Raw genomic sequence first — 40,839 nt, forward strand, 5'->3', positions numbered from 1 at the left:
GAAGCCGCCCCACAGCCAGGTGGTGATGGACTCGCCGATGATCGGCAGCGCGCCGAACAGGGTGGTGATCACCCCCGCGCCGTGGAAGCTCATCTGGCCCCAGGGTAGCACGTAGCCCATGAAGGCCGTGGCCATCATCAGCAGGTAGATCACGCAGCCGAGGATCCACAGGATCTCGCGCGGAGCCTTGTACGAGCCGTAGTAGAGCCCGCGGAACATGTGGATGTAGACCGCGATGAAGAACATCGAGGCCCCGTTGGCGTGCATGTAGCGGACCAGCCAACCGAAGTTGACGTCGCGCATGATCCGCTCGACGGAATTGAAGGCGTAGTCGACGTGCGGCACGTAGTGCATCGCCAGCACGATGCCGGTGACGATCTGAATGCCCAGGCACATCGCCAGGATGCCGCCGAATGTCCACCAGTAGTTGAGGTTCTTCGGCGTCGGGAAATCCAGCAGGTCGGCGCCGAAGCGCACGATCGGCAGGCGCGTGTCGAGCCAGCGCTCGATGCCGGTCTTCGGCTCGTAGGAGGAATGTCCGCTCATCAGTGTCAGCCGATCTTGACCTTGGTGTCCGACAGGAAGGCGTATTCGGGCACCGCGAGGTTCTTCGGAGCCGGTCCTTTGCGGATGCGGCCGGAGGTGTCGTAGTGCGAGCCGTGGCATGGGCAGAACCAGCCGCCGTAGTCGCCACCGCCAAACGTGGGAACGCAACCGAGGTGCGTGCAGGTGCCGACCAGGATCAGCCACTCAGCCTTGCCGGGCTTGTGACGGTCCTCGTCACGGGCCGGGTCGCGCATCGAGGCGGTGTCGTCCTTCACCGCCTTGGCGATCTCCGCGCCCGTGCGGCTGCGCACGAACAGCGGCTTGCCGCGCCACTTCAGCACCACCTGCTGGCCTTGCTCGACCTTGGTCAGGTCGAATTCCACCGAGGCGAGGGCGAGCGTGTCGCCGGCCGGGTTCATCTGATCGATGAACGGCCAGGCGAGGCCTGCGACGGCGCCGATCGCCGCCGTCGTGGCGGCGATGTGAATGAAGTCGCGCCGGCTGGGGTCGTCGCCCGCGGCGTGAGGATCGGGACTTGCGCCCGCGACGGTGTCGGCCACCTTAAAGCTACCCTTCGTGTGTTGAGCCGCCTGCGGTCTCCCGCCACGGCCCGTCCGACGCCCTTGCACCAAGGACGTCCCGCCTTCGAAGCCCCCGTCCAGCACGCGGCCGGAAGCACCTTGAACAGGCGCGCAGCGAGCAGACGATCCGTGCGGAGAAGTCCTGCGAACGTGTCGCAGTCCGTCCCCCGACGATTCGCCTCGCGCCCAGGCCTATCCCGTGGCTGGATCGCTTAGAATGCGTTTGGCCCTTTTTCAACCGGACATTCCGCAAAACCTCGGCGCGGCTCTTCGCCTCGGGGCCTGCTTGGGCGTCGCCGTGGACGTCATTGAGCCCTGCGGCTTCCCTCTGTCGGACCGTGCGGTGCGCCGCGCGGCGATGGATTACGGTGCTCAGGCGGTGGTCGATCGTCACGCCGGCTGGACCGATTTCCTCAGACTCACGCGCGCAAGCAACAGGCGCCTGGTGCTGTTCACGACGCAGGGCGCGCAGCCGTTCGGCGACTTCGCCTTCGCCGCTGGTGACGTCCTGCTGTTCGGCCGGGAGAGCGCCGGGGCGCCACCGGAAGTGCACGCGGCGGCCGACGCGCGGGTGTTCATACCGCTGGCCGCCGGCGCACGATCGCTGAATCTGGTTTCCGCCGCCTCGATCGCGCTTGGCGAGGCGTTGCGCCAGACCGGCGGATTCCCTACTGCGGTCGCCCCATGACCAACGCCGAGCCTTCCGAGGACCGCAGCGCGCGCTCACGCGCCTGGTTCGACACCCTGCGTGACCGCCTCGTCGCCGAGTTCGAAAGGCTCGAGGATGAGGCCCCCGCCGACCTCTATCCGGGTGAGGCTGGGCGCTTCGAACTGAAGCCCTGGGTGCGCGAGGCGGGCGGCGGCGGCGTCATGGGCTTCCTCCGCGGGCGCTTTTTCGAGAAGTGCGGCCTGCACATCAGCCTGGTGCATGGCGAATTCACGCCAGAGATGGCCGCCTCGATGCCAGGCGCCGAAGAGGATCCGCGCTTCGTCGCCACCGGCGTCAGCCTGATCGCCCACATGCGCAATCCGCGCGTGCCCGCGGTGCACATGAACACCCGCTTCCTGGCCACCACCCGCGGCTGGTTCGGCGGCGGCGCGGACCTCACGCCAACGGTCGACACCCAGCGCAGCCAGGAGGCTGACGACGCGAAGGCCTTCCACGCCGCATTGAAGGCCGCCTGCGACCGGCACGATCCGGAATGGTACCCGCGCTACAAGGCGCGCTGCGACGAGTACTTCTATCTGCCGCACCGCAAGGAGCCGCGCGGGATCGGCGGCATCTTCTACGACCACCACGACAGCGGCGACTGGGAGCGTGACTTCGCCTTCACCCGCGACGTCGGCGAGGCGCTGCTGGACGTGTTCCCGCGCATCGCCCGCCACCGCATGCACGAGCCTTGGACCGAAGCCGACCGCCAGGAGCAACTGGTGCGCCGCGGCCGCTATGTGGAGTTCAACCTGCTCTACGACCGCGGCACGATGTTCGGCCTGAAGACCGGCGGCAACATCGAGTCGATCCTCTCCTCTATGCCGCCGCTGACGGCGTGGCCGTAGGTTGGAAAGCGCCGGTCAGCCTGCGGACTTAGCCAGGAAAGCATGCATCCAGCCGGCGATCCGCGTGCGGTCGTCGGGTTGGGCGTAGCTGGCGAGCGCCCGCTGGGCTTCGTCCTCGGTGTAGGTGGTCCCGCGCCCGATTTCGATGAGCGCCTCACCGAAGGCCTGATCGAACTCGGGGTGAAGCTGCAGCGACACCGATCGACCGTCGGCGTAGGCCAGCATGCCGAAGGGGGTGAAGTCACTGCCGGCCAATACGCGGGCGCCGGCTGGCGCGCGCACCACCTGGTCCTGGTGCGAGGCGGTGGCCGCCAGGGCAGCACCCTCGTCCATCCACGCCAAGCGGTCGCGCACCGCGTAGTGGTGCAGGCCTATGCCCCAGCCCTTGGGCGACTTCTCGACCCGGCCGCCGAACGTCTCGGCCATGATCTGATGGCCAAAGCAGATCCCGACCAGCCCCGCGCGCCCGCTGGCCGCGCGCAGAAAATCCGCAAGCTCGGCGATCCAGGGTTGGTGGTCGTAGGCCGCCGCCGGCGAACCGGTGATCAGATAGGCGTCGCACGCCTCAACGCTGGCCGGCATCCCGTCGCGCACGTCGAAGGTCGAATAATCGTAGGCGCCCTCGCCCAGCAACCGGCGGAACATGCCCGGATAGTCGCCGAACTCGGCGCGCAGGGCGCGCGGCGGTGCGCCCGTCTGCAGGATGCCGAGCTTCACGGGACCATCCCCTGCACCACCGCCTTAAGCCGTTCGGCGGCGGCGGCGCGGTCGTCCGGGAAATCCTGGTCGATCCACCAGGCTTCGACCTCGCGCAGCACCGCGCCGACCAGCGGGCCCTTGGGCGTCCCGGCCGCGACCGCGTCAACCCCGCTCACAGGCAGGGTCGGAGGCGTCCAGGTCTCGCCCAGCGCCAGCAGGGCGCGCCATTGCGGCGCCTGGGCGGAGTTGGGCGCGGCGGCCCAGGTGAGCTTCACCCGGTCGGCGAACGCCGCCTGACCGATCTGATAGACGGCGCGGCGGGCTTCGCGCGGGCTCATCCAACTCGTCAGCGCGAGCGAGGGATCGAGCGCCGCCGCCAGCCGGTCGCGCAAGGCGTTCGGCAGGCGCAGCCGCTGGGCGAAGGCTGCCGAGGCTGGCGGATCATCGTCCAGCAAGGCCGCCAGCCTCAGGCCCGCATCCGGCTCGGCCATCAACTGGGCTTCGACCTCGACCAGGCCGGAAAGCCGCCCAAGGTTCTCCAGGCCGGGCGTGGCGATCGCCAGCACGCCTGTCTCCGCCATCGCCGCAAGCGCCGCACGCGGGTCCTGGGCGGCCAGGAGCTTCATTAGCTCCTTGGAGACCCGTTCGGCCGCCAAGGCCGCCACGGGGCCCTTCAGGGCGGCGCAGGCGGCCAGCGCGGCGCGATCCGGCTCCCCCGCGCCGTACCAGGCATGGAAGCGGAAGAAGCGCATCACCCGCAGATAGTCCTCGCGGATACGGGTCTGCGGATCGCCGACGAAGGCCACGCGGCCGGCCAGGGCGTCGGCGACCCCGACTCCGGTGGGGTCCAGCACCGCGCCGGCGCGATCGGCGTAGAGCGCGTTCATGGTGAAATCGCGCCGGCCCGCGTCCAGCGCCCAGTCGTCGGTGAAGGCGACCACGGCATGGCGACCGTCAGTGGAAACATCGCGGCGCAGGGTGGTGATCTCGAACGGCCGTCCTCCGCTGATCGCGGTGACGGTGCCATGGTCAATGCCGGTGGGCACGGCGCGCAGGCTGGCTGCGGCCAAAGCCGCGCTCACCGCCTGCGGCGTCAGCGTCGTGGCGATATCGATGTCGTCGACCACAGCCCCCAACAGGGCGTTGCGCACCGCTCCGCCGACGAAGCGCGCGCAGCCGGCGCCGCCCGCGGCCTCCAGCGCATCCATCACCGCGACCGTGCGCGGGTCGGCGATCCAGGCGGCGGCCAGATTGATCATCGTTGCGGCCGCGTCTTCTCGAAGTGGCCAGGCGTCACCTGCCCGCTCGCGGTCGTTTCGGCCGGGACATAGACGTCGCTCTTGCCAGCGTGCGGGGCCAGCGCGGTGGCCATCAGCGACAGGCCGACGAGGATCGCGCCGATCGCCACCAGCCAGGTCCACGGGGTCGCGCCCATCGGCCGTCCTGTGCGGATGGCCACATCGCGCCAGATGAACCAGACCACGAACGGCGCGGCCATCAACAGGGCGCGCAAGGCGAGTTCCCTAAGCAAGCGCGGCCCCGTAGAGCCGGCTGTAGAGCGCCCGCAGCATGCCCGCTGTGGCGCCCCAGATGTAGCGGTCCTCATGGCGCGCCGCGTAAAACGACCGCTTCTGGCCGTCGGGCGCCTCGCGGACCTCCTGCTCGTAGTTGGCGGGGTCCATCAGGAAGCCGAACGGGGTCTCGAAGATGTCAGCCACCTCGTCTGGGTTTGGCGTCAGGGTGAAGCCCTCGCGCACGAAGCCGACCACCGGGGTGATCAGGTACCCGCTCCCGGTCTCATACGGCGTCGACAGACCGGCGAGCTCCACATAGTCCGGCTCCAGGCCGATCTCCTCGTGCGCCTCGCGCAGCGCGGTCTGCCAGGCGCTTTCGCCCGGATCGCGGCGGCCGCCCGGCAAGGCGACCTGTCCGGTGTGGCTGCGCAGCGCGTCTGAGCGCCTCGTCAGGATCACCGTGTAGCCGTCGGCCCGCTCGACCAGCGGCACCAACACCGAGGCCGCCCGCAACTCGCGTTGCGCCGGGCGCATGGTGGGATTGAGGTCGAAGTCGGAGTCCGCGCCGCTGATCGGGCTGTCGTCGCCGATCGGGTCGAGGTGACGCGCGACCCAGGCGCGCAGGTCGCCGAGCGACTCGACGAACCTCACAGCGCCTGCACCTCGTACGGGCCGATCGGGAACCAGGCGCCGTTCGAGGCGACCTCGAGCATCGACCCGTCGCGCTCTTCAGCCATATCCGCCAGTTCGTAGAACACCGGTCGCGCGATCAGCGCCTCCAGGCCATTTCTCACATGAACATAGGGCCTGGGCTCTCCGGTCTGCGGATCGGTCTCTACGCGGATCGGGTTGTCCGGGCCGGCGTCGACCTCGTCCCCGACATTGGTCAGGAAGCGCAGCGCATCCCCGACACGATCGACGCGCACGGCGATGAACGGCGCGTCCTCGACGACGATCTTCAGCTTCTCCACAGGTGTGACCAGGTAGTAGCCGTCGGGATCCTTGCGCAGCACCGTGGAGAACAGCCGCACCAGCGCCTCGCGGCTGATCCGCGCGCCCTCGTGCAGCCAGCTTCCGTCCTTGCGGATGACGATGTCGATCTCGCCGGAGACCGCCGGATTCCACAGATGGACCGGCGGCAGGCCACGGCCTGGAGCCTGGGCCCTGGCCGCGGCGATCACCCCGTCCAGTCCCGGCCGGCTGTCGGATTCGCTCATGACGCGGAATCTAGGCCTGAGCGGGGCCAGCCTCAAGCTTGCGGGCGAGCGGATGGGCGCGAACAGGCCCGGCAAGCTCGGCGGCGGCGCCCGAGCGAAGGGCGCGAACCAGGATGCGGCGCGGATCGACGGGTCCCGGCAGGGTCACGCGGCCATGCGGGACGACGGCGAAGTTCAGCCGCCGGAAGTAGGGCTCGTCACCGACCAGCAGCACCGTATCGAAACCGGCGTCGGCCGCGGCCTGCGCCGCGCGCTCGACCAGCGCCCCGCCGGCGCCATGAAGCCGCGCCGCCTCGTCCACCGCCAGCGGCCCCAGAAAAATTACCGGACGCCCCCCCACATCGACCAGCCACTGGCGCACGACGCCGACCAGCTTGCCGTCCTCCCAGGCGCAAAACGACAGATCGTGCCGGGGCGCGGCGAATTCGCGGACCCGCTCGGAGACCTTGGTGAAGCGTCCTGGGCCGAACGCGCGGTCGACCAGCGCGTCGACGGCGGCGGCGTCCTGCGGCCGCTCAGGATTGATGAGCAGCTCAGGCTGCCGGAGGGACGTGGCGGTCATCATTGTCAGGGAACTGCATGGCGAAGGGTGCGACAACGCGCGACCGCGCACTTGGCGCCGCCGCAAGCGGACAGTTTCAGGCGAGAACGCCTTGCGGGCGTCCGTATCGTCGTTGGCGTCGCATCGCTTGAAGCGCCTCGCAGGCAAAACGCAGCAGGGATGCGGCGCATAAGGCCCAGCGTCCCCCAGGTCAACGTCGCGATTGCACCGGCCTCCGGCTCGCCCCAAGCTGGGTCGCCCATGTCCCCCAACCCCGAAAACACGCCGACCGTAGCGGAGCTGCTGCGCCAACGCGGCTTCATGCTGTTGTGGGGTTCGCGCGTAACGTCGACGATCGGGGTGCAGATCCAGAGCGTGGCGCTAGGCTGGCAGGTCTACGAGACCGCTCGCCTGACAATGTCGGTTTCGGAATCGGCGTTCTGGGTCGGCATGATGGGGTTGGCGGCGTTCGTGCCGGTGTTCCTGCTGGCCCTGCCGGCCGGCGAGACGGCGGATCGGCACGACCGCAAGCTGGTGCTGCTGATCTGTTACGCGGGCGAGATCGCCACCGCCGGACTGCTGGTGGCGGCGAGCTTCTACGGTTTCGTCAGCCTGCCGCTGCTCATCGGCGTCGCGGCGCTGTTCGGGGTGGCCCGGGCCTACACCGGACCCGCTGGCGCGTCCCTGGCGCCGATGCTGGTGCCGCGGCCCCTGTTGCCGCGCGCCATCGCCTGGAATTCGCTGGCCTACACCAGCGGCGCGGTGGCCGGCCCGGCGATCGGCGGCCTGCTGCTCGGCCTGTCGCCGACGGTCGCCTACAGCGCCACCTGCGTGCTCTACCTCGTCGCCGCCCTGACGCTGTCGCTGATCCGGCAGAACACCAAGCCTGAGGTGCAGCCAGGGTCACGCTGGGCGCTGATCAAGGAAGGCCTCGCCTACGTCTGGGGCAACAAGATCGTGTTCGGGGCGATCTCGCTGGATTTGTTCGCCGTGCTGTTGGGCGGGGCGACGGCGTTGCTGCCGGTGTTCGCCCGCGACATCCTGCACGTTGGCGCGCAAGGCTTCGGGCTGCTGAGGAGCGCGCCGGCGATGGGCGCTGCCTTGGTCGCGGTGGTGCTGGCCACCCGTCCCATCCGCCGCCACGCCGGGTTGTTCCTGCTTGGCGGCGTCGCGCTGTTCGGCGCCGCTACCCTGGTGTTTGGCCTCTCGCGCTCGATGCCTCTGTCGGTTCTGGCGCTGGCGGTGCTGGGGGGCGCGGACATGCTGTCGGTGTTCGTGCGCCAGACGCTGGTCCAGTTGGTGACGCCCGACCACATGCGCGGGCGTGTCTCGGCGGTCTCGTCGCTGTTCATCGGCGCGTCGAACGAACTCGGGGACTTCGAGAGCGGGATCGTCGCGCGCTTCGTGGGCCCGGTGGGCGCGGCGCTGTTCGGCGGCGCGGGCTCGATCGCCATCACCGTGATCTGGGCCAAGCTGTTCCCCGGCCTGCGCAAGTTCGACACGCTCGGTTAGACCCGAGCTAGACGGGAAATCCCCGCGCGCCCAGGCGCTCGCGGCTGGCGTCGCGGATCGCCGCCCAATCCTCCGCTAACAGGCCCAGGCCGACCACGTCGACGAGGGCGCCGCCCTTCAGCGCATGGCGTCGGAACAGCGCCTCGCGCACGAAGCCGAACTTCTCGTGCATTTTCCAGACCGGCTCGTTGTCGACGAGCACCTCGCACCATAGCTTGGCCAGGCCCAAGCCGGTGAAAACCTGCTCGATCATCCAGTACTCGACGAAGGCCCCAATCCCGCGCCCGCGCACCCGCTCCTCGGCCAGGTAGTAGGCCCAGGTGGCGCGTCGGGTTGTGGCGTCGATGTCGGCGAGGTTGGCCAGACCCACCGGCGCACCGTCGAGCTCCACCACCCAATAACGACGGGACGGGTCCGCCAGCGCTTTCGCATACCAGGCGTCATGCTCGGCCTGAGAGATTTCATGGTCGGTGTACATCCAGCGGCGGATCTGCGGCAGGTTTCGCCAGGCCAGCAGCCGCGCGCTGTCGTCCAGCGACGCGGGCCGCATGACGACATCGATCGCCGCGCTTTGCTTCACGCCGTCGCGCCGCCGATGACCACGCCTGGCGGCGGCGGAATGTCGTCGGGCACGAAGAAATCGGGCATCAGCGGCTGTGTGTCGTCCACCCGGTAGCTTTCGAAATCTCGCACGCCTTCAGCGTACAGGAACGTGTCGTCGATCAGGAAATTGCCGGTGAAGCTCCGCGCGTCCTTGATGAACACCGCATGCGCCGCATCGGCCATGATCTGCGGCGCACGGCAGTGGGCGAGCCCCTCTTCGCCGGCCGCCAGCGCGAACCGCACGGCGGCGGTGGCGATGATGGTCCGCGGCCACAAGGCGTTGAACGCGATGCCGTCGGCGCGGAACTCCTCCGCCATGCCCAGCATCGCCAGGCTCATCCCGTACTTCGCCATGCTGTAGGCGACGTGGCCGCCGAACCACTTGGGGCTCATGTCCAGAGGCGGCGACAGCGTCAGGACATGCGGATTGGCCGCCCGCTTCAGATGCGGGATGCAGGCGCGCGAGACCAGGTAGGTGCCGCGCGAATTGATCTGATGCATCAGATCGTAGCGCTTCATGTCGGTGGCCAGCGTGCCGGTCAGCGAGATGGCCGAGGCGTTGTTGACGCAGATGTCGATGCCGCCGAAGCGCGCCACCGCCTGGGCCACCGCCGCATCCACGCTGGCCTCGTCGCGCACGTCGACGATCAGCGGCAGGGCCTGGCCGCCGTCGGCCTCGATCTCCTCGGCGGCGGTGTAGATGGTGCCAGGCAGCTTGGGGTGCGGCTCGGCGGTCTTGGCGGCGATGACCACATTGGCGCCGTCCTGGGCGGCGCGGAGCGCGATAGCCAGGCCGATCCCCCGGCTCGCGCCGGTGATGAACAGGGTCTTGCCGGCGAGGGTCTGCATGGCGCGTCCCCTCTTTATGCGACGCGGCTGAAGTCAGGCGCCCGGCGCTCGGCGAAGGCGGCGAACGCCTCCTTGGCTTCCGCGGAGGCGAGCTGCTGGGCGAAATAAACCGCCTCCTCGTTCATCTGCGCGGCGATCGCGGCCTGATCGATCATCAGCGCCTTGGTGGCGCCGACCGCGGCGCGGGGACGCTGGGCGATCTGCTCGGCGGCGGCGGTGGCGCGCGCCAGCAAGTCCTTGACCGGCACGGCGGCGTTGGCGAGGCCCCAGGCGGCGGCGGTGCGTCCATCCACCGGCTCGCCCAGCACCAGCATGGAGAACGCCCGGACATGGCCGATGCGCTGCGGCAGCAGCATGCTGGAGGCTGCCTCCGGCACCAGGGCCAGGTTGACGAACGGGGTGGTCAGCAGCGCGTCCTCGGCGATGAACACCAGGTCGCAGTGCAGCAGCATGGTGACGCCGACGCCCACGGCGCGGCCCTGCACCGCGGCGACCAGCGGGATCCTGGCGCGGCTGAGCGCGCCGAGCATCGGGTTCTCGTCGGCGCGGGCCGCCGCCTCACCCTCGCCCGCATTGACCTTGGCGAAGTCCCCCAGATCGTTGCCGGCGCAGAAGATGTCGCCCGCCCCAAGTAGCAGCACGCAGCGCACTTGCGGATCATTCGCCGCGCGGTCGATCGCCTCGCCGATTGCGCGGTACATGGGCGCGGTAATGGCGTTCTTCTTTTCCGGGCGATTGAGCGTCAGCGTGAGGACGCCGCCCGCCTTTTCGATCAGCACATGTTCGGTCATCGCGGGCTCCTGGAGATGCGGTCTGGCGTGAACGTTACGCCGTCGCGCGGTACCAGGCCACGCCGTTCGCATCGGTTTCGCGCGCCGCCAGGCCACGCCCGATCAGGCAGTTCAGATGCGCCAGGCTTTCGCCGGTGGCCATGCCCAGCAGGCCCGGCGTGATCTTCGCCCTGAACAGCGCCGAGAAGCAGTCCACGGCGCGTTTCGGCTCGCGCAGCAGGTCCTGCAGCCGCAGCAGTCCCTGCTCGTGACCGCTGATCAGATGGTCGATGCGCGCGTGCAGGCCGAAGAACGGGTCGTTGTGCGCAGGCAGCACCAGCACCTCGTCGCCGACCTGCGACTTGATCCGCGCGAGGGACGCCAGCCACTCGCTCAATGGATCGGCCTCGGGCTCGGTGGGAAACACCGAGACGTTGGAGGAGATGCGGGGCAGCACCTGGTCGCCGCTGATCATCAGCTGCAGGTCGGGGCAATGCAGGCAAGCATGCTCCGGCGAATGGCCCGACCCCACGACGACCCGCCAGCGATGGTCGCCGATCATCATCTCCTGGCCATCCACCAGCCGATGGAAGCTGTCGGGCAGCACGTGCATGTACTTGCCGAATGTACCGAACCGCGTGCGGTAGGTCTCGAGCGAGTCCTCATCCCATCCGGCCCCCCGATAGAAGCGCAGGGCGTCAGAAGGCGCCTCGCGGCCGGTGTCGGCGCTCAGGCTGCGGCACGACAGGTACTCCAGCCGGCTCATCCATAACGGCACGTCGTACTTGCGGGTCAGCCAGCCGGCCATGCCGACGTGATCGGGATGCATGTGGGTGACGAAGACCCGAGTCGCCGGCCGCTTGCGCAGCGGCCCGTCGAACGCGTCACGCCAGGCGTGCATGGTCTCGGCGCCGCCCATGCCGGTGTCGACGATCGCCCAGCCGCCTTCCTCCGCGATGGCCCAGACATTGATGAATCCCAGCGGGCCGCCCAGCGGCATGCGCAGCCATTTGACCCCGGCGGCGATGTCGATCGCCTGACCGTCCTCCGGCCCTTTCTCAAAAGGATAGCTCAGCGTCGGCGCGGGACGTTCCTGCGCTGTAGTTTCTGAAACATCGCTCATCTGCGCCCCCGCCTGCTGGTCGACCGCAACACTCGACCCTAGGGGCGCGTCGCGCAAACCCCTATGCGCCGGCGAGCCGCAGCTCCGCCCAGCTTTCGCCGGGTTCGGCCATCATCTTGACCAAGAGGAACGCCCGGCGCAGATGTGCCGCAAGAGGAACACCAGGAGTTTACGAGACCATGAGGCCCATCGGAATCGGCGTGGCCGCCGCCCTCCTGCTCGCCGCACTGGCGCCTGCAGCAGTGCTTTCGGCCCCCAAGAAGGCGCCAGAGATCAGTGAAGAGTCCCGCAAGACGGGTATGGCGGAAGCCCCCGCCGCGGCCCAGGCCGCCGGCGTCGCCTGCCAGGTCGCCGACGCGCGCCTGATCGGCAAGTCGGCGGACAAAAAGACCAAGGTCTCGACCAGCTTCTATGAGGTCGATTGCGCCCAGGGCATGGGCTACGTGATCCAGGCCGCCAGCGACGCGACGCCGGTGGCGTTCAGTTGCATCGAAGCGAACACCATCCCCGAAGGCGGCAAGGAAGCGCCCGCGCCTTGCAAGCTGCCCGGCAACGCTGACCCCAAGGCCGATCTGGCGCCGCTGCTGACGGCCGCGGGCTCGACCTGTACGCCGACCCAGGTTCGCGGCATCGGGCGCAGCAAGACCAGCACCTACGTCGAACTGGCCTGTCAGGACGGCTCCGGCCAGGTTCTGGTGGCCAGCGCGCCGCTGGACACCACCAAGCCGGCGACGACCCAGAACTGCCTGATGTTCGACGACGCGACCACCAACATCAAATGCACCCTCACCGACCGGGCCGCGCGCCTGTCGGTGGTCGACCGCTACGCGACGGAATCCAAGAACAACTGCGCAGTGAAGGACCGCCGCTTCGTCGGCGCCACCCGTGACGGCGCCTCGTTCTTCGAAGCCGCCTGCCAGGATGGCAAAGGCTATATCTTCAAGTCCGACAACCGCGGCGCGCTCACCCAGACCATCGAATGCGCCAAGGCCATGGGCGTGCTCGGTGGCTGCACCCTCACCGACGCCCGTGAGGCGGCGACCGAACAGGCCGGCCTCTACACCCGGCTCGCCAAGGCCTCGGGCGTCAACTGCGACGTCGAGAAATACGCGGCGTTCCCGGCCCCTCCCGGCAAAGACATCGTCGAGCTGGTCTGCAAGGGCGGCGCGCCTGGCGGCGTCGGCGTCTTCGACTCCACCGGCAAGGGTGTGGTCTACGACTGCGGCCACTCGCTGGTGGCGGGCTTCAAGTGCGGCCTGAACTCGCAGACCAGCGCGTCTGCGGCGCTCACCGCCGACCTGCGCAAGTTCGACCAGAAGACCTGCGTGGTGAAGGACAGCCGACTGGCCGGCAAGACGCCCAAGGGCACCCTGCTGCTCGAGGTCTCCTGCACCGACGGCTACAAGGGCTACATGATCGAGTACACCGCGACGCCCGTGAACGCGGTCGCGGCGACGAGCTGCGCCTTCGCGGCCGGTTGCAAGCTGCCCGGCAACACCTGATCGGCCGGCCTTAGGGTCGCGCCACCAAGGCCCGCGAGGTTAGCGCCTCGCGGGCCTTTTGCTGGGAGTCACGCAAGCCGCCTTCACCGCCGCCCATTCGGTGGGCGTGAAGGCCGCGGCGCCGGGTTTGGCGCGGGCCCGGGCGACCTCGGCGCGCTGGCGCGAGGCCGGATGGCTGGCGATCAGCTCGGCGGCGCCCGGCGCATCCCCGCCCTTGCCGGCCAGCCGTGCGAAGAACGGCGCCATGCCCTGCGAGCTCAGGCCCGCCGCCTGCAACAGGTCCTGTCCGCGCGCGTCCGCCTCGGCCTCCGCCTGGCGGCCGTAGCGCAGGTCGCTCAGGCCCCCGGCCAGCAGCACCGCCTGCTGCCCCGCGCCGCTGCCGCCGCCGACCACCGCGTCCAGCACCATGCCGAAGCCGAACGAGCGCCAGACCGCCTGCATCACGTGGCGTTTCTCCACGTGCGCAGCCTCATGGGCGATGACCGCGGAGAGCTCTTCCGGTGAGCGGGCCATGGCGATCAGGTCGTCGGTGACCAGCACCGCGCCGCCCGGCAGGGCGAAGGCGTTGGCGAACGGCGCCTCGACGGCGCGCACGCGGATCCGGAACGGGGTGTCGGCCTGACGCTGCAGGGTCTCGCCCAGCCGCCGCAGGGCCGCCTGCCCGGCGGGATCCTGCTTGCAGGTGCGCAGCGGGGCGGAGATCTGGACGTCGAAGCTGTCGCCCATCTGCTGCTCGAACTTGATGGGCGTGGCGCGCGCCAGGGGGCCGGACAGCGCCGGCATGCCGATGAACACGAAAGCCGTCACCGCGGCGGCGGCGGCCACCAGCGCGCCGATCAGCCTCGCCTCGCGGAAGCGCTTGCCGCTTGGCGCCACGCCGCCGGTCGCCGCCCGCCAAGCCGCGCCGTCGACCATCAGCCGCCCGTCGCCGCCGGCCGGCGCGGCGAGCCGCACGAGCCCGCCCAGCACCTCGACCTCGACGCCGGCCAGAGCCCAGCGATGCGCCTGGCCGTCGGCGTAGAACAGCACCGCGCCGTCGACGAGCGTCAGCTCGACGTCGTGCGCCTGGGCGGTGCGCCCGTCATGGAAGCGCGCCTGCACGGATCAGATCGGCGCCCATCCGAAGGCGTCGGCGAGCCCCTCGGCGGTGCGCGGCCCCTGCGGCGCCTGCCGCGCGGCGGCGAGATCGGCCAGTCCTTCGCTGCGCAGCCGCCCGATCAGGAACTTGATGGTGCGAGCCTGGATCAGCGGCATGAGGAAGCCCAGCGAGACGATCAGCAGCAGCACGTTGGTGAACATCAGCCAGGCCATCGCCGGCCACTTGAGATCGAACCGGAAACCGGCGTCGTCGAGCCTCAGCCCCGCCGCCGTCGCGCGCAGCTTCGCCGCCTGATAAGGCGCGATCGCGGCGACCATCAACGGCGCGGCGATCAGCATCAGCACCACAATGGCGACGGCGGTGATCGCGGAGATCTCGTCCGGCGAAGCGCCGGCCTCTTTGGCGCCGATCGACAGCAACACCACGACGCCGACAATCACCGCGTACATCACCCCGACGCCCACGCCGGCCAGGATGAACGCCGGATAGACCGCCACCTTGCGTGCAGCCTCGATGTCGAACCGCAGCGGTCGGTCGCCAAAGCTCAGCGAACCCCAGAGCAAGCCAGCCAGCCGTCGTTGCGCGGCCGGCCAGAACCATCCCGCGGTGATCACACTCAGCAAGGCGTAGCCGATGTAGCTCAAGGCGTAGTCGCGCGCCGAGCCTCGCGCCTCGAAGCGGATGCCGCGCCAGACCGTGCGACTGGCCATGTAGCGGAAGGCGCTGAACATGCCGAAGCCGAACAGGAAGAAGATCACCAGATAGAGCGGCAGGATGATCAGGGCGGCCACCGCGGGACCGAGCAACTGGGCGGTGAACGACACCAGCAGGAACGGCGCGCCGAACACCGCCAGCGTGATCAGGAATCCCATGAACAGGTCCTTGCCGCGACCGGTGTATTCCAGCGGCTCTCCGTTCAGATAGGTCGAGCTCCACACCCTGCGGCGCACCTCGGTCTTGCCCCAGAAGCGGTAGAGCGTCAGCGTCACCAGATTGAGCAGCCCGTTCTTCAGGCTGAGTCCGACGAAGCTCGAGAGCGCCGCGCGCTGCTCGAGATTGATCGCTTCCCCGCGCACCGGCGCAGGGCCTTCGGTCATCGACATGAAGCGTCCCCCCTTCAGTCCAAGGCGAGCGTCGCACGCAGGACGTGCCGGCGCCATTTCCCTCGCCGCCTGCGGGAACTTATCGGCGACAGGGTTTCCGCAACGCCAACACGGTGGAAATCGCCGCGAGCCTCAGCGCGCCAGGGTCTCCAGGAACCGCACGGGCTCGCCCAGGCTGGGGGCGATGATCTCGTCGTCGCGCATCACCGCACGGCCGCGCACGATGGTCGCCACCGGCCAGGCCTTGGCCTCGAAGCCGTCGAACGGCGTCCAGCCGGAGCGGGTGGCCATGGCCTCGTGGGTGATCGTGCGCCGGGCCTTCATGTCGACGATGGTGAGGTCGGCGTCGTAGCCCTCGGCCAGCCGGCCCTTGTCGGCCAAGCCGAACACCCGGTTGACCCCATGGCTGGTGAGGTCGACGAACCGCTCCAGGCTGAGGCGTCCCTCGACCACATGAGTCAGCATCACCGGCACCAGGGTCTGCACGCCCGGCATGCCCGACGGCGAGGCCGGATAGGGCCGGGCCTTCTCCTCGCGGGTGTGCGGCGCGTGGTCGGAGCCCAGCACATCGGCGACGCCCGACGCGACCCCCGCCCAGATGCCCATGCGGTGATGGTGGTCGCGGATCGGCGGGTTCATCTGGGCGAAGCCCTTGAGCCGCTCATAGTCCTGGGGGCCTTCCAAGGTCAGGTGCTGGGGCGTCACCTCGACGCTGGCCACGTCCTTGTGCGCGGCGAGGAAGACGATCTCCTCGGCCGTGGTCACGTGCAGCACGTGGATGCGCTTTCCCAGCGCCTGGGCGATGCGCACCAGCCGCTCCGTGGACTGCATGGCCGAGCGGGCGTCGCGAACCTCCGGATGGCTGGTCCAGTCGCCGGTGCGGGCCAGCGGCCGGCGCTCGGCCAACCGGTACTCGTCCTCTGAATGGAACGCGGCGCGGCGGTTGACGTGTCGCAGCACCTGCTCGACGCCCTCGTCGTCCTGCACCAGCAGGGTGCCGGTGGAGGCGCCCATGAACACCTTGACCCCGCAGCAGCCGGGCAAGCGCTCCAATTCGCCCAGGAAGTCGGCGTTCTCATGGGTGCCGCCGACATAGAAGGCGTGGTCGCAATGCATGCGTCCGCGCGCCCGCGTCAGCTTGTCGGCCAGTGCGTCGGGATCGGTGGTGGTGGGCTCGGTGTTGGGCATCTCGAACACCGCGGTGACCCCGCCCAGCACGGCGCAGCGGCTGCCGGTCTCCAGGTCTTCCTTCCACTCCAGGCCCGGCTCGCGGAAGTGCACCTGGCTGTCGATCACGCCCGGCAGCACAGTCAGCCCGGTCGCGTCGAACACCTCGTCGGCCGATGCCTGGCCGAGGTCGCCGATCGCGGTCACCTTGCCGGCCCGCACGCCCACGTCGGCTAAACCGCGACCGGCGTGGTTCACCACCTCGCCGCCACGCACGATCAGGTCGAATGTCTCGGGCATGCTCAGCCTTTCGTGCGTTGGCGCTCGATCGCGGGGCCTTCCGTCGACGCCAGCAACTCTCGCGCGCTGGCGGTCACCACATCCACCGTCAGGTCCATCATGTGACACAGCGCCTGGGCGAAACCAGGGTCAACCGCGCGGATCTGCTCGAACTCGCGCGGGCCGCGCACCACCCGCGTGTGCGGGCCCCAGGGCGCGTACAGCGCCTCGTCCGAGGGACCGAACAGTCCGACCGTCGGCGCGCCAGCCGCCGCCGCCAGGTGCATCAGGCCGGAGTCGTTGCCGATGAACAGCCTGGCGCGCTTCAGGCAGGCGTAGGCGGTCAGGAGGTCGGCCTTGCCCACCAGGTCGATCAGCTTGCCCTTGGCGACCACGTGGCGGAGCGAATGGATCACCTGCTGATCCTCCGGCGCCCCCAGCACCATTAGCCGCCCGCCGGCCAGCGGCCCGTCTTGTCCCAGCAGCTGGATCGCCGCCTGGGCGAAGCGCTCCAGCGGCCAGGTCTTGCCAACCCAGTTGGCCGCCGGCGCCAGGGCCAGGATCGGTCCGAAGCCCGCGGTCAGCGCCTGCGCGCGCGCCTCGGTCTCGGCGGAGGTGAACAGGAACGGCGGCGCCGCGTCGCCATCCGGCATCAGCACGCGGGAGGCCTCGATCACCTTATGCACTGGCAGGCCCGAGGTGCGCCGAAACACCGCGCGACGCTTGCGGCGCAGGAAGCCGGAGATCGCCGAGCCGCGCAGGTCGACGATCAGGCCCCACTCGCGGTGGCGCACCTGGTTCCACAACCGGAACCAGTGGCCCTTGTCCTTGCTCTTCTCCAGTACGATCACCCGCTCGAGGTTCGGGACCTCGGCGAACAGCGGGGCCGCGGCGGGGCCGGCGACGATGGTGAAGCGCGCGCCGGGAATCTCCTCGATCAGCCGCGCGATCAGGCCGGACGACAGCACGGCGTCGCCGATGCGGGTGGCCGTGATGAACAGAATCGGGAAAGGGCGGGGCGCCATGGGCCCTCTCCATAGCGGGGTCGGCGCTGGCGCTCCACCGCTACAAGGCTTAATTGCTGCACATGGCCATGACGTACGCGATCCTGCACAGCCGCGCCCTGATAACGCTCGGCGGCCCAGACTGGCGCAGCTTCCTGCAAGGCCTGATCACCCAGGACGTCGATACGCTGGCGGCGGGCGAGATCCGCTTTGGCGCCTTGCTGACCCCGCAGGGGCGGCTGCTCTACGACCTGTTTGTCCTGGGTGGCGATGACGGCTGCAAACTAGACGTCGAGGCGGCCCACCGTGACGCGCTCATCCAGCGCCTGACCATCTATCGGCTGCGCGCCAAGGTGGAGATCGCCGCCGATGCGGCAGCCGTGGCCGTGCTGTTCCCGGGGCCGCTTGAGCCCACCAGCGGCTGGAGCGTCGACCCTCGGCTGCCGGCGCTGGGCCTGCGCGGCTACGGCCAGGCCGCGCCATCCGACGCACAGGCCGGCGACGAGCCCGCCTATGACGCCCACCGCCTGGCGCTGGGCGTGCCAGGCCCCGCCGACTGGGGTAGCGAGAAAGCCTACCCCATCGAGGCCGACTTCGACCTGCTTGGCGGTATCGACTTCAAGAAGGGCTGCTTCGTCGGCCAGGAGACCACCTCGCGCATGAAGCGCCGCGGCCAGATCAAGACCCGCATGGCGCCGATCGCCTTCGACGGCCCGGCCCTGCCTGCCGGCGCTGAAGTGCTGGCCGGAGATCTGCGCGCCGGCGAGGTGCTGTCCGGCGGCGCAGGACGAGCCATCGCCTTGCTGCGCCTGGACCGGATGACCACCGCCCCGCTGACCGTCGACGGCCGCGCCGTGCGCGTCGACGCCCCCGCCTGGCTGGAAAGCTAGGCCGCGACAGCCTCGATCATCAGGGCGTCGAGCGTGAAAGAGCCGTCGGCCTCGATGGCGAAATGCTCGACGGTCTCGACGCTGGCGGCCGCCTGAAGCGCGCGGATGGCGGCGGAATTGAGATCCGGCGTGCGCATTCGCGCTGTCCAGCTCGCGTACTCCATGCGCAGCCGCCAGGTGCGCACCTGGCGGACGTCGAAGTCCGCCCGGGTCAGCGCCGCCTGCCACTCGCCGGCCGAATAGTCGCGCACGTGCGAGGTGTCGCGCAGCAACTCCACCGCCTGCAGGTGCGTGTCCAGCGCAGCGCGGCCGGGCGACATGGCGTCGATGAACACCGCCGTGCAACCGGGCTTCAGAACCCGCCGCGCCTCGCTCAGGCCCGCCTCGAAGCCCAGCCAGTGATGGGCGGAGAACCGGCAGCCCAGGAAGTCGAACGTCGCATCTTCGAAAGGCAGTCGCTCGGCCGCGGACTGCCGCGTCTCGATGTTTGCGAGGCCGCGTTCGCGCGCGCTCGCCGCCACCGCCGCCAGCATCTCGGGCGACAGGTCGCAGGCGGTTACGGCGCGCGCATGCGCCGCCAGCCTATAGGCCACGTGACCACCACCACATCCAAGATCCAGCGCGCGGGCCGGCGCCGCGGCGCGCGCCAGCGACTCCAGCGCATCGAGATCCTCACCGGCTGCGTGCACCGCGCTGGTGACATAGGCCGCGGCCTGAGGGCCGAACTGGTCGTCGACGATGGCGTCGTGAACTCGGATCATCGTTCTCTCTCCTGGGCCCGGCATCTGCGCTTTGGGGCGATTTATGGCAAGCCAGGGCGCTTTCCCCCAGCTGTTCGTGATGAAGGTGGCGTTAACCAGCAACTCTTTGCGCGCAGGGCGGTATGGACGCCCATGAAGCCGTACATGGACACCGAAGACCGGCGCCTCGACGCCCTGTGGCGCGCGCGGTTCGGCCAGCCGCTGCCGATCCTCGGCTCAGCCGCCATGGTGCGAAAGCTGCTGGAGGAGGACGCCGCCGAGGCGCGCGTCAGCCCGGAGCGAAGAACGCTCGCAGCGCCTTCACCGTCTCGGCGGGTTGTTCCTCGGGGATGAAGTGCCCGCAGTCCGGTATTGCGAAGCCGCGGACGTCGTCGGCCCACGCCCGCCAGACCTCCAGCACGTCGAAGCGGCTCGCAACAGCGCCCCGCTGACCCCATAGCGCCAGCAGCGGCGCGGTGATCTTGATCTTACCCTTGTCGGCGGCGTCGCGCGGCCAGTCGATGCTGACGCCCGCCCGGTAGTCCTCGCACATGGCGTGCAGGGTCGCCGGATCGCGGGTCGCCTCCATGTAGTCCGCCATGGCGTCGGGCTGCATGAACCCGGCGCCCACCGCCCCGTCGCGCCAGATGCTCCAGTCCGGATCGGCGCCCAGCATGCGCTCCGGCACCGGCGCTGGTTGGGGCAGGAAGAACCAGGTCCAGGTGCCCAGCGCGAATTTCGCGTCGGCGGTCTCATACATCTCGTTGGTCGGCACGACGTCGAGCACGCAAAGTCTCTCGACCGACTGCGGATGGTCGAGCGCAAGTCGGTAGGCGACCCGCGCCCCGCGGTCGTGACCGGCCAGGTTGAACCGATCGAAACCGAAATGGCGGCCCAGCGCCACGATGTCGCGCGCCATCGCCGATTTCGAATAGGGTTCATGGTCCGCGGTGGTCTGCGGCTTGCCGCTTTTGCCGTAGCCGCGCAGGTCAGGCGCGATCACCGTGAAGTCGCGGGCGAGCGCGTCCGCCACCCGGCCCCACATCATGTGCGTCTGAGGATAGCCGTGCAGCAGGATCAGCGGCGGGCCGGAGCCTCCGTGGCGCACCCGCAGATCCGTCTCGCCTACGTCGACCTGCGACAGTTCGAAGCCTTCGAAAGCCATGCGGCCGCTCCCTCTTGTGACCGACGTATACGCTGGGCGAAACTGCAGCCATGAGCTCGCATCCGAATCGCTGCGGCTGGCGCGGCCTCGCCGGCGACCCGGTCTATGAGGCCTATCACGACACGGAATGGGGCGTTCCGGAATACGATTCCCGGGCGCTGTGGGAAAAGCTGGTGTTGGACGGGTTCCAGGCCGGCCTTGCCTGGATCACCATCCTGCGCAAGCGCGATGCGTTCCGCGAAGCGTTCGCGGGCTTCGATCCTGAAAAGGTCGCCCGCTTCGGTGAAGCCGACCGCGCCCGCCTGATGGCCGACGCCGGCATCGTACGCTCCAACGGCAAGATCGACGCCGCGATCAACGGCGCGAGGATCTATCTCGACATGCGCGAGCGCGGCGAGGACTTCTCGGAATTCCTCTGGGGCTTCACCGGCGGCAAGCCGATCCAGGGCGAGTGGACCGAGAAGACCGGCATCCCGACCCAGACGCCGCTCGCCGTGGAGATGTCCAAGGCTCTTAAAGCCAGGGGCTTCAAGTTCGTCGGCCCGGTGATCGTCTACGCCTTCATGGAGGCCACGGGCCTGGTCAACGACCACACCGTCACGTGCTTCCGTCACGAGCCGGTGAAGCAGATGGCTCGCTGATGGCCGGACGCGGGCCGCACATGCTGCTCGAGCGGGCGTGCATCGGGCCGGTGTGCGGCGTCGACGAGGCGGGCCGTGGGCCCTGGGCCGGGCCGGTCAGCGCCGCGGCGGTGATCCTGCATCCACGCCGTGCGCCCAAGGGCCTCGACGACTCCAAGAAGCTGACCGCCAAAATGCGCGAGACGCTGGAGGTCGAGATCAAGGCCAAGGCGGTGGCTTGGGCGGTGGGCTTCGCGTCCGTCGAGGAGATCGCCGAACTGAACATCCTGCACGCCACGGGCCTGGCCATGCGCCGCGCGGTCGAGGCGTTGAGCGTCGCGCCGGTCCACGCCCTGGTCGACGGCAACTACCGCTTCCGCCTCCCCTGCGAGGTGAAGACGGTGGTTGGGGGCGATGCAAAGTCGAAATCGATCGCCGCGGCTTCGATCCTCGCCAAGGTCGCCCGCGACCGATTGATGGCCGAGATGGACGCGGCCTACCCCGGCTATGGCTTCGCCGCGCACAAGGGCTACGGGGCGCCGCGCCATGCCGAGGCGCTGCTGGCGCTTGGCCCGTGCGAGATCCACCGGATGTCGTGGGCGCCGGTAAAGCTCGCCATCGAGGGCCGCAATCCTCACCTGGCGGCGGCTATCGACGACGCTGTCCTCGACTAGAAGATCCCCATCGCCAGGCCGGCGGCGAGCGCCGCCCCCATGTCCGCGCAACGCTGCAGCTCGTCCGGCGCGATGGTCTTGGGCGCCGCGATCGCCTCGGGGGTCTGGGCGTGGGTGCAAACAATGATCGGCTCGGCCGCGGGCCGCAGCCGCCAGCCAAGCGCGATCCGCGCCGCCTGGCGCACCGCGTTCTCCCCGTCGCTGCCGGCGCAGATCATCAGCGCGTAGGGCCGCCCGTTGAGCCTCTCCAGCGCCGGATAGTAGCTGCGGTCGAAGAAGGCCTTCATCTCGCCGGACAAAGCCGCGAGGTTTTCCGGGCCGGCGAAGATGTAGCCGTCCGCGGCCAGCAGATCCTCCGGCCCCGCGGCCTCGGCGGCGACCAGGCGGACGTTGACCTCAGCCCCGGTCCGCGCCGCGTCCGCCGCGGCCTGCGCCATCGCCCGGGCGCCGCCGGTGCGCGAGTGCCAGACGATCAGCAAGGTCTTCATCGCCCACCTGTGGCGTTCGCCGGACGCGCCCGCAAGCGAGCAGAGCGGCTTTTCCACCATGGCCCACGCCTTGCACGCCTAGCAGCGGGGACGCTGCGACCGCATGCTGCGCCGCCATCCGCCGCGGAGCGCCGATGAACGCCCTTATTCCGATCCAGCGCTTCATCTTCGAAGCCAAGGCCTGGCGGCTGATCGCGGCGGTCATGGCCGCGATGCTGGTGAAGACCGGCGTCTGGTGGATGCCCAACCTCGATCACCAGGTCGAGATCGCGCGCACCCCATTCGCCAACCCGTTCACCGAGGAGGGCTCGCACTACCTGTATTGGACCTGGCTTGGCCCGTTCATCGCCCACCTGATCGGCGCGACGGACCACTGGAGCTTCTTCGCGCTCCATCTGGCATGCTCGATCGCGTTCACGGCGGTGGTGGTAAGGCTGTTGTTCTCGCGCCTGCCCGACCGCTCGGCGCGCATCGCTCTGATCCTGTTCGCCGCCCTGCCCGTCTCGGCCACCGCCTACTACTGGGTCGGCATGGACTCGTTGACGCTGCTGCTGATGGCGTTGGCCGTGGCGGCGATCCGCAGGCCCCTGCTGCTGGCCCCAATCGGCCTGGCGTTGGGCATACACCACTTCGAACAGGCGTTGTTCGGGACGGTCGCGCTGTTAGTCGCCACAGTGTTGGGCCGGCGCGAGACAGACGGCGCGGACTGTTCGCCACGCGCCGCTCTCGCCCTGCTGGCCGGAGTGATCACGGGCAAGCTGGCGCTCGTCGCGCTGTTCCATGCCTTCGGGACGCAGGTGAATTCCGGGCGCGCCTACTGGTTCCTGGCCCATTGGCGCGACTTCCGCGACCAGTTGTTCTTCCATGGCCAGGCGGTGTTGTGGTCGCTGCTGGGCCTGGGCTGGCTGGCGGCGTTCAAATATGCGGACAGGGGTCGCGCGGCGCTGCCGTTCTTCGCGGGGCTGGCGTTGCTGATAGGTACAGTCCTGCTGGGCGGCGACCAGACGCGGGTGTTCTCCATCACAGCCTTCATGCTGTTGGCGGTGTTCTGGCTGCTCAATCCGAACCTCCTGGAAGGCGTCACTGAGCCACAGGCGGCTGGGGTCTTCCTGCTGTGGCTGCTCATGCCGTGGATCTGGATGTGGGCCGGCGTGCCGCGCCTGTCGGCGTCCAGCTACGATCTCGCCTACGTCCTGCATAAGGCGTTCGGCTGGTTCCAGGTCCCGGCGAACCCTGCCGAGTGGCCTTTCTGAGGCCCGCGCGGCCCAAGGGTTAATACCCGTTCACCACGTTTCGAAACGCGCCCTTCACCACGATCGCCCGAGACTCGCGCCCGTTGGACAAGGGGCGCGTAACGCACATGGGCTTTCCCAGTGAGACGATCATCCAGGGCGACTGCATGGCGGAGCTGAAGAAGCTCCCCGACCGCTCGGTCGACCTGGTGTTCGCCGACCCGCCCTACAATCTTCAGCTCGGCGGCGACCTGCTGCGTCCGGACAATTCAAAGGTCGATGCGGTCGACGACGAGTGGGACCAGTTCGAGAGCTTCGCCGCTTACGACGCCTTCACCCGCGAGTGGCTGGCCGAATGCCGCCGGGTGTTGAAGGACGACGGCGCCCTGTGGGTGATCGGCAGCTACCACAACATCTTCCGGGTCGGCGCGACCCTGCAGGACCTGGGCTTCTGGATCCTCAACGACGTCATCTGGCGCAAGTCCAACCCGATGCCGAACTTCAAGGGCACCCGCTTCACCAACGCCCACGAGACGCTGATCTGGGCCGCCAAGGCGCGCGGCGCGCGGCGCTACACCTTCAACTATGACGCCATGAAGATGGCCAATGACGAACTGCAGAGGCGTTCGGATTGGACCATCCCGCTGTGCACCGGCGAAGAGCGGCTGAAGGACGAGAACGGCGTCAAGGCGCACCCGACCCAGAAGCCGGAATCCCTGCTGCACCGACTGATCTTGGCCTCGACGAAGCCGGGCGACGTGATCCTCGCTCCGTTCTTCGGCACCGGCACCACCGGGGCCGCGGCCAAGCGGCTGGGCCGCCGGTTCATCGGCATCGAGCGCGAAAGCGCCTACATCCAGGTGGCCACCCGCCGCATCGCCCTGGTTACGCCCGCCACGGCCGACGAGATTCAGGTGACCACCTCCAAGCGCGCCGAGCCCCGCGTGCCGTTCGGCCAAATCGTCGAGGCGGGCCTGCTGCGCGCCGGCGACGTGCTGTACTGCGCCAAGGGCAAGACCTCGGCCCGCGTGCGCGCCGACGGCAGCCTGGCGGTGGGCGCGGTGACCGGATCGATCCACAAGGTCGGCGCGATGGTGCAATCGGCGCCGGCCTGCAACGGCTGGACCTACTGGCACTTCAAGACCGATGCAGGCCTCGCCCCCATCGACACCCTGCGCGCCAAGGTCCGCTCGGAGATCGCGGCTTAGGGGATCATCCCCGACATCCATGACGTCATCCTCGGCCTTGTCCCGAGGATCCATGCACGCCGTGGCGGCCGGCAGGACGCCGCGGCTCAGCAGACATCCTGCGCCGACCGCGGTCATGGACCCTCCGGACAAGCCCGAGGGTGACGCTCGGGAGGGGTGGATCTAGAGCAGGTTGTCCAGGCCGGCGCGGGCGGCCTTCAGAAACACGCTGGGCAAGGCTCCGAGGTCGCGGGTCGGCGTCCAGATCAGAGGCTCCGCACCGCCTCGCGCGCGCAGCACCCGCAGGCTCAGGCTGAAGTGGGTGAACACGTGCTCCACCTCTCCGGCGGCGCGCCAGTCGGCGTCGACCGGCGCGGCGGCGAGCGCCTCGGCCTCGCTCCAGGGCGTCGCGCGCCAGTCGCTGGTCGGCAGGGCCAGCATGCCGCCCAGTAGGCCGCGCGGCGGGCGCCTGACCAGGCCCACCTGATCGCCTCGCGTCAGCAGATAAGCGATGCCGAAGCGGTGCGGCCGTGCGGCCTTCGCTGACTTTCGCGGATAGGATTCTGGCGCGCCGCCGGCCAGCGCGGCGCAGAATTCCGCCACCGGACAGCGCTCGCACAGCGGCGACTTCGGCCGGCAGACCGTCGCGCCCAGGTCCATCAACGCCTGCGCCCAATCGCCGGGACGCTCCGCCGTCACCAGTTCGCCGGCCAGCCGCTTGAGCTCGGGCTTGGCGTCCGGCAGCGGCGTCTCCACGGCGAACAGCCGGGCCATCACTCGCTCGACATTGCCGTCGACCACGTTGGCGGGCCGGTCGAAAGCGATCGCGGCGACGGCGGCGGCGGTATAGGCGCCGACGCCGGGCAGCGCGCGCAGACCCTCCTCAGTGGCGGGGAAGACCCCGCCGTGCGCTTGCGCCACCGCGCGGGCGCAGGCCAGCAGATTGCGGGCGCGGGCGTAGTAGCCGAGGCCCGCCCAGGCGGCCATCACCTCGCCGTCGCCCTCGGCCGCCAGGGCGCGGGCGTCCGGCCACCGCTCGGTGAAGGCGAGGAAATACGGCGTCGCGTGCGGCACCGTCGTCTGCTGCAGCATCACCTCGGACAGCCAGACGCGATACGGATCGGCGCGCGCGCCCTGGGCGTGATCGGTAGGTCCCACGCGCCATGGCAGCGCCCGCGCATGGGCGTCGTACCAGGCCAGCAGGTTGGCGCGCAGGCGGTCACGATCCACGCGCCATCGCCTAGCCCATCGCGGCGCTCGGCGGGAGGGGGCCGATGTTGTAGGCTCTTCCGGTCATGAGCCGTTCCCTGCCGACCCGCGACGAAGCGATCCGCATCCTGGCGGCCAAGCGCACCCGCCCGACGCGGCGCGCGCCGCCGACCGCCGGACGCGCGCTGAACAAGCTGGTGCGCGAACTGGACGGTCGCTTCGGCCAGGGACCCGGCGCGCTGCAGGCGCGCTGGCGTGAGATCGTCGGCGAGCAGATCGCCAGGCGCACCGAGCCGGTGAAGCTGACCCGAAAGCGCGCCGGAAGCGCCGCGGCGCTGGAGATCCGCGTGGCCGGCCCGGCCGCCGCGATCATCCAGCATCAGGCCCCGGAGATCCTGGCGCGGGTCAACCTGTTCCTGGGCGAGGGCGCGGTGGACAAGCTGCGGATCGTCCAGGGGCCGTTGCGCGCCGCCGCCACACCGCCGACCGCGCGACGCAAGCCGCCGCCGCTGGACGCAGCCAAGGAAGCCGAACTGGCGCGCGGCCTGGAAACCGTGCCGGACAGTCCGCTGAAGACCGCCCTGCTGGCGCTGGGCCGGGGCGTCATGCGCCGCGAGCGCTGAGCGGACCAACGAAGGCCTTCAGATCGCTGCGCAGGCGGACTAAAAGCCGCGGGCCGGCTTTCAGCGACACTGGGCGACGGCGCGCGGGGAATCGCGCTTTAATCCGTCTCGAAACATCCGAAGGCTTGTCCATGCGTACGACCAACCGCCGCCTGATGATCCTCGCCGCGCTCGCCGCCGGCGCGCTGGCCCTCGCGGCCTGCGACCGCGGCGCCAAGCCCGGCGCGGTCAACGCCGCCGACATGTCGCTGGGCGACCCCGCCGCCAAGATCAAGATGGTCGAGTACGCCTCGCCCACCTGTCCGCACTGCGCCCGCTTCAGCCTCGACGTCTTCCCGGCGTTCAAGGCGAAGTACATCGACACCGGCAAGGTGCACTACACGTTCAAGGAATTCCTCACGCCGCCCAACGACGTGGCGGCCGCCTCTTTCCTGCTCGCGCGCTGCGCCGGCAAGGACAAGTACTTCACTGTCCTCGACACCGTGTTCCGCAGCCAGCAGGAGATGTTCGGCGGCGCGGAGACGCCCCGCGACGTGCTGCTGCGCATCGCCCAGTCATCGGGCATGAGCGAACAGCAGTTCACCGCCTGCGTCGGCGACGAGGCCTCGCTGAAGGCGCTGAACGAGCGCGTCGACAAGGCCATCAAGGTCGACAAGATCAACTCCACGCCCACCTTCCTGATCGACGGCAAGAAGATCAAGGAAGGCGAAATCAGCATGGCCGAACTCGACGCCGCCGTCGCCGCAGCGGGGAAGTAGCGCTCAACGCCCATGCATTTCCAGCGCCTGCGGATCTCGGGCTTCAAGTCCTTCGTCGAACCGACGGAGTTCCGCATCGAGCCTGGAATCACCGGCGTGGTCGGCCCCAACGGCTGCGGCAAGTCCAACATCCTCGAGGCTCTGCGCTGGGTGATGGGAGCCAACTCCGCCAAGGCGATGCGAGCCGGCGGCATGGACGACGTGATCTTCTCGGGCTCCGGGAGCCGGCCCTCCCGCAACCACGCCGAGGTGGCGCTGACCATCGACAACGCCGACCGCAAGGCCCCGGCGGCGTTCAACGCCGACCCGGTGCTGGAGGTCGTGCGCCGCATCGACCGCGGGGCGGGTTCGACCTACCGCATCAATGGCCGCGAAGTGCGCGCGCGAGACGTGCAACTGTTGTTCGCCGACGCTTCGACAGGATCCAACTCGCCCGCCCTGGTGCGCCAGGGGCAGATCTCCGAACTGATCTCCGCCAAGCCGCAGAACCGCCGGCTGATCCTGGAAGAGGCGGCGGGCGTCGCCGGCCTGCATACTCGACGCCACGAGGCGGAGCTGCGGCTGCGCGCGGCGGAAACCAACCTCGCCCGGCTGGACGACGTGGCGCGCGAGCTGGAGAGCGCCCTGGCGCGCCTGCGGCGCGAGGCTCGGGCCGCCGAACGCTACAAGAAGCTCGCCGCGGAAATCCGCAGTCTCCAGGGCGCGCTGGCCTACGCCCGCTGGGCCGAGGCCAAGGCCGCCGCCGAGACGCTGATGGGCGAAGGCGAGGCCGCCGCGCGCACCGTCGAGGAGACGGCCCGCACCGCCGCCGCGGCGACCACCCGCGCCGCCGCCGCCGAGGACGCGATCAAGCCGCTGCGCGAAGCCGAGACCATAGCCGCCGCGGTGCTCCATCGCCTGGCCATCGACAAGGACCGGCTGGAGCGCGAGGCCGAGGCCCAGGCCTCCGAGCTCGAACGGCTGGCCGCCGACCTCGCCCGACTAGGTGCAGACCAGGCGCGCGAGACGCAGATCGTCGAGGACGCGACGCTGGCGCTCGACCGCCTTGCGGGCGAACTCGCGGCCCTGGAGGCCGAGATCGCCGCCGCGCCGACGCGCACGCCCGAACTCGAGGCCGCCGCTGCAAGCGCCGAGGCGGCGCGCGCCCAGGCCGACGCCGCCGTCGAGACGCTCGCCGCCGAGGCCGCCGCCTGGGAGGCCCAGCGCCGCGCCGCCGGCCAGCGGCTGGCCGAGGCCGAGGCGCGGGCGGCGCGCACCCGCCGCGCGCTGGACCAGGCCAGGAGCGAGCGTGAGCGCCTCGACGCCTCTGCGCCCCCTGAGGCCGCCACCGCGCGCGCAGAGCTGGACGCCGCTGAGACCGCACTGGCGATGGCGCGCGCCGCTCTGGATGCGGCGCAGGACGAGCGCGCCGCGGCCGCTGCGGCCGAGACCGCCGCCCGGGACGCTGCCCGCAAGCTCGAAGACCAGCTCAGCCGGTTGACCGCCGAGGCCCGGGCGCTGGCCCAGATCGTGGCGCCCCAGCGACGGGGCGGGTTCGCGCCGGCGCTGGACGTCGTCGGCCCGGAACGGGGCTACGAACAGGCGCTGGCCGCGGCGCTTGGCGACGACCTCGACGCTGCGCTGGATCGCCAGGCGCCGGCATTCTGGGGCGGCGGCGAGGCCGACGCCCCGACCTGGCCCACGGGTGCGCGACCCCTGAGCGCGTTTGTGAAGGCCCCGGCGGCGCTGGCTGCGCGGCTGGCGTTCACCGCTTTGGTGGAGCGCGCCGACGGCGAACGGTTGCAGGCCGACCTGCAGCCGGGCTGCAGGCTGGTCTCGCGCGAGGGCGATCTGTGGCGTTGGGACGGGTTCACAGTGCGTGCCGAGGCGCCACGCCCGGCCGCCGTGCGCCTGCAGCAGAAAGGCCGGCTCGCCGAGGTCGAGGCCGAGATCGAAACGCTGCAGCCGCGCGCCGCCAAGGAAGCCGTCGCCGTCGAGACCGCCCGCGCGCGGCTGGCGCAGGCCGAGGCCGCGCTGAAGGCCGCGCGCGCCGCCGCGCCCGCCGCGGATCAGCGCGTGGCCGTTGCGCGCACAGTCGTCGAGAAGCTGGATCGCGACGCCGCCCGCCGGGAAGCCCACGCCCAATCCCTGGACGACGTCATCGCCCGCTTCGAGGCCGAGCAGGTGGAGTTGGACACTTCGCTGGAGACCGCACGCGCCGACGCCGGGGGCGAAGATGGCCAGACCTCCGATCTCGCCGGACGCCTGGCCCAGGCGCGTTCAGCAGCCGCTCTGGCGCGCGAAAACGCGGCCGCGGCCCGAACCGCCCTCGACGTCGAGGTGCGCGAGCGTGACGGCCGGGCGCGTCGTCTGGACGCCCTGCAGCGCGACCGCGACGACTGGACCCGGCGAGCCCAGGCCGCCGGCCGCCGCGACGCCCAGCTCGCTGAAGCGCGACTGAAAGCGCAAGCTGCGCTCGACGCCGCCCGCGCGGCGCCGGCGACGCTGCAGGCGCGCCTGGAAACCTTGCTGGACGCGTTCGGCGTCGCCGAGGCCCGCCGCGCCAAGACCTCCGACGCCCTTGCCGCCGGCGAGGGTGAACGCGCCGACGCCGACCGCGCCCTGCGCGCCGCCGAGGGCGCGGCTGGCGAGGCGCGCGAACGCCGCGCCGCCGTCGCCGCCCGCCTGGAAGCCGCCCGCGACCGGCTGGAGGAGATCGGCGCGGACCTGAGAGAATCCTCCCGCATGGAGCCGACCGAACTCGCCGCCGCCCTGGCCAGCGAGGCGGTGGCGATTCCCCCCGAGGCCGGCGGCGTGGAGGCGCACCTGCGCAATCTCGAACGTCAGCGTGAAGCGCTGGGCGCGGTGAACCTGCTGGCCGAGGACGAGGCCGCAGACCACGCCGGGCGGCTGGAGACCATGCTGGCCGAACGCGCCGACCTGACCGGGGCGATCGCGCGCCTGCGCCAGGGCATCGAAGAACTGAATGGCGAGGGCCGCGGCCGACTGCTCGCCGCCTTCGAGGTGATCCAGGAGCATTTCCGCACCCTGTTCGCGGCCCTGTTCGAAGGCGGTCAGGCGGAACTGCGGCTGGTCGAATCGGAGGACCCGCTGGAGGCGGGCCTGGAGATCTACGCCTGTCCTCCTGGCAAGCGGCTGGCGACGATGAGTCTGATGAGCGGCGGCGAGCAGGCGCTGACGGCCGCGGCGCTGATCTTCGCGGTGTTCCTGGCGAACCCCGCGCCGGTCTGCGTCCTAGACGAAGTGGACGCCCCCCTCGACGACGCCAATGTCGACCGCTTCTGCAACCTGCTGGACGAGATGCGCAACCGTACCCAGACGCGGTTCATCGCCATCACCCACAACCCGGTCACCATGGCCCGTATGGACCGCCTGTTCGGCGTCACCATGGGCGAACGCGGCGTGTCGCAGCTGGTCTCGGTCGACCTGCGCCAGGCCGAGGCCATGGCTGCGCAGTAGGGCCGCTCCAACGGAGCTCGGCCACAAAATTTTCGAAGATGACGCCGCGCCGCGCGCCCATGTCGCATCCAAAAATTTACCGGCTTGTGGCTCTTATGCCGCAACGCAACATCGCCTGAGCCCGCCCCATGCTGAATCTGCTTTTTTCGCGCCTCGGCGCCCAATGGACCTCCGCCGCGCTGGTGTTCATCGCCAGCGCTCTGGCCGGTCGCTACGCAGCCGAAGGCATGAACACCGTGCAGTGGGCTGGGGCCGCGGCCGCGGTGCTGGGTTCGGTCACGGTCGCGGTGGCCGTGCGCATCTGGCCGGTCCAGCAACCGGTCAAGGAACGGAGCCGGGACTAGTCCTTCGGCCCGGCGTCCACAGTCAGGCCCATGGCGCTGAGCAACCGGCGCTGCTGATCGCCGCCTACATGCATCCCATCGATGCTGCCGAGCTGAAGCACATTCAGCCCGCTGACCTCGGCGTTGCGCAGGTCAGCGCCAGCCATCTTCGCGCCTTGTGTGAGGGCCTGGAAAAGATCGCATCCGCTCAGGTCCGCGTTCTCCAGATCGGCGCCGCTCAGGTCCGCCTCGCGCAGGTTCGACCCCGCCAGGCTGCATCCAGGCAGGCGCGCCTCGCGCAGATCCGCGAGCTCTAGGTTGCAGGCCGAGAATGTCGCCGCGCAACGGATGACCTTGCGTCCGAACGCCTTTCCGAAGTCCGCGCCATGGAACGCCGCGCCGCGCAGGTTGCAGTCGGTCATCTCGATCCCGTAGAGGCCGCAGCGCTCGATCCGCGCGAACGACAGGTCGCACCGCGCGAACCGCGTCTGGTCCATCTGGCTGAAGGCGAACTGCACGCCGGCATGGGCAGGCCCGTCGTCGGCGAAACTGCAGTCCTCGAACGTCGCCTCTCGCAGGTCGGCGCTGGCGAAACGGCAGCGCACCAATCGGCAGTCCTTGAACCGCGCGCCTTGCAGATTGACGCCCGAAAGCTGGGCGTCCGTGAGCGTGCAGCCCACCAGCACGAGGTCGGCGAGTTCGCGGTCGGTCCAGTCGACATCCGACAGATCCACGCCGCTCAGCGTAGCGCCCGACTGCAGCCGCTCGGCCACCGCAGGCCTATTCGGCGGGCGTCAGCGGCACCTGGATCTCGCCGCCGCCGGCTCTGAACTTCGCCGACATCTCGTCGAGGCCCGCCGCCACGTCGTTCTGCTGGGCCGCCTGTTCGCGGATCTCCTGGCTGATCTTCATGGAGCAGAACTTCGGCCCGCACATGGAGCAGAAGTGGGCGGTCTTCATCGCCTCCTTGGGCAAGGTCTCGTCGTGGAACTCACGCGCCGTTTCTGGGTCGAGCCCCAGGTTGAACTGGTCCTCCCAGCGGAACTCGAACCTCGCGCGCGACAGCGCGTCGTCCCAGGTCCGCGCGGTGGGATGTCCCTTGGCGAGGTCGGCGGCGTGGGCGGCGATCTTGTAGGTGATCACCCCCTGCTTCACGTCCTCGCGGTCCGGCAGGCCCAGGTGCTCCTTCGGCGTCACGTAGCAAAGCATGGCGGTGCCGAACCAGCCGATCATCGCCGCCCCGATAGCCGAGGTGATGTGGTCGTAGCCTGGCGCGACGTCGGTGGTCAGCGGGCCCAAGGTGTAGAACGGCGCCACGCCGCAAACCGCGAGCTGCTTGTCCATGTTGGCCTTGATCTTGTGCATCGGCACGTGGCCGGGGCCTTCGATCATCGTCTGCACGCCGTGCTTCCAGGCCACCTGGGTCAGCTCGCCCAGGGTGTCTAGCTCGGCGAACTGGGCGGCGTCGTTGGCGTCGGCGATGGAGCCCGGACGCAGGCCGTCGCCCAGACTGAACGACACGTCGTAGGCTCGCATGATCTCGCAGATGTCCTCGAAGTGGTCGTAGAGGAAGTTCTCGCGGTGATGGGCCAGGCACCACTTGGCCATGATCGAGCCGCCTCTGGACACGATGCCGGTGACCCGCTTCGCCGTCAGCGGCACATAGGCCAGCCGCACGCCCGCGTGGATGGTGAAGTAGTCGACGCCCTGCTCGGCCTGCTCGATCAGGGTGTCGCGGAACACCTCCCAGGTCAGGTCCTCGGCGACGCCGTTGACCTTCTCCAGCGCCTGATAGATCGGTACCGTGCCGATCGGGACGGGCGAGTTGCGCACGATCCAGTCGCGGATGTTGTGGATGTTGCGCCCAGTGGACAGGTCCATGACCGTGTCGGCGCCCCAGCGGATCGACCACACCAGTTTGTCCACCTCGTCGTCGACGGTCGACAGCACGGCGGAGTTGCCGATGTTGGCGTTGATCTTGACCAGGAAGTTGCGGCCGATGGCCATCGGCTCCAGTTCGGTGTGGTTGATGTTGGCCGGGATGATCGCGCGGCCGCGGGCCACCTCCGAGCGGACGAACTCCGGGGTGCAGAAGTCGGGGATCTCGGCGCCGAAGTCCTCGCCGTCGCGGATGGCCGCCTCGCCCTCTCGCCGGCGCAGGTTCTCGCGGATCGCCACATATTCCATCTCGGGCGTGATGATCCCCTTGCGGGCGTACTCGAGCTGGGTGATCGCCGTGCCGGCGCGGGCGCGGTAGACGCGGCGCGGCGCGGAGAACTGCGGGGCCAGCCGCTCGCCTTCCGCGAAGCCGTTGTCCTCGGGCTTCACCGCGCGGGGATCGGCGACGACTTCGATGTCGCCCCGCGACACCACCCACGGCTCGCGGCTGCGAGGCAGGCCCTTGGCGATGTCGATGGTCACCGACGGGTCGGTGTAGGGGCCAGACGGATCGTAGAGGGTCAGCGCCGGCTCGCCCGCGCTCGGATGCACCGCCACCTCACGGAACGGCACGCGGATGTCCGGCCACAGTACGCCCTGCTGGAACACCTTCTTCGAACCCGGGCGTTCGCCGGTGGGGATGGCGGCGGTCTCCAGGGGGGCGTGCTTGTTCATCGCTTCAGCTTCCTTCAGGCGGCGTCCGCCGGGCGGACGTGCGGACTTGGGCGCGGAAAGATTCGGAAGAGGCGTTGTTGCGCATGGCGCGTCTCCCTTCCCTTCGCCGGCATGACCCGGATCAGGTTCTACGGGTCGCGGGCTCGCCCGCCTCTCAGCCGCCTGTGCGCGGCCCCCCGAGGACGCCCGACCTTAGTCCCGATCGGCGCGGAGCCACAAGGCCGTCGCGCGCCCGCGCAACCGCATGCTAGGACGCGATCATGAGCTTGACCCTTGGCCTGCTGGCCGGCGCCAGTCCCGCCGCAGCCCTGAAGTTCCTGACCGAGCTGCAGGCCTCCACGCCCGTGAACTTCGATCGCGACCACATCCGGGTGATCGCCGACATCAATCCCGGCGCGCCGGACCGCGACATCCCGGGCGCTGGCGGGGTCGGCGGCGCGGGCGCGGCTCTGGCCGAGGCCGCCGGCGCGCTGCGCGGCGCGGGCGCCGAAGTGCTGGCGATCGTCGGCAACTCCGCCCACGCCTGGGGCGACCTGATCCAACGCGCCTCCGGCCTGCCGCTGATCGACATGATCCAGACCGCGGCCAGCGCCGCCGGCGAAACCGGCGCGCGCCGGGTCGGGGTGTTAGGCTCGCGCCCGGCGCTGCGGCTCTACCGCGAATACCTGGCCGCCCAATCCATGGGCATCGTCACCCTGCCGGCCGAGCGCCAGCAGGCGTTCACCGAGGCCTTCGCCGAGCTCAAGTCGGGCGATACCAGCGGCGACATGGGCCGGCGGATGGCCGAGCTGTCGTCCGAGCTGATCGCCGACGGCGCGGAACTGGTGATCCTGGGCGCCGCCGAGCTGACCATGGTTCTGAGCGAGGACGACGTCCTGTTCGGGGTGATCGACCCGGCCGAACGACTGGCCCGGCGCTGCGTCTCCGTCTGCCTCGGGCTGGAGCCTACGCCGGTAGCGCTCGAGGGCTGAGGCCCATTTGCGAGCGTAACGGGCGCCGCATGCTCCAGGCGCCCAGAGAGGCGGCGCCGGCGATTGCGAAATCGACCTTGCGGTATTACGAACTTCGCAATTCGTAATAACACGGCCAGTCTCTTCCCATGACATCCGATCCCCTCGCCCAGCTCGCGCGCCTCAGCGTCAGCCTGCCGGCAGAGCTGCTTTCGCAGCTCGACGCCATGGTGGCGGAACGCGAACTGCCCAGCCGCTCGCAGATGATCGCCGAGCTGATCCGCCATGAATTGGCCCTGCATAGCGAGGGCCAGGAGGGCGCGGTGCTGGCCGGCGCGGTGACCCTGATCTACCGCGCCGACCGCGGCCGGGTGCGCCAGGCGCTCGCCCAGGCGCAGGGGTCCTTCGTCAAGGAAGTGATCTCCTCCCAACACGTGTTCCTGGAAGAGGATCAATCGCTGGAGGTGCTGCTGGTGCAGGGCCCGTCCGAGCGGCTGCAGGCGCTGTGCGACGAGCTGCGCAAGGTGCGCGGCGTGCAGCAGATCAAGCTGGTCACCACCACCGCCCTCCTGCCCCCGCTGCATGCGCACGGCGAGGCGGAAGAGGCCGGTAAGCGAGGCGCCCGATGAGCACCGTCGATACGTCCGATCCCAAGGCCGCCCAGGCCCACGCCCGATCCATGGCCGGCACGCGGGTCGAGGCCATGCCGTTCGTCCCGGCCGCCGAGGCGCCCGTCCTGCCCCACGGCGTTGAGCCTGCCGACATGCTCTGGGCCGAGACGGTGGCGGCCGGCGGCTACACGGCGAAGATCCTGGCGCGCGGCGCACGGCTGCGGCTCACCGACCTGCATGGCGAGGCCTGCGCCTCGATGCTGGCGTTCAGCGCCGAGCGGCCCAGCGAGCGGCTGAATGTCGCCGACACGCTCAAGGTCCAGTGGAACGCCTATCTCGGCGCCGGCAAGCTGCTGCTGTCGGACATGGGCCGGGTGATGTTCTCGATCCTGGAGGACACCGCCCAGACCCACGACGCCTTCTGCGGTGCGTCCAACGCGGCCTCCAACGCCCGGCGCTATGGCGATGGCGACAACTGGGGCGACCATCCCAACGCCCGCGACCGATTCAAGCTGGCGGTGGCCAAGTTCGGCCTGGGCGCGCGCGACATCCACCCCTGCATCAATTGGTTCAAGGGCGTGCGCGTCGAACCGGACGGCCAGACCACCTTGCAGGCCGGCCCCTTCATTCCAGCGCGCCAGGTCACCCTGCGCGTCGAGGCCGACGTGATCGTTACCTTCGCCAACTGCCCGCACGTGCTGGATCCGCGGAGCGACTACACGGTGACGCCGTTGGGCGTCGCCGCCTGGCGAGGACCCGCCACGCCAACTGACGACCCTATCCGCAACGCCACACCCGAGGGCCTGCGCGCCTTCCTCAACCTCGAGGATCACCTGCGCCGATGAGCAGCACCGACAAAGCCCTCTCCGGATTGCCCGCCCGCATCGTCGCCGACCAGGTGGTCGCCGCGCGCGCGCCCTGGGATCACGTGGTGCGCAAGGGCCAGACCCTGCGCATCGTCGACCTGGAGGGGAACCAGGCCGTCGACTTCCTGATGTACGCCCTGGCCGACGACGCCGAGCGCTACAGCGCCCAGGACACCATCGCCGCCCAGGGCAACATCTTCCTGCGCGAAGGTTCGGTGCTGTTGTCCAACGAGGGCCAAGCGATGGCCGTGGTCACCGCCACCTCCGTCGCCTACCACGACACCATCGGCGGGGCCTGCAGTTGCGAGAGCAACACCCTGCGCTACGGCCACCACACCAAGAGCCAGCACGCCTGCATGGAGAACTTCCTGCAGGCCAACGCCCGCCACGGCCGCGGCAAGCGCGACATGGTCTCCAACATCAACTGGTTCATGAACGTGCCGGTCGAGGACGACGGCGCGCTGGGCATCGTCGACGGCATCTCCGCGCCCGGCCTCTACGTCGACCTGCGCGCCGAGATGGACCTCGTGGCGGTGGTCTCCAACTGCCCGCAGATCAACAACCCCTGCAACGGCTTCAACCCCACCCCGGTGCGCATGATCATCGCGGAGCCGGCGACGTGAGGCTTTCTACCGAGCGAGTTCGAGAGGCCCGGTCCTAGATGTTCGCCAAGGTCCTGATCGCCAACCGAGGCGCGATCGCGTGCCGGATCATCCGCACGTGCAAGCGCATGGGCGTGGGCTCGGTGGCGGTGTTCTCCGACGCCGACGCAGGCTCGCTGCACGTCCGCCAGGCCGACGAGGCTGTGCGGATCGGACCGGCGCCGGCAGCCGAGAGCTATCTGAACGTCGAGGCCATCCTCGCCGCCGCCAAGGCCACGGGCGCGCAGGCGATCCACCCGGGTTATGGCTTCCTGTCGGAGAACACCGCCTTCGCCGAAGCCTGCGAGGCGGCTGGCGTCGCCTTCATCGGGCCGACGCCTGACAACGTGCGGGCGTTCGGGCTGAAGCACACGGCGCGCGACCTCGCGGTGTCGCACAACGTGCCGCTGGCGCCGGGCACGGACCTTCTGACCGACGCGGCCATGGCGCTCGCCGCCGCCGAACGCATCGGCTTCCCGGTGATCCTCAAGGCCACCGCCGGCGGCGGTGGGATAGGCATGCGAGTCTGTGAGGATGGCCCGGCGGTCGCCGAGGCGTTCGCCGCCGTGGCGCGGTTGGCCGGCGCCAACTTCTCCGACGCCGGCGTGTTCCTCGAGCGCTACGTGCGCCAGGCGCGGCACATCGAGGTGCAGGTATTCGGCGACGGCCAGGGCCGGGTGGTGGCGCTGGGCGAGCGCGACTGCTCGCTGCAGCGGCGCAACCAGAAGGTCATCGAGGAGACGCCGGCGCCCCACCTGCCGACCGCCACCCGCGCGGCGCTGATCGAAGCGGCCGTGCGCCTGACCAGTGCAGTGAATTACCGATCGGCCGGCACGGTGGAGTTCCTCTATGACGCCGAGCGCGACGACTTCTTCTTCCTGGAAGTGAACACCCGTCTGCAGGTCGAGCATGGGGTGACCGAACAGGTCACCGGAGTCGACCTGGTGGAGTGGATGATCCGCGGAGCGGCCGGCGACTACGGCTTCCTCGGCGCTTGGAACGGCGAGGCGCGCGGCGCCTCGATCCAGGCGCGGCTCTACGCAGAGGACCCCGGCCAGGACTACCGGCCGAGCAGCGGCGTGCTCACCGAGGTCGAATTCCCGCAGGGTCCCCGCGTCGACGGCTGGATCGCCGCCGGGACCGAGGTCAGCGCCTTCTACGACCCCCTGCTGGCAAAGCTCATCGTCACCGCGCCGGACCGCGAGGCCGCCGTTGCGGCGCTGCAGGCGGCGCTGGACGCGACCCGGCTGTCCGGCCTGGAGACCAATGTCGAATGGCTGCGGCAAGTGGCGCGCAGCGAAGCCTTCGTTACCGGTCACGTGGCGACCAATGTGCTGGCGACCATCCCCTACGCCCCGCGCACCATCCGGGTGCTCAGCGGCGGGCCGGCGACCACCGTCCAGGACTATCCCGGGCGGCTTGGCTACTGGGACGTGGGCGTGCCGCCGTCGGGGCCGATGGACGCCTTCGCCTTCCGGTTGGGCAATCGGTTGCTCGGCAACGCCGAGAGTGCGGCGGGGCTGGAGATCACCGCGCTCGGCCCGACGCTGGTGTTCAATCACGACGCGGTCGTCTGCCTGACGGGCGCGGAACTGGAAGGCGCGTTGGACGGCACGCCCGTTGCGCCCTATGCGCCGATCGCGATCCACGCAGGCCAGACGCTGAAGCTCGGTCGGGTGAAGGGCGCGGGCCTTCGGGCCTACCTGCTGGTGCAAGGCGGCCTGGACGTGCCGGACTACCTGGGCAGCCGCGCGAGCTTCACCCTGGGCGGCTTCGGCGGCCATGCGGGCCGCACCCTGGCGGCCGGCGACGTACTGCGGCTGGCGCACCTCGACGGTCCGGGCGCGGAACCAGCGCTGGACGCCGGCCTGCGGCCGACGCTCACCAAGGCCTGGACGATCCGCGTGCTGGCCGGCCCGCACGGCGCGCCCGACTTCTTCACGCCCGCCGACATCGCCATGATCCGCGAGACCCCGTGGCGGGTGCACTACAACTCCAACCGCACCGGGGTACGGCTGGTCGGCCCCAAGCCCGAGTGGGCCAGGCGCGACGGCGGCGAAGCCGGCCTGCATCCTTCCAACATCCACGACAACGCCTATGCGGTGGGCGCGGTCGACTTCACCGGGGACATGCCGATCATCCTGGGCCCCGACGGCCCGTCGCTGGGCGGCTTCGTCTGCCCGTTCGTGGTCATCCAGGCGGACCTCTGGAAGACCGGCCAGCTCGCCCCTGGCGACACGGTGAGCTTCGAGGTGGTCGATGACGCGACCGCCCGCGCGGCGGAGGGCGAGCAGGATCGGGTGATCAAGGATCTTGCACCCGCTCACCCCGGCGAAAGCCGGGGCCCAAGCGGGCCTACCGCGTCTGAGGCCGATTCAGCTTGGGTCCCGGCTTTCGCCGGGATGAGCGGTGATGAGGCGGACTCCCCTATCCTCCACATCATCGAGGCGGAGGGCGCGCGGCCTCGCGCGGTGTACCGCCGACAGGGCGATCGGCACCTGCTGGTGGAATATGGGCCGATCGTGCTGGACCTCGAGCTGCGCATCCGGGTGCACGCCCTGATGCTCGAGCTGCAGGCTATGGACCTCGCCGGCGTGCTGGACGTGACGCCGGGCATCCGCTCGCTGCAGGTCCACTACGACGCCCGCGTGCTGCCGCAGGCGCGCTTGCTGGCCGCGCTGGCCGACGCCGAGGACCGGCTGGGCGGGCTGGACGACTTCCAGATCCCCTCGCGCGTGGTCCACCTGCCGCTGTCGTGGAAGGACCCGGCGATCTACGAGACCATCGACAAGTACATGGCCTCGGTGCGCGACGACGCGCCCTGGTGTCCGGACAACATCGAGTTCATCCGCCGCATCAATGGGCTCGCATCGGAGGACGACGTGCGTCGCACGGTGTTCGACGCCCGCTACCTGGTGATGGGCTTGGGGGACGTCTATCTGGGCGCGCCGGTGGCGACCCCGGTCGACCCGCGCCACCGCCTCGTCACCACCAAGTACAATCCCGCCCGCACCTGGACGCCGCCAAACGTGGTCGGGATCGGCGGGGCGTACATGTGCATCTACGGCATGGAGGGACCGGGCGGCTACCAGCTGTTCGGCCGCACCATCCAGGTGTGGAACACCTGGCGCCAGACCAACGCCTTCACCGGCGGCAAGCCCTGGCTGCTGCGGTTCTTCGACCAGATCCGCTTCTTCCCGGTGTCCCACGACGAGCTGGTCGAGTGGCGGCGCGACTTCCCACTCGGCAGGCGCGAGATCCGCATCGAGGAGGAGACCTTCCGGCTCTCCGACTACCGCAGGTTCCTGGCCGACAACGCCGACAGCATCGCGGGCTTCCAGGCGACGCGACAGGCGGCGTTCGACGCCGAGCGGGCGGACTGGGAAGTGCGCGGCGAGTTCGCCCGGGTCGAGGCGTTGTCCGGCGTCGACGACGGCCCGTCCGACACGACCGCGGTGGTCGCGCCCGAGGGCTCCGAGCTGGTCGAGGCGCCGCTGGGCGGCAGCGTGTGGAAGATGCTGGTCAAGGCGGGTGACGTGGTCCGCCAGGGAGAGGTGATCGCGGTGATCGAGGCCATGAAGACCGAATGCGACGTGCCGAGCCCCTCGGCCGGCGTGGTGCGCGCCGTCTACGCGCAGGAGCGCCAGGCGATCGCGCCGGGCGCGCCGATGATCGCCCTGGAGCCGGCGGCGTGAGCGCCCGCCTCTCCGCCCGCGCCATCGCCGCCGACGTCGCGGCCGGGCGCAACACCGCCGTCGCGGTGGCGCAGGACGCGCTCGCCCGAATCGCCGCCTACGACGCGGTGCAGCCGCAGGCCTGGATCTCGCGGCCCGATCCGCAGAGCGTGCTGGACGCCGCCCGTGCGGTCGACGCGCGGATCGCGGCCAGAGAGCGCCTGCCGCTGGCCGGCGTCCCCTTCGCCGTGAAGGACAACATCGATGTCGAGGGCCAGGCGACCACCGCCGCCTGCCCGGCCTTCGCCTACCAACCTGCGCAGACCGCCACGGTCGTCGCGCGGTTGCAGGCGGCCGGCGCGATCCTGGTCGGCAAGACCAACCTCGACCAGTTCGCCACGGGGCTCGTCGGCGTGCGCAGCCCGCACGGGGCGCCGGCCTGCGTCTACA

The 40,839-nt window shown here is 70.0% G+C and carries 41 protein-coding genes and 1 riboswitch; of the genes, 19 read left to right on the forward strand and 22 right to left on the reverse strand.

The genetic code is table 11. From position 1 onward, the window contains the following. Together Q8R27_RS10060 and petA are read right to left on the reverse strand one after the other, a co-directional pair. Positions 1-546: cytochrome b N-terminal domain-containing protein (locus Q8R27_RS10060; RefSeq protein WP_305698892.1), on the reverse strand; the 546-nt coding region annotated here is incomplete at its 3' end. Between the two features lie 5 nt (positions 547-551). Further along, entirely contained in the window at positions 552-1,106 is a 555-nt protein-coding gene (gene petA / locus Q8R27_RS10065; RefSeq protein ID WP_305698893.1) for a ubiquinol-cytochrome c reductase iron-sulfur subunit, read from the reverse strand. Positions 1,107-1,344: 238 nt separating this feature from the next. Here petA and Q8R27_RS10070 point away from each other — a divergent pair, with 238 nt between their 5' ends. Together Q8R27_RS10070 and hemF are read left to right on the forward strand one after the other, a co-directional pair. Beyond that, positions 1,345-1,815, forward strand: coding sequence for a tRNA (cytidine(34)-2'-O)-methyltransferase (locus Q8R27_RS10070; protein WP_305698894.1), 471 nt, complete (start codon positions 1,345-1,347; stop codon positions 1,813-1,815). Beyond that, on the forward strand, positions 1,812-2,684 hold the full coding sequence (gene hemF / locus Q8R27_RS10075) for an oxygen-dependent coproporphyrinogen oxidase (RefSeq protein ID WP_305698895.1): 873 nt from the start codon (positions 1,812-1,814) through the stop codon (positions 2,682-2,684). Before Q8R27_RS10070 ends, hemF begins: the two co-directional genes overlap by 4 nt. Before the next feature lie 15 nt (positions 2,685-2,699). Here hemF and Q8R27_RS10080 read toward each other — a convergent pair whose 3' ends face one another. From Q8R27_RS10080 to Q8R27_RS10105, 6 genes are read right to left on the reverse strand one after another with little or no spacing between them, the layout of a single operon-like run. Next, the gene (locus tag Q8R27_RS10080; RefSeq protein ID WP_305698896.1) at positions 2,700-3,401 is read right to left on the reverse strand and encodes a type 1 glutamine amidotransferase; all 702 of its coding nucleotides are present in this window, start codon (positions 3,399-3,401) and stop codon (positions 2,700-2,702) included. Beyond that, positions 3,398-4,642, reverse strand: coding sequence for a CCA tRNA nucleotidyltransferase (locus Q8R27_RS10085; RefSeq protein ID WP_305698897.1), 1,245 nt, complete (start codon positions 4,640-4,642; stop codon positions 3,398-3,400). Before Q8R27_RS10085 ends, Q8R27_RS10080 begins: the two co-directional genes overlap by 4 nt. Further along, on the reverse strand, positions 4,639-4,896 hold the full coding sequence (locus tag Q8R27_RS10090) for a hypothetical protein (protein ID WP_305698898.1): 258 nt from the start codon (positions 4,894-4,896) through the stop codon (positions 4,639-4,641). Before Q8R27_RS10090 ends, Q8R27_RS10085 begins: the two co-directional genes overlap by 4 nt. Positions 4,897-4,906: 10 nt before the next feature. Beyond that, positions 4,907-5,548, reverse strand: coding sequence for a CoA pyrophosphatase (locus tag Q8R27_RS10095; RefSeq protein WP_305698899.1), 642 nt, complete (start codon positions 5,546-5,548; stop codon positions 4,907-4,909). Beyond that, positions 5,545-6,114 carry a DUF1285 domain-containing protein gene (locus Q8R27_RS10100; protein WP_305698900.1) on the reverse strand — a complete coding sequence of 190 codons (570 nt, stop codon included), beginning with the start codon at positions 6,112-6,114 and terminating at the stop codon, positions 5,545-5,547. Before Q8R27_RS10100 ends, Q8R27_RS10095 begins: the two co-directional genes overlap by 4 nt. Before the next feature lie 10 nt (positions 6,115-6,124). Next, positions 6,125-6,676, reverse strand: a complete 552-nt coding sequence (locus Q8R27_RS10105; protein WP_305698901.1) for a GNAT family N-acetyltransferase — start codon at positions 6,674-6,676, stop codon at positions 6,125-6,127. 240 nt (positions 6,677-6,916) lie between these two features. Between Q8R27_RS10105 and Q8R27_RS10110 the strand changes: the two genes are divergently transcribed. After that, positions 6,917-8,167 (forward strand): MFS transporter, encoded by a 1,251-nt coding sequence (locus tag Q8R27_RS10110; RefSeq protein WP_305698902.1) that lies wholly within the window; start codon positions 6,917-6,919, stop codon positions 8,165-8,167. 7 nt (positions 8,168-8,174) lie between these two features. On the opposite strand, the gene pseH is transcribed toward Q8R27_RS10110, so the two are convergent. Genes pseH through Q8R27_RS10130 form a run of 4 tightly spaced genes read right to left on the reverse strand, consistent with a single transcriptional unit; the run spans position 8,175 to position 11,512 of the window. After that, a complete protein-coding gene (pseH, locus tag Q8R27_RS10115; protein ID WP_371134678.1) occupies positions 8,175-8,747 on the reverse strand; it encodes a UDP-4-amino-4,6-dideoxy-N-acetyl-beta-L-altrosamine N-acetyltransferase in 573 nt (190 codons plus the stop codon). Next, complete coding sequence (locus Q8R27_RS10120; RefSeq protein WP_305698903.1) at positions 8,744-9,619, reverse strand: NAD(P)-dependent oxidoreductase; 876 nt, start codon at positions 9,617-9,619, stop codon at positions 8,744-8,746. Before Q8R27_RS10120 ends, pseH begins: the two co-directional genes overlap by 4 nt. Positions 9,620-9,633: 14 nt before the next feature. Continuing rightward, the gene (locus Q8R27_RS10125) at positions 9,634-10,410 is read right to left on the reverse strand and encodes an enoyl-CoA hydratase-related protein (protein WP_305698904.1); all 777 of its coding nucleotides are present in this window, start codon (positions 10,408-10,410) and stop codon (positions 9,634-9,636) included. Positions 10,411-10,444: 34 nt separating this feature from the next. Beyond that, entirely contained in the window at positions 10,445-11,512 is a 1,068-nt protein-coding gene (locus Q8R27_RS10130) for an MBL fold metallo-hydrolase (RefSeq protein ID WP_305698905.1), read from the reverse strand. A gap of 179 nt (positions 11,513-11,691) precedes the next feature. Between Q8R27_RS10130 and Q8R27_RS10135 the strand changes: the two genes are divergently transcribed. Beyond that, positions 11,692-13,014: a hypothetical protein gene (locus tag Q8R27_RS10135; RefSeq protein WP_305698906.1), complete on the forward strand. Its 1,323-nt coding sequence runs from the start codon at positions 11,692-11,694 to the stop codon at positions 13,012-13,014. Positions 13,015-13,053: 39 nt separating this feature from the next. On the opposite strand, the gene Q8R27_RS10140 is transcribed toward Q8R27_RS10135, so the two are convergent. The 4 genes from Q8R27_RS10140 to Q8R27_RS10155 all read right to left on the reverse strand — a co-directional run bounded on the left by Q8R27_RS10140 (position 13,054) and on the right by Q8R27_RS10155 (position 17,687). Then, positions 13,054-14,115 (reverse strand): M48 family metallopeptidase, encoded by a 1,062-nt coding sequence (locus Q8R27_RS10140; RefSeq protein ID WP_305698907.1) that lies wholly within the window; start codon positions 14,113-14,115, stop codon positions 13,054-13,056. A gap of 3 nt (positions 14,116-14,118) precedes the next feature. Then, complete coding sequence (locus Q8R27_RS10145; RefSeq protein ID WP_305698908.1) at positions 14,119-15,216, reverse strand: YjgN family protein; 1,098 nt, start codon at positions 15,214-15,216, stop codon at positions 14,119-14,121. 132 nt (positions 15,217-15,348) lie between these two features. Then, complete coding sequence (locus Q8R27_RS10150) at positions 15,349-16,683, reverse strand: dihydroorotase (protein WP_305698909.1); 1,335 nt, start codon at positions 16,681-16,683, stop codon at positions 15,349-15,351. A 2-nt stretch (positions 16,684-16,685) separates the two neighbouring features. Next, complete coding sequence (locus Q8R27_RS10155) at positions 16,686-17,687, reverse strand: glycosyltransferase family 9 protein (protein WP_305698910.1); 1,002 nt, start codon at positions 17,685-17,687, stop codon at positions 16,686-16,688. Between the two features lie 68 nt (positions 17,688-17,755). On the opposite strand from Q8R27_RS10155, the gene Q8R27_RS10160 reads away from it, so the two are divergent. Continuing rightward, positions 17,756-18,556, forward strand: coding sequence for a folate-binding protein YgfZ (locus Q8R27_RS10160; protein WP_371134679.1), 801 nt, complete (start codon positions 17,756-17,758; stop codon positions 18,554-18,556). Here Q8R27_RS10160 and Q8R27_RS10165 read toward each other — a convergent pair. Together Q8R27_RS10165 and Q8R27_RS10170 are read right to left on the reverse strand one after the other, a co-directional pair. Next, positions 18,553-19,317 (reverse strand): class I SAM-dependent methyltransferase, encoded by a 765-nt coding sequence (locus Q8R27_RS10165; RefSeq protein ID WP_305698912.1) that lies wholly within the window; start codon positions 19,315-19,317, stop codon positions 18,553-18,555. The two genes, Q8R27_RS10160 and Q8R27_RS10165, sit on opposite strands and share 4 nt — an antisense overlap. A 268-nt stretch (positions 19,318-19,585) precedes the next feature. Further along, complete coding sequence (locus tag Q8R27_RS10170; RefSeq protein ID WP_305698913.1) at positions 19,586-20,461, reverse strand: alpha/beta fold hydrolase; 876 nt, start codon at positions 20,459-20,461, stop codon at positions 19,586-19,588. A 50-nt stretch (positions 20,462-20,511) separates the two neighbouring features. Between Q8R27_RS10170 and Q8R27_RS10175 the strand changes: the two genes are divergently transcribed. Next, positions 20,512-21,102 carry a DNA-3-methyladenine glycosylase I gene (locus Q8R27_RS10175; protein WP_305698914.1) on the forward strand — a complete coding sequence of 197 codons (591 nt, stop codon included), beginning with the start codon at positions 20,512-20,514 and terminating at the stop codon, positions 21,100-21,102. Beyond that, positions 21,102-21,755: a ribonuclease HII gene (locus tag Q8R27_RS10180; protein WP_305698915.1), complete on the forward strand. Its 654-nt coding sequence runs from the start codon at positions 21,102-21,104 to the stop codon at positions 21,753-21,755. The genes Q8R27_RS10175 and Q8R27_RS10180 overlap by 1 nt, the downstream gene beginning before the upstream one ends. On the opposite strand, the gene Q8R27_RS10185 is transcribed toward Q8R27_RS10180, so the two are convergent. Beyond that, positions 21,752-22,303, reverse strand: a complete 552-nt coding sequence (locus Q8R27_RS10185; protein ID WP_305698916.1) for a flavodoxin family protein — start codon at positions 22,301-22,303, stop codon at positions 21,752-21,754. The genes Q8R27_RS10180 and Q8R27_RS10185 overlap by 4 nt on opposite strands. 74 nt (positions 22,304-22,377) lie before the next feature. Between Q8R27_RS10185 and Q8R27_RS10190 the strand changes: the two genes are divergently transcribed. Continuing rightward, complete coding sequence (locus Q8R27_RS10190) at positions 22,378-23,496, forward strand: hypothetical protein (protein ID WP_305698917.1); 1,119 nt, start codon at positions 22,378-22,380, stop codon at positions 23,494-23,496. Between the two features lie 107 nt (positions 23,497-23,603). Further along, positions 23,604-24,683 (forward strand): site-specific DNA-methyltransferase, encoded by a 1,080-nt coding sequence (locus tag Q8R27_RS10195; protein WP_305698918.1) that lies wholly within the window; start codon positions 23,604-23,606, stop codon positions 24,681-24,683. Positions 24,684-24,845: 162 nt separating this feature from the next. On the opposite strand, the gene mutY is transcribed toward Q8R27_RS10195, so the two are convergent. Next, positions 24,846-25,892, reverse strand: coding sequence for an A/G-specific adenine glycosylase (gene mutY, locus Q8R27_RS10200; protein WP_305698919.1), 1,047 nt, complete (start codon positions 25,890-25,892; stop codon positions 24,846-24,848). Positions 25,893-25,957: 65 nt separating this feature from the next. On the opposite strand from mutY, the gene Q8R27_RS10205 reads away from it, so the two are divergent. From Q8R27_RS10205 to Q8R27_RS10220, 4 genes are all read left to right on the forward strand, one after another. Beyond that, positions 25,958-26,494, forward strand: coding sequence for a DUF721 domain-containing protein (locus tag Q8R27_RS10205; protein ID WP_305698920.1), 537 nt, complete (start codon positions 25,958-25,960; stop codon positions 26,492-26,494). A gap of 131 nt (positions 26,495-26,625) precedes the next feature. Continuing rightward, positions 26,626-27,252 carry a DsbA family protein gene (locus Q8R27_RS10210; RefSeq protein ID WP_305698921.1) on the forward strand — a complete coding sequence of 209 codons (627 nt, stop codon included), beginning with the start codon at positions 26,626-26,628 and terminating at the stop codon, positions 27,250-27,252. Between the two features lie 12 nt (positions 27,253-27,264). After that, positions 27,265-30,711 carry a chromosome segregation protein SMC gene (gene smc, locus Q8R27_RS10215; RefSeq protein WP_305698922.1) on the forward strand — a complete coding sequence of 1,149 codons (3,447 nt, stop codon included), beginning with the start codon at positions 27,265-27,267 and terminating at the stop codon, positions 30,709-30,711. 128 nt (positions 30,712-30,839) lie between these two features. After that, positions 30,840-31,055, forward strand: coding sequence for a hypothetical protein (locus Q8R27_RS10220; protein ID WP_305698923.1), 216 nt, complete (start codon positions 30,840-30,842; stop codon positions 31,053-31,055). Here Q8R27_RS10220 and Q8R27_RS10225 read toward each other — a convergent pair. Both Q8R27_RS10225 and thiC read right to left on the reverse strand, forming a co-directional pair. Continuing rightward, entirely contained in the window at positions 31,052-31,807 is a 756-nt protein-coding gene (locus Q8R27_RS10225) for a pentapeptide repeat-containing protein (protein WP_305698924.1), read from the reverse strand. The genes Q8R27_RS10220 and Q8R27_RS10225 overlap by 4 nt on opposite strands. Before the next feature lie 7 nt (positions 31,808-31,814). Beyond that, complete coding sequence (thiC, locus tag Q8R27_RS10230) at positions 31,815-33,647, reverse strand: phosphomethylpyrimidine synthase ThiC (protein WP_305698925.1); 1,833 nt, start codon at positions 33,645-33,647, stop codon at positions 31,815-31,817. A 94-nt stretch (positions 33,648-33,741) separates the two neighbouring features. After that, positions 33,742-33,830: riboswitch (TPP riboswitch) on the reverse strand. A 77-nt stretch (positions 33,831-33,907) separates the two neighbouring features. Here thiC and Q8R27_RS10235 point away from each other — a divergent pair. The 6 genes from Q8R27_RS10235 to Q8R27_RS10260 all read left to right on the forward strand — a co-directional run. Next, complete coding sequence (locus Q8R27_RS10235) at positions 33,908-34,618, forward strand: aspartate/glutamate racemase family protein (protein WP_305698926.1); 711 nt, start codon at positions 33,908-33,910, stop codon at positions 34,616-34,618. Positions 34,619-34,746: 128 nt separating this feature from the next. Further along, positions 34,747-35,226 carry a CopG family ribbon-helix-helix protein gene (locus tag Q8R27_RS10240; protein ID WP_305698927.1) on the forward strand — a complete coding sequence of 160 codons (480 nt, stop codon included), beginning with the start codon at positions 34,747-34,749 and terminating at the stop codon, positions 35,224-35,226. Beyond that, entirely contained in the window at positions 35,223-36,053 is an 831-nt protein-coding gene (locus Q8R27_RS10245; RefSeq protein ID WP_305698928.1) for an urea amidolyase associated protein UAAP1, read from the forward strand. The genes Q8R27_RS10240 and Q8R27_RS10245 overlap by 4 nt, the downstream gene beginning before the upstream one ends. Continuing rightward, entirely contained in the window at positions 36,050-36,697 is a 648-nt protein-coding gene (locus tag Q8R27_RS10250; RefSeq protein WP_305698929.1) for an urea amidolyase associated protein UAAP2, read from the forward strand. The genes Q8R27_RS10245 and Q8R27_RS10250 overlap by 4 nt, the downstream gene beginning before the upstream one ends. Positions 36,698-36,735: 38 nt before the next feature. Next, entirely contained in the window at positions 36,736-40,410 is a 3,675-nt protein-coding gene (gene uca, locus Q8R27_RS10255; RefSeq protein WP_305698930.1) for an urea carboxylase, read from the forward strand. Further along, positions 40,407-40,839 (forward strand): amidase family protein (locus Q8R27_RS10260; RefSeq protein ID WP_305698931.1); only part of this gene is annotated, 433 nt, incomplete at its 3' end. The genes uca and Q8R27_RS10260, both read left to right, overlap by 4 nt.

It is taken from the genome of Phenylobacterium sp. (genome assembly GCF_030697305.1).
Lineage (GTDB): Bacteria > Pseudomonadota > Alphaproteobacteria > Caulobacterales > Caulobacteraceae > Phenylobacterium.

What these genes read in the sequence shown, in the direction of transcription:
- Q8R27_RS10070 (WP_305698894.1), top strand. Translation starts at nt 1,345, where the DNA reads ATGCGTTTGGCCCTTTTTCAACCGGACATTCCGCAAAACCTCGGCGCG.
- hemF (WP_305698895.1), top strand. Translation starts at nt 1,812, where the DNA reads ATGACCAACGCCGAGCCTTCCGAGGACCGCAGCGCGCGCTCACGCGCC.
- Q8R27_RS10085 (WP_305698897.1), bottom strand. Translation starts at nt 4,642, where the DNA reads ATGATCAATCTGGCCGCCGCCTGGATCGCCGACCCGCGCACGGTCGCG.
- Q8R27_RS10100 (WP_305698900.1), bottom strand. Translation starts at nt 6,114, where the DNA reads ATGAGCGAATCCGACAGCCGGCCGGGACTGGACGGGGTGATCGCCGCG.
- Q8R27_RS10105 (WP_305698901.1), bottom strand. Translation starts at nt 6,676, where the DNA reads ATGACCGCCACGTCCCTCCGGCAGCCTGAGCTGCTCATCAATCCTGAG.
- Q8R27_RS10110 (WP_305698902.1), top strand. Translation starts at nt 6,917, where the DNA reads ATGTCCCCCAACCCCGAAAACACGCCGACCGTAGCGGAGCTGCTGCGC.
- Q8R27_RS10120 (WP_305698903.1), bottom strand. Translation starts at nt 9,619, where the DNA reads ATGCAGACCCTCGCCGGCAAGACCCTGTTCATCACCGGCGCGAGCCGG.
- Q8R27_RS10125 (WP_305698904.1), bottom strand. Translation starts at nt 10,410, where the DNA reads ATGACCGAACATGTGCTGATCGAAAAGGCGGGCGGCGTCCTCACGCTG.
- Q8R27_RS10130 (WP_305698905.1), bottom strand. Translation starts at nt 11,512, where the DNA reads ATGAGCGATGTTTCAGAAACTACAGCGCAGGAACGTCCCGCGCCGACG.
- Q8R27_RS10135 (WP_305698906.1), top strand. Translation starts at nt 11,692, where the DNA reads ATGAGGCCCATCGGAATCGGCGTGGCCGCCGCCCTCCTGCTCGCCGCA.
- Q8R27_RS10145 (WP_305698908.1), bottom strand. Translation starts at nt 15,216, where the DNA reads ATGTCGATGACCGAAGGCCCTGCGCCGGTGCGCGGGGAAGCGATCAAT.
- Q8R27_RS10150 (WP_305698909.1), bottom strand. Translation starts at nt 16,683, where the DNA reads ATGCCCGAGACATTCGACCTGATCGTGCGTGGCGGCGAGGTGGTGAAC.
- Q8R27_RS10155 (WP_305698910.1), bottom strand. Translation starts at nt 17,687, where the DNA reads ATGGCGCCCCGCCCTTTCCCGATTCTGTTCATCACGGCCACCCGCATC.
- Q8R27_RS10160 (WP_371134679.1), top strand. Translation starts at nt 17,756, where the DNA reads ATGACGTACGCGATCCTGCACAGCCGCGCCCTGATAACGCTCGGCGGC.
- Q8R27_RS10165 (WP_305698912.1), bottom strand. Translation starts at nt 19,317, where the DNA reads ATGATCCGAGTTCACGACGCCATCGTCGACGACCAGTTCGGCCCTCAG.
- Q8R27_RS10170 (WP_305698913.1), bottom strand. Translation starts at nt 20,461, where the DNA reads ATGGCTTTCGAAGGCTTCGAACTGTCGCAGGTCGACGTAGGCGAGACG.
- Q8R27_RS10175 (WP_305698914.1), top strand. Translation starts at nt 20,512, where the DNA reads ATGAGCTCGCATCCGAATCGCTGCGGCTGGCGCGGCCTCGCCGGCGAC.
- Q8R27_RS10180 (WP_305698915.1), top strand. Translation starts at nt 21,102, where the DNA reads ATGGCCGGACGCGGGCCGCACATGCTGCTCGAGCGGGCGTGCATCGGG.
- Q8R27_RS10185 (WP_305698916.1), bottom strand. Translation starts at nt 22,303, where the DNA reads ATGGTGGAAAAGCCGCTCTGCTCGCTTGCGGGCGCGTCCGGCGAACGC.
- Q8R27_RS10190 (WP_305698917.1), top strand. Translation starts at nt 22,378, where the DNA reads ATGAACGCCCTTATTCCGATCCAGCGCTTCATCTTCGAAGCCAAGGCC.
- Q8R27_RS10195 (WP_305698918.1), top strand. Translation starts at nt 23,604, where the DNA reads ATGGGCTTTCCCAGTGAGACGATCATCCAGGGCGACTGCATGGCGGAG.
- Q8R27_RS10205 (WP_305698920.1), top strand. Translation starts at nt 25,958, where the DNA reads ATGAGCCGTTCCCTGCCGACCCGCGACGAAGCGATCCGCATCCTGGCG.
- Q8R27_RS10210 (WP_305698921.1), top strand. Translation starts at nt 26,626, where the DNA reads ATGCGTACGACCAACCGCCGCCTGATGATCCTCGCCGCGCTCGCCGCC.
- smc (WP_305698922.1), top strand. Translation starts at nt 27,265, where the DNA reads ATGCATTTCCAGCGCCTGCGGATCTCGGGCTTCAAGTCCTTCGTCGAA.
- Q8R27_RS10220 (WP_305698923.1), top strand. Translation starts at nt 30,840, where the DNA reads ATGCTGAATCTGCTTTTTTCGCGCCTCGGCGCCCAATGGACCTCCGCC.
- thiC (WP_305698925.1), bottom strand. Translation starts at nt 33,647, where the DNA reads ATGAACAAGCACGCCCCCCTGGAGACCGCCGCCATCCCCACCGGCGAA.
- Q8R27_RS10235 (WP_305698926.1), top strand. Translation starts at nt 33,908, where the DNA reads ATGAGCTTGACCCTTGGCCTGCTGGCCGGCGCCAGTCCCGCCGCAGCC.
- Q8R27_RS10240 (WP_305698927.1), top strand. Translation starts at nt 34,747, where the DNA reads ATGACATCCGATCCCCTCGCCCAGCTCGCGCGCCTCAGCGTCAGCCTG.
- Q8R27_RS10245 (WP_305698928.1), top strand. Translation starts at nt 35,223, where the DNA reads ATGAGCACCGTCGATACGTCCGATCCCAAGGCCGCCCAGGCCCACGCC.
- Q8R27_RS10250 (WP_305698929.1), top strand. Translation starts at nt 36,050, where the DNA reads ATGAGCAGCACCGACAAAGCCCTCTCCGGATTGCCCGCCCGCATCGTC.
- uca (WP_305698930.1), top strand. Translation starts at nt 36,736, where the DNA reads ATGTTCGCCAAGGTCCTGATCGCCAACCGAGGCGCGATCGCGTGCCGG.